This is a genomic window from Pseudomonas sp. LS-2, from assembly GCF_003605735.1.
Classification (GTDB): Bacteria; Pseudomonadota; Gammaproteobacteria; order Pseudomonadales; family Pseudomonadaceae; genus Aquipseudomonas.
This window is the reverse complement of record NZ_QXTJ01000040.1, coordinates 1-57,671: the sequence shown is the minus strand read 5'-3', so window position 1 is coordinate 57,671 and position 57,671 is coordinate 1. Positions and strand designations below refer to the sequence as shown.

General features: G+C 60.6%; 44 protein-coding genes and 3 pseudogenes. 16 read left to right on the top strand and 31 right to left on the bottom strand.

Annotation, left to right across the window (positions count from 1 at the left end; all coding sequences use genetic code 11):
- Positions 1-399: 399 nt before the first annotated feature.
- From D3M70_RS25855 to D3M70_RS25845, 3 genes and pseudogenes are all read left to right on the top strand, one after another.
- Positions 400-1,758 carry a hypothetical protein gene (locus D3M70_RS25855; RefSeq protein WP_120128502.1) on the top strand — a complete coding sequence of 453 codons (1,359 nt, stop codon included), beginning with the start codon at positions 400-402 and terminating at the stop codon, positions 1,756-1,758.
- Between the two features lie 1,607 nt (positions 1,759-3,365).
- The gene (locus D3M70_RS25850; RefSeq protein ID WP_120128500.1) at positions 3,366-4,343 is read left to right on the top strand and encodes a threonine/serine dehydratase; all 978 of its coding nucleotides are present in this window, start codon (positions 3,366-3,368) and stop codon (positions 4,341-4,343) included.
- Positions 4,295-5,279: pseudogene (locus D3M70_RS25845) on the top strand (ornithine cyclodeaminase family protein). The gene D3M70_RS25850 and the pseudogene D3M70_RS25845 overlap by 49 nt, the downstream one beginning before the upstream one ends.
- Before the next feature lie 119 nt (positions 5,280-5,398).
- Here the strand turns inward: D3M70_RS25845 and D3M70_RS25840 are convergent.
- A complete protein-coding gene (locus D3M70_RS25840) occupies positions 5,399-5,650 on the bottom strand; it encodes a DUF1652 domain-containing protein (RefSeq protein WP_120128499.1) in 252 nt (83 codons plus the stop codon).
- 324 nt (positions 5,651-5,974) lie between these two features.
- Between D3M70_RS25840 and D3M70_RS25835 the strand changes: the two genes are divergently transcribed.
- Positions 5,975-6,781 carry an EAL domain-containing protein gene (locus D3M70_RS25835; RefSeq protein ID WP_120128497.1) on the top strand — a complete coding sequence of 269 codons (807 nt, stop codon included), beginning with the start codon at positions 5,975-5,977 and terminating at the stop codon, positions 6,779-6,781.
- Positions 6,782-6,802: 21 nt separating this feature from the next.
- Here the strand turns inward: D3M70_RS25835 and D3M70_RS25830 are convergent, their stop codons facing one another.
- On the bottom strand, positions 6,803-7,096 hold the full coding sequence (locus tag D3M70_RS25830) for a hypothetical protein (RefSeq protein ID WP_120128496.1): 294 nt from the start codon (positions 7,094-7,096) through the stop codon (positions 6,803-6,805).
- 319 nt (positions 7,097-7,415) lie between these two features.
- On the opposite strand from D3M70_RS25830, the gene D3M70_RS25825 reads away from it, so the two are divergent.
- Positions 7,416-8,261 (top strand): glycosyltransferase family 2 protein, encoded by an 846-nt coding sequence (locus tag D3M70_RS25825; RefSeq protein WP_256659987.1) that lies wholly within the window; start codon positions 7,416-7,418, stop codon positions 8,259-8,261.
- On the opposite strand, the gene D3M70_RS25820 is transcribed toward D3M70_RS25825, so the two are convergent.
- From D3M70_RS25820 to D3M70_RS25810, 3 genes are all read right to left on the bottom strand, one after another.
- Complete coding sequence (locus tag D3M70_RS25820; RefSeq protein ID WP_133306520.1) at positions 8,242-9,321, bottom strand: hypothetical protein; 1,080 nt, start codon at positions 9,319-9,321, stop codon at positions 8,242-8,244. The genes D3M70_RS25825 and D3M70_RS25820 overlap by 20 nt on opposite strands.
- Complete coding sequence (locus D3M70_RS25815) at positions 9,314-10,411, bottom strand: glycosyltransferase (RefSeq protein WP_256659986.1); 1,098 nt, start codon at positions 10,409-10,411, stop codon at positions 9,314-9,316. The genes D3M70_RS25820 and D3M70_RS25815 overlap by 8 nt, the downstream gene beginning before the upstream one ends.
- 99 nt (positions 10,412-10,510) lie before the next feature.
- Positions 10,511-11,041 (bottom strand): cytochrome b, encoded by a 531-nt coding sequence (locus tag D3M70_RS25810; protein WP_177418481.1) that lies wholly within the window; start codon positions 11,039-11,041, stop codon positions 10,511-10,513.
- Between the two features lie 188 nt (positions 11,042-11,229).
- Here D3M70_RS25810 and D3M70_RS25805 point away from each other — a divergent pair, with 188 nt between their 5' ends.
- The 3 genes from D3M70_RS25805 (at position 11,230) to D3M70_RS25795 (ending at position 16,042) form a co-directional block, all read left to right on the top strand.
- Positions 11,230-12,462, top strand: coding sequence for an MFS transporter (locus D3M70_RS25805; protein ID WP_120128491.1), 1,233 nt, complete (start codon positions 11,230-11,232; stop codon positions 12,460-12,462).
- A gap of 138 nt (positions 12,463-12,600) precedes the next feature.
- Positions 12,601-14,454, top strand: coding sequence for an ABC transporter ATP-binding protein (locus tag D3M70_RS25800; RefSeq protein WP_120128489.1), 1,854 nt, complete (start codon positions 12,601-12,603; stop codon positions 14,452-14,454).
- A 283-nt stretch (positions 14,455-14,737) separates the two neighbouring features.
- A complete protein-coding gene (locus D3M70_RS25795) occupies positions 14,738-16,042 on the top strand; it encodes a site-specific integrase (protein ID WP_120128796.1) in 1,305 nt (434 codons plus the stop codon).
- 57 nt (positions 16,043-16,099) lie between these two features.
- On the opposite strand, the gene codA is transcribed toward D3M70_RS25795, so the two are convergent.
- The 3 genes from codA to codB are packed head-to-tail and all read right to left on the bottom strand — an operon-like array spanning position 16,100 to position 19,826.
- Positions 16,100-17,344 (bottom strand): cytosine deaminase, encoded by a 1,245-nt coding sequence (codA, locus tag D3M70_RS25790; RefSeq protein WP_120128488.1) that lies wholly within the window; start codon positions 17,342-17,344, stop codon positions 16,100-16,102.
- Positions 17,341-18,564: a PucR family transcriptional regulator gene (locus tag D3M70_RS25785; RefSeq protein ID WP_120128486.1), complete on the bottom strand. Its 1,224-nt coding sequence runs from the start codon at positions 18,562-18,564 to the stop codon at positions 17,341-17,343. Before D3M70_RS25785 ends, codA begins: the two co-directional genes overlap by 4 nt.
- Complete coding sequence (codB, locus tag D3M70_RS25780; RefSeq protein ID WP_120128484.1) at positions 18,561-19,826, bottom strand: cytosine permease; 1,266 nt, start codon at positions 19,824-19,826, stop codon at positions 18,561-18,563. The genes D3M70_RS25785 and codB overlap by 4 nt, the downstream gene beginning before the upstream one ends.
- 378 nt (positions 19,827-20,204) lie before the next feature.
- Between codB and D3M70_RS25775 the strand changes: the two genes are divergently transcribed.
- From D3M70_RS25775 to D3M70_RS25765, 3 genes are all read left to right on the top strand, one after another.
- On the top strand, positions 20,205-21,230 hold the full coding sequence (locus D3M70_RS25775) for an alpha/beta fold hydrolase (RefSeq protein WP_120128794.1): 1,026 nt from the start codon (positions 20,205-20,207) through the stop codon (positions 21,228-21,230).
- Positions 21,231-21,362: 132 nt separating this feature from the next.
- Positions 21,363-22,739, top strand: coding sequence for a pyridoxal-phosphate dependent enzyme (locus D3M70_RS25770; RefSeq protein ID WP_120128482.1), 1,377 nt, complete (start codon positions 21,363-21,365; stop codon positions 22,737-22,739).
- Positions 22,736-23,914, top strand: coding sequence for a PLP-dependent aspartate aminotransferase family protein (locus D3M70_RS25765; protein ID WP_120128481.1), 1,179 nt, complete (start codon positions 22,736-22,738; stop codon positions 23,912-23,914). Before D3M70_RS25770 ends, D3M70_RS25765 begins: the two co-directional genes overlap by 4 nt.
- A 231-nt stretch (positions 23,915-24,145) precedes the next feature.
- Here D3M70_RS25765 and D3M70_RS34345 read toward each other — a convergent pair whose 3' ends face one another.
- The 5 genes and pseudogenes from D3M70_RS34345 to D3M70_RS25745 form a co-directional block, all read right to left on the bottom strand.
- Positions 24,146-24,913 carry a methyl-accepting chemotaxis protein gene (locus D3M70_RS34345; RefSeq protein ID WP_375233044.1) on the bottom strand — a complete coding sequence of 256 codons (768 nt, stop codon included), beginning with the start codon at positions 24,911-24,913 and terminating at the stop codon, positions 24,146-24,148.
- Positions 24,914-25,006: 93 nt separating this feature from the next.
- A pseudogene (locus D3M70_RS34340) lies at positions 25,007-26,089 on the bottom strand (cache domain-containing protein); the annotation flags it as partial.
- Between the two features lie 209 nt (positions 26,090-26,298).
- Positions 26,299-26,847: a cupin domain-containing protein gene (locus D3M70_RS25755; RefSeq protein WP_081568030.1), complete on the bottom strand. Its 549-nt coding sequence runs from the start codon at positions 26,845-26,847 to the stop codon at positions 26,299-26,301.
- 143 nt (positions 26,848-26,990) lie between these two features.
- A complete protein-coding gene (denD, locus tag D3M70_RS25750; RefSeq protein ID WP_120128478.1) occupies positions 26,991-27,971 on the bottom strand; it encodes a D-erythronate dehydrogenase in 981 nt (326 codons plus the stop codon).
- Between the two features lie 16 nt (positions 27,972-27,987).
- Positions 27,988-29,298 (bottom strand): MFS transporter, encoded by a 1,311-nt coding sequence (locus D3M70_RS25745; RefSeq protein ID WP_120128476.1) that lies wholly within the window; start codon positions 29,296-29,298, stop codon positions 27,988-27,990.
- 165 nt (positions 29,299-29,463) lie between these two features.
- Between D3M70_RS25745 and D3M70_RS25740 the strand changes: the two genes are divergently transcribed.
- The 4 genes from D3M70_RS25740 to D3M70_RS25720 form a co-directional block, all read left to right on the top strand.
- Positions 29,464-30,240: a FadR/GntR family transcriptional regulator gene (locus tag D3M70_RS25740; RefSeq protein WP_120128474.1), complete on the top strand. Its 777-nt coding sequence runs from the start codon at positions 29,464-29,466 to the stop codon at positions 30,238-30,240.
- 335 nt (positions 30,241-30,575) lie between these two features.
- On the top strand, positions 30,576-30,815 hold the full coding sequence (locus D3M70_RS25735) for a hypothetical protein (RefSeq protein WP_120128473.1): 240 nt from the start codon (positions 30,576-30,578) through the stop codon (positions 30,813-30,815).
- A 643-nt stretch (positions 30,816-31,458) separates the two neighbouring features.
- On the top strand, positions 31,459-32,133 hold the full coding sequence (locus D3M70_RS25725; protein ID WP_120128469.1) for a DUF3313 domain-containing protein: 675 nt from the start codon (positions 31,459-31,461) through the stop codon (positions 32,131-32,133).
- Positions 32,134-32,414: 281 nt separating this feature from the next.
- On the top strand, positions 32,415-34,696 hold a 2,282-nt coding region (locus D3M70_RS25720), incomplete at its 5' end, for a tetratricopeptide repeat protein (protein ID WP_120128467.1).
- 60 nt (positions 34,697-34,756) lie between these two features.
- On the opposite strand, the pseudogene D3M70_RS33705 reads toward D3M70_RS25720, so the two are convergent.
- The 6 genes and pseudogenes from D3M70_RS33705 to D3M70_RS25695 all read right to left on the bottom strand — a co-directional run.
- Positions 34,757-35,346: pseudogene (locus D3M70_RS33705) on the bottom strand (response regulator); the annotation flags it as partial.
- 1 nt (position 35,347) lies between these two features.
- Positions 35,348-36,646: PAS domain-containing sensor histidine kinase (locus D3M70_RS25715; RefSeq protein WP_256659984.1), on the bottom strand; the 1,299-nt coding region annotated here is incomplete at its 3' end.
- Positions 36,647-36,798: 152 nt separating this feature from the next.
- Entirely contained in the window at positions 36,799-37,173 is a 375-nt protein-coding gene (locus D3M70_RS25710) for a response regulator (protein WP_120128463.1), read from the bottom strand.
- 51 nt (positions 37,174-37,224) lie between these two features.
- Positions 37,225-38,646 (bottom strand): ATPase domain-containing protein, encoded by a 1,422-nt coding sequence (locus tag D3M70_RS25705; RefSeq protein WP_120128461.1) that lies wholly within the window; start codon positions 38,644-38,646, stop codon positions 37,225-37,227.
- Positions 38,647-38,791: 145 nt separating this feature from the next.
- Entirely contained in the window at positions 38,792-38,974 is a 183-nt protein-coding gene (locus tag D3M70_RS25700) for a hypothetical protein (RefSeq protein WP_133306518.1), read from the bottom strand.
- Positions 38,975-39,165: 191 nt separating this feature from the next.
- Positions 39,166-40,416, bottom strand: coding sequence for an aspartate aminotransferase family protein (locus D3M70_RS25695; protein ID WP_120128457.1), 1,251 nt, complete (start codon positions 40,414-40,416; stop codon positions 39,166-39,168).
- 220 nt (positions 40,417-40,636) lie between these two features.
- Here D3M70_RS25695 and D3M70_RS25690 point away from each other — a divergent pair, with 220 nt between their 5' ends.
- A complete protein-coding gene (locus D3M70_RS25690) occupies positions 40,637-42,031 on the top strand; it encodes a UDP-glucose/GDP-mannose dehydrogenase family protein (RefSeq protein ID WP_120128455.1) in 1,395 nt (464 codons plus the stop codon).
- Between the two features lie 148 nt (positions 42,032-42,179).
- Here D3M70_RS25690 and D3M70_RS25685 read toward each other — a convergent pair whose 3' ends face one another.
- From D3M70_RS25685 to D3M70_RS25630, 12 genes are all read right to left on the bottom strand, one after another.
- Positions 42,180-42,557 carry a response regulator transcription factor gene (locus D3M70_RS25685; RefSeq protein ID WP_120128453.1) on the bottom strand — a complete coding sequence of 126 codons (378 nt, stop codon included), beginning with the start codon at positions 42,555-42,557 and terminating at the stop codon, positions 42,180-42,182.
- Positions 42,558-42,787: 230 nt separating this feature from the next.
- Positions 42,788-43,726: a LysR family transcriptional regulator gene (locus D3M70_RS25680; protein WP_305955108.1), complete on the bottom strand. Its 939-nt coding sequence runs from the start codon at positions 43,724-43,726 to the stop codon at positions 42,788-42,790.
- 215 nt (positions 43,727-43,941) lie between these two features.
- Positions 43,942-45,567, bottom strand: coding sequence for an ArnT family glycosyltransferase (locus D3M70_RS25675; protein WP_375233043.1), 1,626 nt, complete (start codon positions 45,565-45,567; stop codon positions 43,942-43,944).
- Between the two features lie 111 nt (positions 45,568-45,678).
- Positions 45,679-46,986: a HAMP domain-containing sensor histidine kinase gene (locus tag D3M70_RS25670; protein WP_120128451.1), complete on the bottom strand. Its 1,308-nt coding sequence runs from the start codon at positions 46,984-46,986 to the stop codon at positions 45,679-45,681.
- Positions 46,987-47,270: 284 nt separating this feature from the next.
- Positions 47,271-50,477, bottom strand: a complete 3,207-nt coding sequence (locus D3M70_RS25665; RefSeq protein WP_305955107.1) for an ImcF-related family protein — start codon at positions 50,475-50,477, stop codon at positions 47,271-47,273.
- Between the two features lie 23 nt (positions 50,478-50,500).
- Entirely contained in the window at positions 50,501-51,697 is a 1,197-nt protein-coding gene (locus D3M70_RS25660) for a hypothetical protein (RefSeq protein ID WP_120128449.1), read from the bottom strand.
- A gap of 1 nt (position 51,698) precedes the next feature.
- The gene (locus tag D3M70_RS25655; RefSeq protein WP_120128447.1) at positions 51,699-51,962 is read right to left on the bottom strand and encodes a PAAR domain-containing protein; all 264 of its coding nucleotides are present in this window, start codon (positions 51,960-51,962) and stop codon (positions 51,699-51,701) included.
- 285 nt (positions 51,963-52,247) lie between these two features.
- Complete coding sequence (locus D3M70_RS25650; protein WP_256659997.1) at positions 52,248-53,342, bottom strand: SUMF1/EgtB/PvdO family nonheme iron enzyme; 1,095 nt, start codon at positions 53,340-53,342, stop codon at positions 52,248-52,250.
- A 179-nt stretch (positions 53,343-53,521) separates the two neighbouring features.
- Positions 53,522-54,553 carry a formylglycine-generating enzyme family protein gene (locus tag D3M70_RS25645; protein WP_120128443.1) on the bottom strand — a complete coding sequence of 344 codons (1,032 nt, stop codon included), beginning with the start codon at positions 54,551-54,553 and terminating at the stop codon, positions 53,522-53,524.
- A 12-nt stretch (positions 54,554-54,565) separates the two neighbouring features.
- Positions 54,566-56,848, bottom strand: a complete 2,283-nt coding sequence (locus D3M70_RS25640) for an ATPase (RefSeq protein ID WP_120128441.1) — start codon at positions 56,846-56,848, stop codon at positions 54,566-54,568.
- An 86-nt stretch (positions 56,849-56,934) separates the two neighbouring features.
- A complete protein-coding gene (locus D3M70_RS25635; protein ID WP_165869888.1) occupies positions 56,935-57,303 on the bottom strand; it encodes a DUF2388 domain-containing protein in 369 nt (122 codons plus the stop codon).
- Between the two features lie 167 nt (positions 57,304-57,470).
- Positions 57,471-57,671 (bottom strand): DUF2931 family protein (locus D3M70_RS25630; RefSeq protein ID WP_120128437.1); only part of this gene is annotated, 201 nt, incomplete at its 5' end.

The following is a 57,671-nucleotide window of genomic DNA, read 5'->3' as shown; positions in this document are numbered from 1 at the left end:
GCCCGCAGGGTCAAGACGACTGCCTCGCGGGAGGCTTGATTCACGACCAGCGAGTTCGTAGAGCCACTCCCTCGCGAAGCGCCCAGCATACTAGCTGACTCGAAGGGCTTTCTTACTACGACGCTAAAATATGTGCATGGGCACGTAGGTCTATCAGGTCACCGTGGAACCGGTCGATTAAGGTCATTGTCGTTACCGAGGCGGCAGATGATGGGTGACGTCGCTTGTATATTGGTGGCTGTAACGTGGCGATTCGGCGACGTGATCTATCTGATCCCCTGGTATGAGGCGCAGAAAGTTATTAGCTACTCGCGCAATATTTGNTCTCGGTGATCATACGATCCCTCATACGACTTTGGGATGATGCATACTCAAACTTCTAGGCTAAGGGAGCAGCGCGTGAAAGATGGCAGTGATGAGTCTTCCCAAAAAAAGCAACGGCGAGGATGGGCGAAGAACTTGCCAGAGCCTAGTATCCGAAAGGGGGTCGTGAATCGAGCTTTTTACGTCGAGCTATCAATGCCGTCCTCGACGGCCCGCGAACACCCGACGACCAGCTCATCGGGCGCCGATTCGCATGTGCTTGCGAGGATTTTTGCAGACCGAATCGAGACTTGGCCAACAGTCATCAACCCCGGCTTCTTCTCAGAATATCCGCGGGAGAGGAAGCCGTATCCTCACGTTGTATATCGGCTTCCAAAACCCTTTGCTGGGCCACTGCCAAGCGATCCTAGTTCGGCGGTGTCTCACATCGAACGCGTATTCGACTCCGTGATATTTAATTCCTGCGCCGAAGGACTGGGGTTCAAGCCATCCTTCAACGCGGTACTCAGCGCGCTTCAGATCGACAAGAGTGTGGATACTATTGAAATACATTTTGAAGGCGAGCTCTTCAGGCGCAAGAACGTGGTGTGCGTTTCGGAAGCTACCCTAAATGATCTCAGGAAGGCCTTCAACACTGCGGATGCTTTTTGGAATCGTCAAAAATCAGGGTCACGCGGCTCATACATTTACAAAGAAATTGTAGAAAAGCTAGCTCCTGAGCTAAAACACTTTGATGATCGTGGGGGGCAGTTTCTCAGCAGGTTTACCGAAGCCGAGCGAGATTATCTAGCAACACTGCAGGCATACATTCGCTACTTGCCTCTGGGGATGCCAGAAGACCTCAAGGCAATGCGAGAATCGATGGATCGGGGCGAGCTATACCGCATGATCCACCATTATCAAATACTGCTCGCGCAAAACCTTAGCGCAACAGAGTGGCAAACGTTCCTCAGCCAAAATATCGATTTCGTAGTGAAATGCTTGCAGCATCCGGACTGCGGGGTGCTGGATCCACCGCTTGGCGCGCAACCCAAATCCGCTGTAGGAAGCCCAATCATTTACGGGCATGAGGCGTTGGTGCTGACTGTGAGGTCGCCTCATGCGACGCTCATGACACGAGGCGTCTTAGGCCTAGCCAGTGACGCTGACCTCGAAGCCGCTGGGGAGTCGCCTGAAAGGTGGATGCCCCATCCCGAGTTGGCATCTGCGATAGCGGAAGGTAGAAGGCTGCTACCTGATATCAAAGGACAGATCCAAAAACCGCGTTGCGTCGTCGTTGCCGGGCTCATGCCGGACAACGTGGATGAAGCGGCTGCCTACATAGGTTACCGGGAAGCGGCGAGGCAATACTACGGGATCCATTTGGTTGACTTCGGCACGCTGCTGAACGGGCTTCGCTTGCTTATCTCGGCAGGCTCGGCAAAAGAGACTTGAGGGAGCGCGGTAACGTGAGCCCGTCGGGTCGAAAATCTCGCCAAACTTCCGACCGGAAGTCCTAGCCTGACAATTTCANGCATACGATTTGAAAGAATTTTGGTGCTAAGGCATGTGGTTTTGAAGGAATGCTGAAGCTACAGCATGTGATTTTGAAGTCAATGTCTGCTCTAGGCCTACATGTACCTTGAGCCCTTAAGCGGGGATCGGAAGCATCGGCCATGGACTATACTTTTTTCCAGTATCGTCGGCTGTGTGGTTGCGCAGACGTGTAGATCAACGAGATTTCACGCTTTCTCTCATTCAAATGGATAGATCTACGAGGCTTGGAAGTAAATGCAACCTAAAGCGTACAGAGAGGTAAAAGCTGTCGGAGATTTGAAGGGAACGGTGTTTAAGGCGTACATCGTCCAGATCCGGCGGTTGGAAGGGAATCTGGGGCTATTTTTACTTCAGAGCACTGCTCGCTCTACAATTTTCAATCAACACTTCCGGGTATTGTGGTAACAGACTAGGACTTCCACAATCCACACCAGACACATAATTTAACATAATATACATTATACGTAACATCGTATTACAGTTTAGGGCGGTGGCCGCCATGGAATGCAGCCTCCATCCTTAGACGATCCACATACATTACTCTGGTCTTCCCGTCGCTGACGTTTCAGCCATGCAAGGCCTGACTCGCACTTGGTTCCTATGGCTCACGCTGACAACCGCTCCCGTCGTCAATTGATCGGGTCAAGTGATGAATCCTTATCGTCCGCTCGCCGTGGCACTCGTGCTGCCGTGCTGACCGCAACCGCATCGTCACTGCGATAATCAAATTCCAGTCAATTGTCGGTCCGCTAACGCTGGCCATCAAAGCCGCTCTGAAACCTGGGCGTCAGCTTGTCGATTCTCACCGCCGTCTGCATTCGTATCGACCAGGTTTTGACCTGGTGCAGATGTGCGTGCGGCGCGTCAAACTCCTCAACGCATCCGATCAAGGTTTCAGATCAAAGTCTCTGGTAGCGATTTCTGTACGTTGCTGGCGTACCGACGACACAGCGTTCGGCTTCAAGGGTCGGTGCATTCCACCTTGGAGCAAGACGAAAGACTCGAGCGGCTCAGGTAGATCAGTCGTCTCAGTCATTCGCATCAGATGTAGACCTGCCCTTGGAAAACGGCCCTTGGTCAATGGCCAGGCGGCGATCAGGTTCGGCCGTATGAAATGAAAATGCGGGTAATGAGCGCTGTGCACATAAAATGACCTGCACATCGTGGAAATAGCTAGATTTTGGCCAGAGCTTCTTATGGGGTTTAATCCGTTACCGGATAGCACAAATGTAATAACCGATAATTGCCAGACCCGGATATTGCGTGCTCATCCTCTCCCAGATCACAGCCGTAATTTGAGTGGCCAAGAAAAAACAGCCGCGAGTCGACGCTTCTCGGCCAAACACCGCTCGCTAACGGCTTGCGGAAAGCCCCGGCGATGCAGCGCCACCTTAAATTGATTGCGGATCGTGGATATAGCATCTACCGTAGATATATATTCCACATGCTGCCCCATCGCCCACTGGGCAGCCGTTGCAACATTCCTACTTCAATCAGGACCTTTCATGTCCATCGACGACGCTACCTTTGCCACTCTGTTCAGCGACATTCAGCAAGCCCACAACGCCCTGCGTCCGGGCGTGTCCGTCACTCCCCTCACCTACAGTCAGCTCCTGTCTGCGCAGAGCGGCAGCGAGATTTTCCTCAAGTGCGAACACCTTCAACACACCGGTTCGTTCAAATTTCGGGGCGCCAGCAACAAAGTCCGATTACTGACCGAACAGCAACGCCAGCAAGGCGTGATCACGGCGTCTTCCGGTAACCACGGCCAGGGCGTTGCGCTGGCGGGCAAGGCGGCGGGCGTGCCCGTCACCGTCTACGCAACAACCACCGCTTCGGCGCTCAAACTCGACGCGATCCGCGCCTTGGGCGCTGAGGTCGTGACACTCGACACCGATCCTCTAAGCGTCGAGCTGGAAGCTGCTCGCGAGGCCGAGCGCCGTGGCACGCTATTCGTCTCGCCCTACAACGACCTGCAGATCATTGCAGGGCAAGGCACCATCGGCATGGAGATTCACGAACAATTGCCAGAGGTTGAAGCCGTGTTCGTCGCGGTCGGGGGCGGCGGGATGATTTCAGGCATAGGCACGGCGCTCAAACACGTGAGCCCGAACGTTCAGATCATCGGCTGTTGGCCTGAAAACGCCCCGACCATGGAACGCTCGCTGGTCGCGGGCGAAATCATCGAAATGGAAGAACTCGACACGCTTTCCGATGGCACCGCAGGCGGGATCGAGCCCGGCAGCGTGACATTTCCCCTGTGCCAACGGGTGATTGATCACACGGTTTTGGTCAGCGAAGACGAGATACGTAACGCAATGAAGGCTGTCGCCCGCTCCGAGCGCTGGATCATCGAAGGCGCGGCCGGGGTCGCCCTGGCCGGGGCACTGAAACTGGCCGCCGATTTTCAAGGCAAACGCATTGCAGTCGTCCTGTGCGGCCGCAATATCCTCCTCGAAAAATTCATCGGAGCCCTCCTGTGAATGTCTACAACCAGCAACAGATCATCAATGCCTTGGACTTGACTGAGGCGGCCAGACAGGTCGCTCAAGGGTTCGTCGCCTTCTCCCAAGGCAACGTCAAAGTCCCGCCCGTGCAGAACTTCGTATTCCCGCAAGCGAACGGCGATTGCTGCGTCAAATCGGCCTGGGTCGAGGGTGCGGAAACGTTCACGGTGAAGATTTCCACCGGGTTCTACGACAATCCTTCCCAAGGCTTGGAAAGCAACGACGGGCTGATGCTGGTGTTGTCGGCAACGACCGGGCAGCCCCTGGCGCTGTTGCAGGACGGCGGCTGGCTGACCTGCATTCGCACCGCGCTCGCCGGCCAGATCGCAGCGAAAGCACTGGCACCCTCCTCTGTTGAGAAAATCGGCATCGTGGGCACCGGTATGCAGGCGCGCATGCAACTGGAGCAACTGATGGCAGTCATCGATTGCCGACAGGTGATCGTCTGGGGGCGCAGACAGTCCGAGCTGGAGGCGTACCGCAGCTTTGCTCAGACGCTGGGTTTTAGTGTCGAGACAACCCTCGACGCGCAACAAGTCGCACTGCAGGCCAACCTGATCGTCACCACCACGCCCTCTCGCCAGGCATTGCTCAAAAGCGAATGGATCCGGCCCGGAACCCACATTACTGCCGTTGGCGCGGACTCCCTGGGTAAGCAGGAACTTGAACCCGCACTGGTCGCCCGCGCGGATGGATTCGATTCCTCAGTGCAGCGAGTACGGGGAGATTTCTCACGCGCTGAAAGCAGGCCTCATCGATAAGGAGCAACTCGTGGAACTCGGCCAGGTATTGGCCAGCGATGCAAGCGCTCGCAGGGATGATCAGCAAATCACCCTTGTCGATCTGACCGGTGTCGCCGTACAGGATGCACAGATAGCCAACTGCGCCCTGGCATCTTGCGCCAAGGGTTGATGAGATCAGACTTTTGAATGGCAACGTTGTGCTCCACTGAGCGCACGCACCTCATCAACCTCTTCTTCTTCTGAGGTTTCAAACAAGCCGATTCTCTGAGCAACTGGTACGGGAATTCGCTAGGCGGTATCCCGGGCGCGAGCCTCAGGGCCGGAGGCGATTTTGTGCTTCAGTTCGGCGACCAGACTCGCAATGGCCCTGCTCGTGTTGAGCTGGCTGACCGGGATGCCACTCACGACCAGGTTGTTACCGGAGGCAGGGTCCACGAGTTCGATGGAAACACTCCCGGTCTCGTCGACAGAACATCTGCATTGCAGAGGCAGGAAACCACACTCAATGATGTGGCGTAGCTCTAATGGGGATATAGCCATGACGCAAACTCCATGTTGTTGTTCATTGTTGAGTCCCGGGCCATTGAAAAATTCGAAGTATTTGCGGCACGCTTTACGATCCGCGACCGGCCTCAATGGGTCTGGCAAATTGACTGCACGCCCGGAGCTTTTTGGGGTCAGATGTTTCCAGTCCGCGTCCGACCTTGCTCCTCGCAAACTGAGCCAGGCACGACCGAACGCTGCGAACGTCACCGCATTGACCCTGATCGAGCGTTCAAGGCGAAACTTGCGCCGTACGGTACGTTCAGCATCACGCCAATCGGCCGATAACGTTAAAGAGACAGATCAGAGGCTTTCCCGCGCATGACTCACCGTATACAAACGACACCCTTTCACTCTGTAGGATGTGCTGAATGCCGCAACCACGAGGGACTGGGTTTTGATTTCACCATGGCTTTCCAGCCTATATTCAACGTCAGGTCGGGGAAGGCCTATGCCTACGAGGCGCTCGTACGGGGGGTAAACGGCGAATCGGCGGCCAGCATCCTGGCAAAAGTGGACGACGGCAATCGCTACCGTTTCGATCAGGCGTGTCGCGTCAAGGCCATCGAGCTTGCAGCCGGGCTGGGGTTGCTGGCGATTCCCGACTGCAAGCTGAGCATCAACTTCCTGCCCAATGCCGTCTACCGCGCCGAGACCTGCGTGCGTGCCACGCTGGAAGCCGCGCGCCTGTTTGATTTTCCGTTGCAACGCCTGATGTTCGAAGTCACTGAAGGCGAACGGGTCGATGATCCGGACCACCTGAAATCGATTTTTGAGGAATACGAGCGTCAGGGTTTCACCACCGCCATCGACGACTTCGGCTCGGGTTATTCAGGGCTTAACTTCCTGGCCATGTTTCAGCCTCAGGTTTTGAAAATCGACATGGCGCTGACCCGGGGGATCGACCGCGACCCCGTACGTCTGGCAATCGTAGAAGGCATTATCCTGGTCTCGAAACGGCTGAACATCACGGTCATTGCTGAAGGGGTCGAGACCCGGGAAGAGTGCGCGACGCTGCTCGAATTGGGGATAGAACTGATGCAGGGTTATCTGTTTGCCAGGCCCGTCACCGGAATGCTTGCATCGATGTCGCCGGATGCACTGCACATCGGCGAGAGCCCGATGTAACCTGCCGGGTGGCCCGCCCGCTCAAGCCCTCGGGCCAGGGCCGCTGTTCCCCTCCTGTGGACGGTCCTGCAGGTGATCGGTGACCCGGCGCCCGAGATTGCCGGTTTTGCTCAAACGATCTGCATGCTTGCGCAGCAGGATCTCCCTTTCCTGGACGGTCAGAACCATCCTGGCGGTTGATTGAGCCGCTCGGGGGAGATCGTTTCGGGCCGCCTCGACGGACAGTTCCATCAACTGGTCAGCCAGGCCCCGCAAATCTTCGACCGTTTCGTAGAGGTCTTGCACAAGAGAATCGCGCCGCTTTCGCATCCACATACATGCTCTCTCAGGTTCTGCCAGGAAAATGCCAAGTGTCGCCCATCAGGGGCAAGAAGTGCATACGTTCCCGGAAGCGAAACGGATGCACCCGATTTACAAAGACCATCACCCCGCCCTGACTTCGGTCAGACTTTCCTCTGACTGCCGGGCGACTGCAATAGGCACTCTGTCGGATAAACGAAACGCCTTTTGCCGACGCCCGGTCGATTGTTCAGCGGATGCCAAGACCAAGAGTTTTACGGACGGCTCAGCTGTTCGCGCATTCTGTACAAGGCGCCGTTTCTGATAAAGCCGCTTCTGATAAAGAGAACCCTCCATGATCAACGTGATCACGCTGGTCCACGGTCGCCGTAACCACCTGGCGAATCTGATCCAGGGCCTGGAGTCCTCCAGCGTCCTCCCGAACGGGTTGTGGATCGTGCACATGAACGAGGGCTCAGGAGAATGCTACAGCCCTGTGTTTCCGATTCATACGCTGCAGGTGGACGATCCCGGTGGACTGCCATTGGCGAAAGCACGCAACTGTGTGAGCGCAATCGACCCGGCGGCGCCCTGGGTCTTTCTGGACGTGGACTGCATTCCTGCACACGACCTGCTGGCGCAGTATTGCGATGGCTTGCAAAGGCAGCCGGACGCGTTGCACATGGGCCAGGTCCGCTACTTGCCTGAAGGCGCGAATCGCCCCGGCTGGACCGAAGCAGCGCTCCATGCCCAGGGCGTCGAGCACCCGCTGGCGCGTTTTCGCACCGGAGCGGGCAACCCCCTTCCCCATCACCTGTTCTGGTCGCTGAACTTTGCCTGTACCGCCAGCACCTTCGCTCGCATCGGAGGGTTCGATGAGGGATACCGTGGCTACGGCGGCGAAGACACCGACTTCGCGTTTCGGGCACGGCATGAGGGTGTACCACTGCTGGATAATCCGGCGATGGCCTTCCATCAGTACCATCCCACGTTCGACCCGCCGTTGAACCACTTTGCCGATATCGTCATCAATGCACGACGTTTCCACGGCCGCTGGGGAGCCTGGCCCATGGAAGGCTGGTTACGCGCGTTTCAGGAGCGAGACTTGGTGCACTGGAGCGACGAGCGCCTGGACATCATTCAGCCGCCCTCAGCCGAGAGCGTGGCGCAGGCATTGAATACTAAACGCCTGGGTTTCTGAACGGCTGCGTCTGTGTCGTTTTCATCAGGGTGTCTTCGATGAACCGAGCCGCCTGCGCCGCAGCCGCCTCGTTGGCCCAGCCGCGCCAGCGACCGGGATCCAGCCCTAACGCCGCATCGAACAACGCCGGCCACAGGGGCGCCGCCGGCCAGCCATGCTCCAATCCTATCGCCACGTTCAACGCATTCAACCGACGTGCCTGTCGCCGTTGTTCGTCGAACGGCCGGTCGTCGGCGACTGCAATGTAGCGGCAGCCAAGCGAAGCTGCTTCCCCGACGAGGCTGTCGCTGGCACTGCCGACGACGATTTCGGCGCAGCGCATTTCTTGCGCCGGATTGCTCAAGTGCCCGAGCCATTGCAGGTTGGTGACCGCACTGCCAGCCGCAGCGTCTTCAGGCGCAAGCCCCCCGGCAACCCGGAACTGGCGTTCGGGGCACTGGCGCGCCACCGCTTCGATCAGTGCGGTCGATAAGCCGGTGCCACCGTGCCCGGTGATGATCAACACGCGCCCCGATTCCCCCGATTGCGGGGTGGCGCAAGGCGTGCCGGCAAATCGCGAAAGCCAGCCGCTGTAGGTGGTCTTGTCGCGCAGCCACTGCGGGGTGTCGGGGGCTTCCATCTCGGCGGGATAAGGCGCGAGCAAGGCGCTGGCGCTTTCATAGGCCAGACGGTGAGCGGCATCGTCACGTGCGCCATGTTGGCGAACGTAGATGACTGGCACCGCGCACAGCCGGGCGAACACGGCGATTTCCACCGACACGTCGACCACCAGCAGGCAGGGCCAATGCTCCCTGAACCACTGGGCGAGCAATGCCATCCGTTCGCGCACGCCGTCCACTGCGAGCGGGGCATAGTGCAACGCGTCGAAACGCTCGACGCGCATGCCCTGCGCCGTATCGCCCGGCAGTTGCAAGCGCTGCACGCTGGCAGGCAGTGCCTCGGGCAGTTGCGAACCGATCAGCGTCACGGGTACCTGCAATGCCTGGGCGATGCTCGCTGCGCGTACGCCATGCCCGGCGCCATGGTGGTGAACGTAATAGCCGACGTTTGGCTCAGGCATGCCGTGCAGCCACTTCGCCAAGCAAGGCTTCGTAACGGTCCAGCATCAGGCTCTGGCTCCACAGGGTTTCGGCCCGCGCCCTGCATGCGTCTCGCGATTTGCCGCGAGCAACCTCAATGGCGGTTGCAAGCGCGTTAACGTCATTGGGAGGCACCAGGCAACCGACGTCGTCGCTGATCAGGTCGACCATGGCCCCACGATCAAACGCAGCCACCGGGGTGCCGCAGGCCAGCGCCTCGGCGCCCACCAGGCCGAACGGTTCATCCCAGCAAGGTGTCACCAGCGCGACCGCCGCGCTGGCCAGTTCGGCCGCAAGCTCCGGTCGCTGCAAGTGGCCCAGGTACTCGACGCCCGGCCCGAGGCGAGGCTCGATCTGCTCCCTGAAATAACGCTCGTCCACCACCCTCCCCGCCAGCCGCAAGGTGGTGCCGGCCAGGCGGGCGGCGTCAATGGCCAGATGCGCGCCCTTCTCCGGCACCAGCCGTCCCAGCCACAAGGCGTGGTGGCCGACGGGCCCGTCGGGGCGCCAGGCGTCCAGATCAATGCCGTTGGGTATGACTGCGCACTGCCGGACCACGTCGCTCCACTTGTGGGCGTTCGCCAACGATAACGTGCTGAAGCGGCCGGTCTGCCGATCACCGCGCAAGGCGTTGATCATCTCGAAGAACGGGGGCGTATGCAGCACGGTCAACATCGGCGTGCGAATCAGCGAGGCCATGGTCACTGGCACGTAATGCAGGCTGTTGTTGAAGATCACATCGAAGCCATGATCATCGATGCTCTGCATGAGCTTGAGGTAGGCGTGATGCTCGGCGATATAGGCGCTGCTCAGACTGGGCTGACGGCACGGGTCCTCGTCCGGCACGGCCACCGCGTCCAGCTCCGCTGCGCTGCCAGCCTTGGCGAACAAGGTCACCTCATGGCCGCGCGCGCGCAAACCGAGGGTCACGTCATGGGTGAACGCCTCAAGCCCCCCGGCGAACGGTTGGCACACAGGAAACCTGATATGGGTGAGCATGCCGATGCGCAAGGGCGAATGGCCGGCCGTGAACGGGGATCGGGGGGTCGTTTCCTGGTAGCTGCGCCACATACCTGTCTCCTTTACGTTATTCATTCAGGCGACAGCGAACGTCAATGGTTCCGTGCGATGTGTATTTGCGCTCATTCAAAGGATTGGCAAGACACCTGATCATGGCCGACGCTGGGGCGGCAGCATGCGTTCAAGCATGCCATCGCGACGCACAGCCACATGCCAGACCGTGGCGGCGACGTGGATCACGATCAGTGCATAGACCGCGAACTGACACCACACATGCACCGTGTCGGCGAACATGCCCAGCGGTTCGTTTTTGCTAAAGCCGGGCAACGCAATCACCCTGAAAAACGGCACGTCCTGACCATTGCCTGCCATGAGATAACCGGTGACAGGCATGATCAGCAGCACGGCGTATAGCAATCCATGGTTGATCCCGGCGAGCACCGCGATGGCCCGACCAGTGCCCGCTCGGTATGGCGGCGCACGGTGCCGCCAGCGCCAGGTCAGCCGGATCAGTACCAACAACATCACGCTGAGGCCCATGGATTCGTGGGCCATGTACCAGAACACGCGCACGGGGCCAGGCGGAAAGTTTTCCGCGACCCAGACAAAAGGCAACAGCAGGCACAACGCCGCGACCGTTAACCAGTGCAGCGCCTGCGCGACGCCGGTGTATCGCTCCATGGAAATCCTCGAACGCTCGATGACCGCTGAAGGTTAGCTCATGTGGCGACACCAACGGACGCCCGCATGATGGCCTGGAAAGCACGACGCGAGCTGAAAGCCTTTGGAAACACTTTCATATGAGGTACTTTTTCCAGCGTGCCTGGCTAGACGCCTCGCCTCCTGACCCTTTCAGCCCGAGCCTATCGATGACCCCTGACGGCCCCACCCTCTCGCCCTTCAGCCGCTATCAAAAATTTGTCGTCGGCCTGCTGGCCACGCTGCAGTTTGCGGTGATTATCGACTTCATGCTCATGGCCCCGCTCGGCGCGATGATCATGCCGGCCCTGAGCATGTCGGCGCGCCAGTTCGGCCTGGTAGTCAGTGCCTATGCTTTCAGCGCCGGGCTGTCCGGTCTGCTCACTGCCGGCTTTGCCGACCGCTTCGACCGCAAGAAGCTGTTGCTGTTCTTCTACTCGGGGTTCGTCATCGGCACGCTGTGGTGCGGCCTGGCCGCAAGCTTCGAGACCTTGCTGCTGGCGCGCGTGGTCACGGGGATTTTTGCCGGGGTGATCGGCTCGATCGTGCTGGCCATCGCCGCGGACCTGTTCGCTCCGCAATCACGCGGCCGCGTCATGGGCGTGATCCAGACCGCCTTCGCCGCCAGCCAGGTGCTCGGACTGCCTACCGGCCTGTATCTGGCCAATCACTGGGGCTGGCACGCACCGTTCCTGTTGCTGGCAGCCATGGGCGCCGCCGGTGGACTGGTGATTCTACTGGTGATGCGGCCTGTCGTTGACCATCTCGCCGTCCGCCAAGAGAGAAGCGCCTTTGCCCACCTCTTCCATACATTGACAACGCGACGCCATTGGTCTGCCTTTGCCGCGACCGCGCTGCTGACCACCGGGGGTTACATGCTGATGCCGTTCGGCAGCGCATTCACGGTCAACAACCTGGGCATCCACGTCACCCAACTGCCCTTCGTCTATCTGTTCACCGGGTTGTGCACCATCGTTACCGGCCCGCTGATCGGGCGCGCCAGCGACACCTTCGGCAAACTTCCGGTGTTCTACGCCGGCAGCGCGGTGACCATCATCATGGTCACGATCTACACCCACCTTTCCAACGTGTCGTTGCCTTGGGTGATCGCGGTGAACGCCCTGCTGTTCGCGGGGATCTTTTCCAGGCTGATTCCGTTCCAGGCCATGGTCGCCGGCGTTCCAGAGCCGTCCCATCGCGGTGCGTTCAACGCCGTCAGTTCGTCCATCCAGCAATTGTCAGGCGGGTTTGCGTCGCTGCTGGCCGGGCACATCGTGTTGATCGGTGCCGACGGCAGACTCCAGCATTTCGACATCGTGGGGTATCTGCTGGCCGCCACCACGCTGGTGGCCGGCTGGCTGGTCTGGCGTGTGCATCGCGATTTGGTCCCGCAGCGTTTCTGACACCCGTCGCTTCCCGAAGGGGGTGACCGCCGTCATCCCCCCCGGCGCGTCGAGCGGCGCGATCTGCGGATCAACGCTCGCCCCGGACCCGTCGATCAATGGCAGAATCTCCCACACTCGATAACCATGGAGACCACTATGCTTGGTGTGTTTGAACGAAGGCTCGACCCCTTCCCGCCCGATGAATTGCCGCCGCCGCCCGAAGGGCTTGGACGATTTCTCTGGGCCTGCACCCGGGGCGCTCGCGGCTACATCCTCGCCCTCGCCCTGCTCAGTGCCGGCGTGTCGATCTACGAAGCCTGGCTGTTCTCCTTTCTCGGGCAAGTCGTGGACTATCTTTCGGCCTGGAAGGCAGGCGGCGAAACCGCCGGGCAGGAAAGCCGCGTGCTATGGGGCATCGGCATCGTTCTGTTGACCAGTGTCGGGCTGGTGGCACTGCGCACAATGGTGCAGCACCAGATACTGGCGATCAATCTGCCGCTGCGGCTGCGCTGGGACTTCCACCGCCTGATGCTGCGCCAAAGCCTGTCCTTCTTCTCTGACGAGTTCTCGGGCCGGGTCACCACCAAGGTGATGCAAACCGCCCTGGCGGTGCGCGAGGTGCTGTTCACCGTGATCGAGATCGCTCCCGGCATCGGCGTGTACTTCATCGCGATCATCGCGCTGGCGGGCGGGTTTGCCTTGAAACTGATGCTGCCCTTCATTGCCTGGATCGTGCTGTTCGGTCTTGCGATGGGGTACTTCGTGCCGCGACTGGGCAAGGTCGGGCAGGAACAGGCCAATGCGCGGTCGTCGATGACCGGGCGGATCTCCGACGCCTACACCAATATCACCACGGTAAAGCTGTTCTCCCATTCCAGACGCGAAGCGCACTTCGCCCGCGCGGCGATGGAAGACTTCAAGCAGACCGGCTTTCGGCAAATGCGCCTGGTCAGCCAGTTCGAAATCGTCAACCAGGCACTGGTGGTGGGTTTGATCATGGCCGCAGGCGGTTATGCGCTGTGGCTCTGGCACCAGGGTGAAGTCGGCACGGGCGCGGTCGCGGCGATCACCGCCATGGCGTTGCGCATCAACGGGATGTCGCACTGGATCATGTGGCAGATGACGTCGCTGTTCGAGAACATCGGCACGGTGCAGGATGGCATGGAGACGCTGACACGCGGCCCCAAGGTGCAGGACGCGCCAAACGCGGGCGTGCTGACCACCGCAGGCGGCGCGGTGACGTTCGACGACGTGAGCTTCAATTACAACGGCGAACGGCAGGTGCTCGATGGCTTGAGTCTGTCCATCCAGCCGGGCGAAAAGATCGGTCTGGTGGGTCGCTCCGGCGCAGGCAAGTCCACGCTCATCAATCTGCTGCTGCGCTTCTACGACGTGGACGGCGGCCAGATTCGCATCGATGGCCAGGACATCGCCAAGGTGACGCAAGACAGCCTGCGCAGCGCCATCGGCATGGTCACCCAGGACACCTCGTTGCTGCACCGTTCGATTCGCGACAACATCGCCTACGGCCGTCCCGATGCGACCGACGCGCAAATTCACAGCGCTGCCGCCAATGCCCAGGCCGACGGATTCATCAGCCAGTTGAGCGACCGACAAGGCCATACCGGCTACGACACCCTGGTCGGTGAGCGCGGCATCAAGCTCTCCGGCGGCCAGCGCCAACGCATCGCGATTGCTCGGGTCATGCTCAAGAACGCCCCGATTCTGTTACTTGACGAAGCCACCAGCGCGCTGGACTCGGAAGTCGAAGTCGCCATCCAAGAAAGCCTCGACGAAATGATGCAAGGCAAGACCGTCATCGCCATCGCCCACCGGCTGTCCACCATCGCGGCCATGGACCGGCTGATCGTCATGGACGACGGGCGCATCATTGAACAAGGCACCCACAGCGAACTGCTGGAGAAGAACGGCACCTATGCCCGGCTTTGGCACCACCAGAGTGGTGGTTTTCTGGGTGAAGATCAGGGGGTCGCCGAAGCGATGGAATAGCCTGGGCCGCACGGCTCGCAACAATCATCGACGCTGTCCGCCGACAGCCTGGGACGCTGGGGCTGATGTGCGGCAGCCACCTGAAACATCGGGGCCAGGCGTTGGCAGATCGTTCCCGCGCTCGAGCGTGGGAACGATCATGAATCTCAGCTGGGTGTTAGATCATCACGGTTCATGAGCGCCAAGGCGACTCCCGGAGATTGATCCACTTCGAAAATTGCATCCGCACGCGACGCCGACGATCATACGCCTCAATATCCTCATCGACCTGCCAAGCGATCTCATGCCAGCGCCCTCCTCTCCGCATCCGCTCTTTGAAACCTATGCCCGTTTCGGCGAACTCAACTTCAGCTCGCTGAAGCAGGAATTGCCCGCGATCACTGACTACCTGATGGCGTTCCCGGCCGAGATCCAGGCCGTCGAGGGCTATCGCGCGGTGCGCAATTTCCTGAAGTCTTACGCGGGCAATGAATCCACCTTCAACTCCTACCGAACCCATGTCGAACGCCTGCTGTTGTGGACGCTGACCAAAGCGCGGGTTCCCCTGCTGGACATGCGGCGCACCCATGCCGAGGCCTTCCTTGAGTTCTGCCTGGCGCCCGAGCCCGCCTGGGTGGGGCCGGTGGTCAAATCCCGGTTCAGCCGGGTCGGTACGCGCAAGAAACTCACCACTGACACCTACGTTCTGAACCCCGACTGGCGCCCGTTCAGCCAGTCGGCGTCCAAGGAAGAACGCAAGCGCGCCAAGGAAGAAAACCGCCCGCTGGTTCAGGAGCACTACAAACCGGCACAAGGCTCGATCGCGCAGATTTTCGCGGTCTGCGGCAGTTTTTTTCAGCACGCGATCGATGAGGGCTTCTGCGAACACAACCCCTTCAAAGCGGTTAAACAGAAGAGCAAATACAAGCAGCGCACGACAGGCGATCACGACACCCGCATCCTGACCTCGCTGCAGTGGGACTTCGTGCTGGAAACCGCCGAACAGCTGGCGGCGCAGGACGAGAAATACGAGCGCACGCTGTTCATCGTGGCGACGATTTTCGCCATGTACCTGCGCGTTTCCGACCTGGTCGGGCGGGAAAACTGGACCCCGACCATGGGCGATCTGCGCCAGGACGGGGCTGGCAACTGGTGGTATCACGTGGTCGGCAAAGGCAACAAGGCCGGCAAGATCAGCGTGCGGGACGACTACATCGAGAACTACCTCAAACGCTGGCGCCAGCACCAGGGGTTGTCTGCGCTACCCGGTTTCAGGGAAACCACGCCCTTGATCGCTACCCGCCGAGGCCGTGCAGGATTGTCGGACCGCCACATCCGGCTGCTGCTCCAGGAAGTGTTCGACCTCGCGTTGCAGCGCATGCAGGACGAAGGCTGGGCGGATGAAGACGTCGCCCGTCTGCGCGCCGCTTCGCTGCACTGGTTGCGCCACACTTCCGCGACCTTCGACGCCCCCCACCGGGACATGAAAGACCTGCAGGTGGATCTGCGCCATAACAGCCTCAGCACCACCCAGAACGTGTACTACAACTCCGAGGACGAAAAGCGGGCGTATTCGGCCAAGCGGCTGCCCATGAAAGAACGCAGCTGATCAACCCTCGGGGTTGCGCTGCGTAGCGTCCGGTTCAGACGCTGCGCAGGTGCGGCGTCAACCCAACAAGCGCTCCACCCGCGCCGGGCTGCGTTGCATGATCACGTTCCCTTCGCGGATCGACACCAAGGCGTGCCCCTGACTGCGGATCAACTCGTAGTCGTCCGGCGCCGACAGAATCAGCAGATTGGCCGGCCGCCCGACCTCCACACCGTAACGCTCGCCCAGGTGCAGCGTTCTGGCGCTGTTGTCGGTGATCAGGTCCAGCGCACGCTTGAGGTCCTCATAACCGAGCATGTGGCAAATGTGCAGGCCTGCTTCGAGGATCCGAACAATGTTGCCGTTACCCAGCGGGTACCACGGGTCGACGATGGAGTCCTGTCCAAAACAGATGTTCATTCCGGCCCGGTCGATCTCGGCGACACGGGTCAGCCCGCGACGTTTCGGATACCCGTCATAACGCCCCTGGAGATGAATGCTCTCGGTCGGGCAGGACACGAAATTGATCTTCGAACGTTTGAGCAGGCGAAACAGCTTGTAGCAGTAGGCGTTGTCGTATGAACCCATCGCCACGGTGTGACTGGCCGTCACGCGCTCGCCCATCTCGCGTACCCGCGCCTCTTCGGCCAACACTTCGAGAAACCGTGATTGCGGATCGTCGGTTTCATCGCAGTGCACATCCACCAGGCAACCGGTGCGTTCTGCCAGGTCCATCAGGAACTTCACTGACGATTCGCCCTGCTCCCGGGTGTTCTCGAAATGCGGAATGCCACCCACCACATCCGCGCCCATCGCCACGGCTTCGGTCATCAGGGCCCGTCCGTTCTTGAACGACTCGATCCCCTCCTGTGGAAAGGCGACGATTTGCAGATCGATCAGATGGCGCGTGTCTTCGCGCACTTCGAGCATCGCCTTGAGTGCGGCAAAGGAAGGGTCTGTGACGTCGACGTGAGTGCGCACATGCTGTATGCCGTGGTCCACCAGCATGTCGATGGTTTTGCGAGCGCGGGTCTTGGTGTCTTCATGGGTCACCAGCGCCTTGCGCTCGGACCAGCGTTCGATGCCCTCGAACAGCGTGCCGCTCATGTTCCATTTCGGCTCACCTGCGGTCAGCGCCGCGTCCAGGTGAATATGAGGTTCGACGAAAGGCGCGGTGACAAGGTTCTCGCCGGCGTCCAGATCGGTCACGCCGGTGGCCTGGATGACAGCGCTCTGGGCGACGATGGCGCCAATGCGCTGGCCATCGATCTGGATGCGATACAGGCCGGTCTTGCCGCGCAGGCGGGCGTTGATGATGTTCATGGTGACTCCTTGCTGTGGGCTTCGGTCATGCGCCAGACCAGCAGCGCGACCGATGCGTTCATGCGGAAAAGCGGGTCATCCAGCGACTGTCCGCTCTGTTGTTCAATGCGCTGGATGCGTTGATTGATGGTGTTGCGGTGCAGCCCCAGGCGCGTGGCAGCCTTGAGGGCGTTGCCGTTTTCCTGAAGCAGCGCGTCGAGGGTGTCGATCAGGGCAAAGGGATGCTTGCGCGAGGGCTCGATCATTGCCCCCAGGGTCTGCGTCACGAAATGGTCGATGACCGAGCGCTCGCCGATGCCTTGCAACAGACGCAAGACACCCAGTTCGCTGAAGTCGCAGAAGCCGCTGACCGGGTGCAGGTTCTCCGCCACATCCAGCGCCTGTCGGGCTTCGTTGAGGGCCTGTCGGTATTGGCCGCACTCGGTCACGCGGCTGGCCAGGCCCATGAACAGGGTCAAGTCGCCAATCAGCGCAGCGAGCGTTTTGTAGAGGGCCAACAGATCCGCGCGCAATGTCTCGCGCTCGCTCAACAGTACGATGAACAGATCCCCCTGAAGCACCACCGGCATGGGCGCCGCAAAGGTACGATTCCAGGCTTCGAGGGTGTCCTGCACGGTTTGCCGGACGTGCTGTAAATAGCCTTCGGCGGTCGCGGGCGGATGACGTTCGAACAGCACACTCACCGAAGACAGGCGCAGCGCCAGCAGTCGACGCGGCCCCTCCACCGGCAGTTGCGCATGTTCGGCGCGCTGCCGGGCGATATACAGGCTCGGGTAATCTCCGGTCAGCAACTGGCTGAGAATGTCCTGCCGTGACCGTTTTTCCTGCGCCATGTGCACCAGCGCCGTGCCGATGGCGTGGGTAACGATGACCATCTTCAACAGGTAGGGTTGCTCGATCAGCGGCAACCCCAACTGATCAGCCCGCGCGATGACAGCTGGGGGAATCCTCTGGATGAAGCTGCCGCCCGTGAGGATCACAAGGCCGGCGATACCGACGGCGACACCGTCCTCCACGATACTCAGCAGGTTCGCTTCATCCCGGTTGTGGTTGATGCCGGTGACGAACACCAGTTCGCCGCCCATCACCCACTCGGCAATTCCCTCGTTCTCCGCGACATAGGGCCAGCGCACGGTACGCTGCAGATGATTACCGCCGGCGCGCACGGTCATCTGCTCGAGCCCTGCCAGTTGCAGGACTTCAGCGACGGTAAGACTCACTGCTCGCCCTGCATGACAGTGACGCCGGCACGCCGCGCCGTGAACTGAAGCAGCACGATATAGCAGACCGCCGCCACCGCGATACCCACCAGCGGCGCAACCCAGGGCGAGCAATACGCAACCACGGCGCCGACGGCATAGGCAAACAGGCCGGTGAAGTTGTAGCGCGGCAACGATGCGTTCGCCAACAGGGGGTACTTGCCGCGATGGCGATACCAGAAGTCGGCCATGATCACGCCGCCCACCGGAGGGATGATCGACCCGAGCAGCACCAGGAACGGAATCAGCATTTCATACATGCCGCCAATCGCCAGCACTACACCCACACCGGCCGCAATCAGCGTCATGGTTCGGCGGCGCTCGCTGCGCAGCAGATGACAGGCGGCAGCGGACACGTTGTAGATGGTCGGCCCCTGTATGGTCCAGAGGTTGAGGCACAGCATGATCACCGCCGCGAAGGACAACCCCTGCAGGATCATCACCTCAACGATGTCCGCTTGTTGATAGACGATGGCGCACCACGCGCCGGCCACCACCATCAGGCCGTTGCCGAGCAGAAAACTCACCACGCTGGCGATGATCGCCACCCGCCCGGTGCGCGACAGCCGGGTCCAGTTGGTGGCTTGGGTGGCACCGCTGGCGAAGGTGCCGAACACCATGGTCACGGCAGCGGAAAAAGTCATGGCTTCATGGGGAATGACCGCGGCGAGTCCTTTCAGGCCGCCCACGTCATGGGTCGCGATGTACATCGAAATGATCAGCAGCACGAACATCAACGGCACGGAAACGCGAGACAACACATCCAGTCCTTTGTAACCGACGATGGCGGTGATGCTGAAACCGAAGCCGAACACGACCATCAGGGGAATGGTCAGGCCCTCGGTCAGCCCGAGCATTTTGACCAGCACGATCGCCACCGTCGCAGTGCCCCAGGCGTACCAGCCCAGCTCGGCAAATCCCAGCAGAAAGTCCGAGAGGCGGCTGCCCGCTTCGCCGAAACAGAACCGTCCCATCAGGACGGTATTGAGCCCGCTGCGCGACGCGATGAACGCCAGCGCAGCGGCATACAGGGCCAACAGGCTGTTGCCGATGGCGGCGATCCACAGCATGTCCGTGAACGAGAACGCCATGCCCAGCTTGCCACCGGCAAACATGGTGCCGGTGAAGAAGGTGAAACTGAACAGCACCATGGAAATCGACAGCAGCCCCTTGCGGGCCGACTGCGGGGCCTCGCTTAACGGGAATTCACCGGATGAACTCATTGTTTCTTCTCCTGATCGAGTGCGGTTTGGATGACGAAGCGCACGTCGACAAGAGCAATTAACAGGCCGCTTTTCGAACCGCTGAAAATGCGGAAAAAACTGGACCACGGCCACAATTCCCAATGTGCAGTCTGCACATTAAGGCGCCAGTGATGGATAAGTGGATGTGAGCATTGCCCTGTTTTGCGGCGGTCACGCACTGTTTGGGAACGTGCACGTGAGGCTGGGGACCGCCAGGCGAAGCGGCGGTTGGCGCATTGCCCGGGGGGCGGCGGCGTAGACAGTTTGCGCTGGCGGACTGGCGCCCAGCCCCTTAATCTTCAGGTAATCCACCCTGGCGATGTTACCCATTTGAAGAGGAGCTACGTTGTGCGCCTGATGAAGTCCATCCTGACGCTGGCTATCGCATGCACGGTGTCGTCACTGGCGCGCGCTGCCACCGAACCCGCCACTGACGCTGCCAAAGAGCCCACCTACGGCCAGGAACTGCAGGGTTTCGAGTATCCCTACCCGCTCAAGCATTTCACGTTCGACTCCCAGGGTCAGTCCCTGCAAATGGGCTACATGGATGTAGCGCCGACGGCCAGGGCCAATGGCCGAACCGTGGTGCTCATGCACGGCAAGAACTTCTGCGGCGCCACCTGGGATACCTCGATCAATGCGCTCAGCGCTGCTGGCTACCGCGTCGTGGCGCCCGATCAGATCGGCTTCTGCACCTCGACCAAACCTGCGCACTATCAATACAGCTTTCAACAACTGTCCGAGAACACCCATGCGCTGCTCAAGCATCTGGGCATCGATAAAACCAGCGTCGTCGGCCACTCCACCGGCGGCATGCTCGCCACTCGCTACGCACTGAGCTACCCGCAAGAAACGGAAAAACTGGTACTGGTCAACCCCATCGGCCTGGAAGACTGGAAAGCGCTGGGCGTACCGTGGCGCAGCGTCGATCAGTGGTACCAGCGCGAACTCAAGCTCAGTGCTGAGGGCGTCCGCAAATACGAGCAGAACACCTACTACGCCGGACGCTGGAAACCGGAATACGACCGATGGGTCGATATGCTGGCAGGACTCAACCGCGGGCCTGGGCATCGTCTGGTCGCCTGGAACTCGGCGTTGATCTACGACATGATTTTTACCCAGCCGGTGTTCTACGAATTCCCCAATCTGAAGGTGCCGACTTCGCTGATGATCGGCGATGCGGACACCACCGCCATCGGCAGTGACATCGCGCCACCGGAGGTCAAGGCCCGGATCGGCCACTACGCGGTGCTCGGCAAACAGGTTGCGAATATGATTCCTGGCGCGCATCTGGTCGAGTTCCCCGGTAAGGGACATGCCCCGCAAATGGAAGATCCTGTCGACTTCAACCAGAAACTGATCGGCGAGCTCGTCCAGCGCTGAACGTGGGGCACCAGGCTGCCCCGCCCTGCACGCGGATGGCGTTCGACACGCCTGCGCGTGCAGAACGTTGATCTGCACATTCGCGTCGCGCCGCTGTCCATCTCATATCTATCGCGCCTGTGAGGATGTGACATGGCTACTGACGCCCGCCCCGCCGTACTGGAACTGATCGGCAACACCCCCTTGGTGCGCGTCAGTCGCATCGACACCGGTCTGTGCACGCTGTTTCTCAAACTCGAATCGCAGAACCCTGGCGGCTCGATCAAGGACCGCATCGGTCTGGCGATGATCGATGCGGCCGAACGCGACGGCAGCCTGCGCCCTGGTGGCACCATCGTCGAAGCGACGGCGGGCAACACAGGGCTGGGTCTGGCGCTCGTCGGTCGGGCCAAGGGCTATCGGGTGGTGCTGGTGGTCCCGGACAAGATGTCCACCGAGAAAGTCCTGCACTTGAAAGCGATGGGCGCCGAGGTGCACATCACCCGCTCCGATGTCGGCAAAGGCCATCCGGACTACTATCAGGACGTGGCCGCCCGGCTGGCCGCCGAGATCCCCGACGCGTTCTTCGCCGATCAATTCAACAACCCGGCCAATCCCCTGGCCCATGAATGCAGCACGGCACCGGAAATCTGGTCGCAGACCCAGCACGATCTGGACGCCATCGTGGTCGGCGTCGGATCGGCGGGGACCCTCACCGGCCTGACTCGGTTCTTCAAACGCGTGCAGCCGGACCTGGAGATGGTGTTGGCCGATCCCGTGGGTTCGGTGGTTGCCGAATACAGCCGCAGCCGGACCTTGCCGACGCCGGGGTCCTGGGCGGTGGAAGGCATCGGCGAAGATTTCATTCCCTCGTTCGCCGACCTCTCCAGCGTGCGCCACGCCTATTCGATCAGCGACGAAGAAAGCTTCGAGCACGCCCGCTACCTGCTGCGCAGCGAAGGCATTCTGGGCGGATCGTCCACCGGCACGTTGCTGGCCGCGGCGTTGCGCTTCTGCCGTGAGCAGACAACGCCCAAACGGGTGGTCAGTTTTGTCTGCGACACCGGAACCCGCTATTTATCCAAGGTCTACAATGACCAGTGGATGACCGATCAGGGCCTGCTGCAGCGCACGAAATACGGCGATTTGCGCGACTTGATCGCCCGCCGTTTCGAGGATGGCCGGGTGATCAGCGTCGGGCCTGACGACACGCTGCTGACCGCCTTCCAGCGCATGCGCCTGGCCGACGTTTCACAGTTGCCGGTGCTGGTCGACGGCACGCGACTGGTGGGGGTGATCGATGAGTCCGACATCCTTCTGGACGTGCACAACGACACCTCGCACTTTCGCGCCACCGTGGGCGAAGCAATGACTGCCACGCTGCAAACCCTGCCGCCGGATGCCGGTCTGGCCAGGCTTCAGGAAGAACTGGATCGCGGCCTGGTCGCGATCATTGCCGACGCCTCCGGCTTTCATGGCCTGATCACCCGCGTCGACCTGCTCAATCACTTGCGGAGATCCCTTGCATGAGTCAGCACGACGAACACCAGACGTCCCACGCTTTCGCCACCCGAGTGATTCATGGCGGACAGACGCCGGATCCATCGACCGGCGCGCTGATGCCTCCCATCTATGCCAATTCCACTTACTTGCAGGAAAGTCCCGGCGTGCACAAAGGCCTGGACTACGGCCGCTCGCATAACCCAACACGATTTGCGCTGGAGCGTTGCGTCGCGGACCTGGAAGGCGGGACACAAGCGTTCGCCTTCGCTTCCGGTCTGGCGGCGATTTCGTCGGTGCTGGAGTTGCTCGATGCCGGGTCGCATATCCTGTCCGGCGACGACCTGTACGGCGGCACTTTCCGTCTGTTCGACAAGGTCCGCCAACGCAGCGCCGGACACCGTTTCAGCTTTGTCGACATGACCGACCTGTCGGCTTTCGAAGCGGGCCTGCGGGACGACACCCGGATGATCTGGGTCGAAACGCCGAGCAACCCGCTGTTGCGCCTCACCGACCTTGCGGCCATCGCGCGCATTTGTCGGGACCGAGGCATCATTTGCGTTGCCGATAACACCTTCGCCAGCCCCTGGACTCAGCACCCGTTGGCGCTGGGTTTCGACATCGTCGTGCATTCGACCACCAAGTACCTCAATGGCCATTCCGACGTGATCGGTGGCATTGCAGTGGTTGGGCAAAACGCGGAACTGGCCGAACGTCTGGGCTTTCTGCAGAATTCGGTGGGTGCCATTGCCGGGCCGTTCGATGCCTTCCTGACCCTGCGCGGGATCAAAACCCTGGCGTTGCGCATGGAGCGCCATTGCAGCAACGCGCTGGAACTGGCTCAGTGGCTGGAGCGCCAGCCGCAGGTGGCGAGGGTCTATTACCCCGGTCTGCCCAGCCATCCGCAACATGCGCTGGCCTGCCGGCAGATGCGTGGCTTCGGGGGCATGATCTCACTGGATCTGAAGACCGACCTGGCAGGCACGCGACGTTTTCTGGAGCGCGTGCAACTCTTCGCGCTGGCGGAAAGTCTGGGCGGTGTCGAAAGCCTGATCGAGCACCCGGCGATCATGACCCACGCCAGCATCCCCGCAGAAAACCGCGCCAAGCTGGGGATTGGCGATACGTTGGTGCGCCTGTCGGTAGGCGTTGAAGATGTCGATGACCTGCGCGCCGATCTGGCGCAGGCGTTGAGCGCCCTTTGATGTCATGACAGCGCGTACGGCCATTGTTGCCGTTTCGGCAACACAGCCTTGCTGAAAATTGACTGGCGCAGATTCCGATAGCTAGCTAACGTTCACCTCATCAAATCCGCCGATTTGATGAGAGGCCCGAGCCGCTGACCCGTCCGAGATAACGGGTTGGCGGCTTTTTTATGCGTCTCCAGGTCCCGGCCAGCCCTGATCCAGCGTCTATCAAGGCCGCTGGGACATCACCTAGAACTTGAAGCGCCCAACCAGACCTTTCAGTTCTCCAGAAATATCCGTCAGACGACCGGACCCCGCTTGCGCCGAATGGGCGAACTCTTCCACCAGTTGCGCGTCGGCGTGAATCTGCGCGATGTGCCGGTTGATTTCCTCGGCGACCTGATGCTGCTGCTCCGCCGCCGTTGCAATCTGCGTGTTCTGATCGCGGATGGAATCCACCGAAGAGCGGATCTTGTCGAAGCTGTCCCGCGCCTGCTGAATGCATTCGACGCTGGTTTGCGAGACTTGCAGGCTGCCCTGCATCTGCTGCGTCACTTCCTGCGTGCGCCTGGCCAGATTGCCAAGCAGACTGTCGATCTCTCCGGTGGAATCAGCCGTGCGCCGCGCCAGTGCGCGAACCTCATCGGCCACCACGGCGAACCCGCGCCCCTGATCCCCGGCGCGTGCTGCCTCGATTGCCGCGTTGAGCGCCAACAGGTTGGTCTGCTCGGCGATCGAACGAATGGTGTCCAGAATGCTGTTGATGTTCTTGCTGTCCTCTTCGAGCAGTTGCATGGTGTCCGTGGACTGCTGCAAGTCCTTGCTCAACTTGAGCACGCTGCCAGTGGCCTCGCTGATGTGCTCCTGACCGACGTGCACGTCGCGGTAACCGGCATCGGCACTGGAGGCGGCCTGGCTGCAAGAGCGCGCGACTTCGTTGGCCGTGGCGACCATTTCGTTGAACGCGGTGCTGACCAGCTCCACCGCCTCGCGCTGGCGTCCGGCCGCCTCGTCCATGTTTCTGGCGACTTCGTGGGTGTCCGCCGCAGCACTCTGCAAGGCCGAAGACGCACCACCAATGCGCTGCATCATCTGCGCGATCATTCCCAGAAACTGGTTGAACCATCCGGCGAGCGTGGCAGTTTCGTCCTTGCCTTGAATCTTGAGCTGACGGGTCAGGTCGCCCTCGCCTTCGGCGATTTCCTGCAAGCCATCGGCCACGCCACGAATCGGCCGCACGATGACCCCGGCAAAACTGGCGCCGACGATGGCGAAGATGATCGCCAACGCACCGGCAATCACCGCGATCAGCCAGGTGAGGCTGGAGGCTTTGGCCATCACCTCGCTGCGCTCGATCAGGCCGATGAAACGCCAGCCCAGCGCTTTGGAACTGATGACGTTGGCCATGTAGACCTTGCCGCCGATTTCGATCTGCGTCGCGCCATCGCCCTGCTTCGCAAGGTCGGCGTAGTGGGGGCCCAGATCGGCCATCGGTTTGAAGTTGTGGCTGGCGTCGCTGGGGTCCACCAGCACGTTGCCATTGGCCTCGACCAGCATCAGATAGCCGCTCTCGCCCAGCTTGATGGTCTTGACCAGTTCGGTCAGTTGCTTGAGCGATACGTCCAGACCCACCACCCCGACCAGATTGCCCGAGGCGTCGGACACGGTGTGTACCGTGCCGATCAACGACACGTCATCCGGCGCCCAGTAATAGGCGCCGGTGCGCACGGTGGTGCCCGGCGCTGCAAGGGCGGCCTTGTACCAGGGGCGCTGGCGCGGATCGTAGTTGGCGATCTTGGGGTCGTCCGGCCAGCTGGCATACCCGCCATCGCTCAGCCCCACCGACAGATACGCCGTGCTCGGGTGGCTCTTGGCAAAGCCGTCGAAGATGTTCAGAAACGCGCGGTTATTCTCGGTCAGCGGAATCTGCGGCGCATCGGCCCCGGAATAATTCTTCAGGTCACGGGCCGCGACGATGCGCGGATCCTTCGCCAGGTATTCGACGTTCTGGCTGATGCCATCAAAGAACTGCTTCATCCCGTTATCGATCTGGCGAATCTCACGGCCGCTGCTGTCGACGAAATTCGCCTGCGCCGCCTCGCGTACGTTCAACACGACCAGCCCCGCCACGACGATGACCGGCAGGCAGGCAATCGCGCCAAAACCCCAAGTCAGCTTCTGTTTGATGTTCATGAATTCTTCCGCGAGATTTATAGGTTTTGGACGGCAGGAATGACAACCAGACGTGGTTTTTAGTTAGAAGGACGAGCGCCCACGCACTGCTCTCGGGTTATCGACCGAGCCAATGGGAACCTGAGGGCTGAACCGCTGTTGGCGGACGAACAGTCGGCCAGGCGGGAAAAACGATCGGGCGCACCGATTCACGGCGCGCCGAAGGCTGGTCAAAAATTGGCGGGGGTGTTGGCGCTGATGATTTCCGCTTCGTCCTGACCGATGTTGCGGAACATGTGCGGGAGCGTGGTCGGGAAGTAATAGCCGTCGCCCGCATTGAGCACGCTGATCTGGCCGTCCACCGTGAGTTCGATGGTGCCCCGTGTGACCAGCCCGCATTCTTCGCCTTGCGCATGAACGATCGGCTCGGCACCGGAGCTTGCGCCGGGGGCGTATTGTTCGCGCAGCATGCGCATCTGACGGCTGGGGACGGACGCGCCGATCAGCAGCAGACGCAAGCCATCACGGCCCAGGTCCGGCTGTTCGCCGGCGCGAAAGACATAGCGCTGCTCTTGCGGAGGCTGATCGAAGGAGAAAAAGTCCGCCAGGGTCATGGGAAACCCTTCAAGGAGTTTCTTCAATGAACTGACCGAGGGACTGACGCGATTCAATTCAATCAACGAGATCGTGCCATTGGCGACACCGCTGCGCCTGGCCAGCTCTCGCTGGGACATCTTGTAGCTTTCCCGCACTAACTTGAGACGTGACCCCGTATCCATGACAGCCCTATGTAAACGCCCGAGGGTATCGAGGAACGCGCCGGGACTGGCTTGAAAGCCGGGCCGCTCCCCCATTTGAGTGGGAGTGATTAGAGCACGTTTAACCGCCTCCAACCTATACGGCCCGGCCAAAAGCTACGTCATCATGACGGTTGCGGCGGGTACTCGGCGATGAACTGCCCGATCACGTCAGCGAAGTCGTGATCGGCCGTGAACCCCAGGCTTTTCGCATACGTTGCGGTGAACGAGCCGGGCCACGAACCGACGATTTTCTCGATCGCCGGATTGCGCTCCAGCCGAACCCGGTTTGCCACGGCATCGCCTGCGGTCCGGCGCAAGGCGTCGATCATGTGCTCGGCCGTGATCGACAGGCCCGGCATGTTGATCACTCGGCCCTGGGTCAATCGTTCGGCGGGGAGTTCGTGGCCGTGAATCAGGTTGCTGATCGCCTGCGCCGGCGACATCAGCCACAGTCGGGTCTGGAGCGGCACCGGCAACACGCTGTCCTGACCGTTGAGCGGCTCGCGGATGATCCCGCTGGCGAAGCTCGACGCCGCCATGTTCGGTTTGCCCGGCCGTACCACGATGGTCGGCATGCGCAGGCTGCGGCCATCGACGAACCCGCGACGGCTGTAATCGGCCAGCAGCAGATCGTTCATCGCCTTCTGCGTGCCGTAGGAGCTTTGCGGCGCCCACACCTGATCGTCCTGCACCTGCTCGGGCAGTTGCCCACCGAACACCGCCACCGAACTGGTCATCACCCACTTGGGGCACGTTCCCAGGCTGCGAATACGTTCCAGCAGATGGTGGGTGGCGCTGAAGTTGATGCGCATGCCCAGGTCGAAATCCTGCTCGGCCTGGCTTGAAACCACCGCCGCCAGATGGAAAACACTGTCGGTCTCGTGGGTAACGAGGCCTTCGAGTACCTGCGCATCGGCGATGTCGCCACACACCGCTTGCACCCGGGCGTCGTCGATACCGCTGAGCGGCACCACGTCGAACGCCACGATCCGGGTGATAGCCTGTTCTGCGCCCTGACGATCAGTCAACGAGCCGCGCTGCAGGAGTGCTTCGATCAGGCGACGGCCAAGAAAGCCGGCCGCACCGGTCACGAGAATATTCATGAAATGCTCCTAATGCTCAGCGGTTAACGAGTTTTGCGGGAATGCGGAAAACCAGAATGGCGCCCAGAAACAGCGCGCTGGCCATGACGTACATGCCGATGGTGGTGCTTTGCGTCATGTCCTTGAGAAAGCCCATGAGGTACGGCGAGACGAAACCGGCGAGGTTGCCGCAAGAGTTGATCAGGGCAATCCCCGCCGCCGCGGCTGTTCCGCCCAAAAAGGCAGTGGGCAACGGCCAGAACAGCGGCAAGGTGCTGAGCGCGCCCATGGCACCGAGGGTCAGCCCGATCATCGAGACCGTGAAGTTGTCGCTCCAGGTGGCCGAGATGATCAGGCCGATGCCGCCGACGACAGCGGTCAGCGCCAGGTGCCAGCGACGTTCGCGCAGGCGGTCGGCGTTGCGTGAGACCAGCACCATGGTCGCCACCGCAGCGCCGTAAGGAATTGCCGTCAACAGGCCGATCTGCAGAACGTCCGTGACGCCGGCCTGACGCACCAGCGTCGGCAGCCAGAAACCCACGGTATAGAAACCGGCGATCAAGCAGAAGTAGATGCCCGTGAGCAGCCACATCCGCGGTTGCAGGAACACTTCGCGCACGCTGTGGGCGACATGTCCCTGGGTTTCGGCGTCGATACGTGATTGCAGCAGGGTCTTCTGTTCCTGTGTCAGCCAGCCAGCGTGGGAAATACGGTCACTGAGGCAGAAGATCACCAGAATGCCGACGGCAATCGAAGGCAAACCTTCGATGAAGAACAGCCACTGCCAACCGGCATAACCGTGGGCGCCATTGAACGCGGTCATCAGCCAGCCCGAGAGCGGTGCGCCGATCAGCCCGGACAACGGAACGGCCGTGGCGAACATCGCGAACATTTTTCCGCGGCGGTGAGTCGGGAACCAGTACGACAGGTAGAGGATGACGCCGGGATAGAAACCGGCCTCGGCCAGCCCCAGCAGAAAACGCATGACGTAGAACGACGTCGGCGTGGTGACGAACGCCATGCACGAGGAAATGACGCCCCAACTGATCATGATGCGGGCGATCCACAACCGCGCGCCGACCTTGTGCAGGATCAGGTTGCTGGGGATTTCCACGAGGAAGTACGCAATGAAGAAGATACCGGCGCCCAGCCCGTACACCGCTTCGGAGAAATGCAGGTCATCGGACATTTGCAGTTTGGCGAAGCCGACGTTGACCCGGTCCAGATACGCCAACAGGTAACACAGCAGCAACAGCGGGAGGATCCGCCAGGCAGCCTTGCGGTAGGCCGCATCTTCTGAAGCATCGACAGACGCACTGATGGCGTCTTGAGCCAGTGATTCACTCATGTCTTTCCCATCCCTTTATTTTTGTAGTGGGGTGTTTTGGTGTGGATAGAGCCGTGCGAGAAAACACAAGTTACATAATACGTCATACGAATTCAACGATCATTTGAGGCAGGACGCGTCCCCGGAAATGCAGTAACGTTCGCTGATTTGAAGCACGAGATTTCCATGCCCTCTTCCGACTCCACCTCGCCTCCCGGCAGCCGCGCCAGCCTCAAGGACGCGTCCAAAGGGACGTTGGCCGATCAGGTCACCACCGCACTCAAAGCCCATATCGCCAGCGGCGACGCGCTGCCCGGCTCTCGTTTACCCACTGAACCGGTGCTCTGCGAGCGCTACGGCGTCAGTCGCACGGTGATCCGCGAAGCGATTTCACGGCTCAAGTCCGCAGGGCTGGTGGAAGTGCGTCAAGGCAGCGGCACGGTGGTCAGCGAAGGCGCGCACATCAAGGCGTTCACCATCGACCTGGACGTCTGCGGCTCCATCGACGCGGTGTTGCGGGTCACCGAACTGCGTCGCGGAATCGAAGGCGAAGCCGCTGCGCTGGCCGCTCAGCGTCATACCCTGCAGCAACTGGAAGTAATCGAGCGGGCGCTCAAGGCCATCGATACGGCGGAACATGAAGGTCGCGACGGCGTTCAGGAGGACCTGGATTTCCACCTGTCGATCTCCCACGCCACGGGCAATCCCCTTTACCCGTCGTTGCACGAATTCATCGCGCAGTTCGTCAAGGAAGCCATTCGTATCACCCGTTCCAACGAAGAGCGTCGCAGGGACATGGCCAAGACCGTGCGCATAGAGCATGTCGCGATCTACGAAGCCATCGCCGCCCGGGATCCCGACGCTGCCCGGTATGCCGCCCTCACCCACATTCACAACGCCGTGGAACGCTTGAAGAGCGCAGACCCGACCTTCTGGCAGAACCCCGGCTCGCGCAACGCCTGAACCACAAATCCCCTGTAGCAGCCCGGCTTGCCCGCGATGCCGGCCTCAAGGTCGCCACCGTCGGCAAGCCGGGCTGCGACCATCACACGACCGCTCGTCGCTATTTTCTAAATAGGAATTAGTTATAACTGCGTTTTCACAAAATATTCACGCCCACCGGTTCAGTCTGCACCTACTCCTTTTGATCCTCTTTAAGCCCGTCTTCCCCAGCGGGCTTTTTTCTGCCCGCGATTTGACAACCCTGCACCACGCGCTTCAGTCGCCGCTCAGCGAAATACCTCGAACTCAGGCCACGCCCCGGCATCCAACATGGCATGTCACCGGAGGATATTGAAATGAGCAATGACGATCGCACCACCCCCGTATCACCGACCACCCCGCCCAACGCGCCCCCCGTCGATGCGTCCGGCAAGCCGGTCAATGTCGTGAAAAGAGACCTGCAAGACCCCGACGACGACACACGCGCCATCGATGAAACCATCACGCCCTCCTCCAACCGGACCAAGGAGCAGGAAGTGGAAGAACTCAACCGCAAGACCGCCGAAATCGAACGCAAGGTCGCTGACGGCAACTGACCGGCTCAACGGCAACGTGTGGATTCCAACGGACGCACGTTGCGGCAGCCCCACCCTCAGCACGGCTTGCCGACGATGGCGTATTTGAAATCCTCGCCGCCGGCAAGCCGGACTGCTACAGGGGGGGCGGGTGTCATGGCAGCCGGTGAGCGACGCAAAATCTGTAGCAGCACGGCTTGCCGGCGGTGGCGTATTTGAAATCCTCGCCGCCAGAGACCTACAGCGACCACCGCGGGCCGCAGGCGCAGCTTGATCTGGCGATGCTCAGCGAAGAGGCGTGCCTGCAGAAGTTTGCGATGCTTAACGCGACGGGGCTTGCTCGCAGGCAGCAGAGGATGAACGGCGGGCGCCGGCGTCAGGCGACCACTGGCGGTCGCACGATTAACTGCTAGCGTTGCTTGAGCCATCTCTCCAGCGGGACTGACCACGGATGACGTTTCAACTGTATGCGACTTCACACCGGGACCCAGGGTTCTCATGCTCTGCCACCGCCCTTGATCCCTGGACCCCCTCCCATCATCGAAACTATCGCGGGCCCCACGCTGATGGCGCGGCCCAATGGATTCCTGCGCAAGAAGAGATCTGCGCGCTGCTGCACCTGGTAACCCCACCCAACGCTTAGAAAAACGAAGGGAGTCACACGATGAAAATGCCGGTACTCAAGACACTGCTGTGCTGTGCCGTTCTGGGACTGGGCGGTTGCTCCAGTTCACAGGTCGACCCTAGCCAGTATTCGGGATTCCTCAGGGACTACAGTCGCCTGAAACCTGCCGAAAGCGAATCCGGGGCGCCGGTCATGCGCTGGATCGACCCGGACATGAAGCTTGGCCAATACACGCAGGTCTACATCGAGCCGAGCCAGTTCTTCCCCAAACCTCAGCCCACGGCCGTGATTTCGGCGCAGATGCTGCAATCGATCACCCGCTACTTCGACACCGCGCTCAAGCGTGAACTGGGCAAGGACCTGACACTGGCTCAAGGGCCGGGGCCGAACACCATCATCGTGCGTCCTGCGATTACCGCCGTCTCGACCAGCACCGAAGGGCTCAAGCCCTATGAAGTGATTCCGATCGCCCTGGTGGCGGCCGCCGTCAACACCGCCGCCGGTGGACGCGATCAGAACGTCGAGATCGCCACCGAAGCCGCCTTCCTCGACGCCGACAGCAACAAGGTGCTGGCCCAAGTGGTGCGCAAGGGCAGCGGCAAACCTCTTGAAAACGACAAGACTCAACTCACCCTGGACGATGTCAAACCGGTGCTCGATGGCTGGGCCACCGACATGCGCCTGAGCTACGAGAAACTCAAGGCCGGCAAATAAGACCCGGACAGGCGGCGGCACGTCGTCGCTGACGTGCCGCTGCTGCGCGCAGTCTGACGCAGATTCAGCCTGTTTTCTGGCAAGGATCAACGGGCTGATCTACCTTTGTCCCCAACCGTGATACCAGAAACCAGAAACGCGTATGACCCGGACTAATGAACGTTCACGTCGACCACCGGCCGCCGTTGAACACATCTGCTCAAGGGAATGAAGGTCGGCATGCCGAAAAAGACCAGGACATCGCCGCAACCCGCCAGTCCAACCGCCCCGTCCGGCGGCCNTGGTCGCCGGTGGGCTTTGGTACCTCACGCAGAAAACGCCTGAGCCGGTTTCCGTCAAACCGGCCGCCGCAGCCGTCAAGCCCTTGCAACCTCCCGCCCCTGCGGCCAGCCCTCAACGCCCGCCCGCCACCTTCGTCGACGAGCAGCAATGCGCCGGCTGCCACACGGCGCAGGTCAAGGACTGGCAAGGCTCCCATCATCAGTTGGCGATGCAGACCGCCAGCGACCAGAGTGTGCTGGGGGATTTCAATGCCACCTCGTTCAAAGGCGAGAAAGAGACCACCCGGTTCTTCCGCAAAGGTTCGGAGTTCTGGGTCAATACCGTCGACGGCGACGGTCAGCCCAAAGATTTCAAAGTAGCGTATGCCTTCGGCGTCGCGCCCTTGCAGCAATACCTGCTGGAAACCGGCGGTGGCCGTCTTCAGGCCCTGGGTGTGGCGTGGGATACCGAAAAGCATCAGTGGTTTCACATCTACCCAGGCCAAGGCGTGGACTTCAAAGACCCGCTGCATTGGAGCAAACCGGGGCAGAACGCCAACTTCATGTGTGTCGAGTGCCACACCACCGACTTCAAGCGCAACTTCAACGCCGACACCAACACCTTCAGCAGCCAGTGGAACAGCCTGGGCGTGGGATGTCAGTCCTGTCACGGCCCGGCCTCCGGCCACCTGGAGTGGGCGAGCAAAAGCGAGAAAACCTCGGACCTGCTCAACGCCGGTTTCGCGATCAACCTGAGCAAGGGCGACAACGTGACTCAGGTCGACACCTGCGCTCGCTGTCACGCCCGGCGTGCGCCGCTGGGTGACGATCAGAAACCCGGCAAGCCGCTGATGGACGCGTATCTGCCCGCTGCGCTGACCCGTGAGTTGTATGAACTGGATGGCAAGATCAAGGGTGAAGTCTTCGAACATGGCTCGTTCGTGCAGAGCAAGATGTTCGACAAAGGCGTGCGCTGCAGCAACTGTCACAACCCCCACAGCACCGAGTTGAAAGCCCAGGGGAATGGCGTCTGCCTGCAATGCCACAACCCGGCAGGCAAAACGTCGGTGCCCGGTGTCGACGGCGCTGGCCTGCAAGCGAAGAACTATGACTCCCCCGAACACCACCATCATCAACCCGGCCAGCCCGGATCCCAATGCATCGACTGCCACATGCCGGGCAAGCTGTTCATGGTCAATGACCTGCGCCACGATCACAGTTTCACCCTGCCCAACCCGGCACTGGCCACCACCCTCGGCACGCCGGATGCCTGCCTGACCTGCCACGTCGCCCTGCCCGCCAGCCAGGTTGTCGATCAATTCAAGCAGTGGTATGGCGACACCCAGCACCCGACCCACCAATACGCCCGCAGCCTGTGGCAGGTCCGCAGTGCTCAGCCCGGCGCGGCCGCTGCGTTGTTCAGCCAGCTGGAATCGACTCGACTGGCCTCGATCCGTCGCGCCACGCTGGTCAACGAACTGCCGAACTTCCCCAGCCAGCAGGCCCTGGACGCCAGCAGCAAAGCGTTGCGCGACCCGGCCCCGCAGGTTCGTGAAGCAGCGGTCAATGTAGTCGCCGCGCAACTGCCACCGGACCAGCGCGCAGAACTGCTCGCCCCGTTGTTGCAGGATCCGATACTCGCCGTGCGCATCGCCAGCGCCCGTGCGCTATTGGGCAGCGCTCAACAGGTGGGGCGTTATCAGGCGGCATTCGACAAGGCCATCGCCGAATACGAAAAGGTGCAGCTGAGCCTGCAGGAACGTGCCGAAGCCAACCTCAATCTGGCGATGCTCTATCAGGCCAACGGCAACACGGCGCAAGTCGAACACTACCTGCGTACCGCCATCGAGCGGGACGCTGATTTCCTGCCGGCGTTCATCACGCTGGTGCAGTGGCTGGACGCTAACCAGCGCAGTCAGGAAGCGGCGGATCTGCTGAGCGAAAGGCTGCGGAAACAGCCTGAAATCGCGCTCTTGCAATTCACTCAAGGCCTGGCGCTCGTGCGCCGCAACCAGCCCGACGCCGCGCTCAAGGCATTGCGCGAGGCCAACCGTCTGGAGCCTGACAATGCCCGGTTCGCCTATGTGTTGGCGTTGAGTCTGCAAGATCGCGGCGATCAGAAAGGGGCGCGGCAACTGTTGGAGTCGACCCTCAAGCGCCATCCGGAAAACCGCGACGTACGCATGGCGCTGGTGGCACAGCTGCGTGATGACGGCCAGGTGCCGCAGATGAAGGCGGTTATCGAAGGGCTCAAGGCGATCAACCCCGGGGATCCGATTCTGCAACCGACCCCCACGCCATGACGCGTGCCCCACAACGCCTACACCTGCCGCCGTGACGCAACGCTCGGTGCAGGCGCAGTCTCAGGCCCTGATCAGCGCTATTGCCCGGGCCAGTTCTTGCTGGTTGAACGGTTTGGGCAAACGCATGACACCCGACGACACGCTCAAGGGTGAGTCGGTAAACCCTGAGGAAATGATGATCGGCAACGCCGGGAACAGTACCGCGATGCGTTGCGCCAGTTCCGGCCCCGACATGTTAGGCATGGCGTGGTCAGTGATCACCAGATCGAAATCATCGTGGCCCTGAATCAGCTCCAGCGCCTCGACACCATCGCACGCCGTGAAGACCTGATGCCCCAGATCCTCGACCATGGCCCGAGTACTCAACAGCACCAGCGGGTCGTCATCGACGAACAACACTTTGAGCGCACTGAGCGGTGCCACGCCTTCTGACGCCTGTTGATTAAGCGTTTGGGCCCGCTCCGCGGTGATCGAGGAGATCGGCAACCACAGCTCGGCCGTCGTTCCACCCCCTTCGGTGCTCTTGAGAATCAACTTGCCGCCCGACTGCTCGGCCAGCCCGTGAATCATCGAAAGCCCCAGTCCGGTGCCCTTGCCCAACCCCTTGGTAGTGAAAAACGGCTCCATCGCGCGTTGCAGGGTGGCCTCGTNGTCTTCTGCCGTCGAGTCAGGGCTCAGGGAAAACAAGGCCTCGCGCGCCGAGACGATCACGCTGCCGCCGTCGGGCATGGCGTCCCGGGCGTTGATCATCAGGTTCATCAGGGCCATTTCCAGCTGGCCTGGGTCGACGAAGACCGGGCGCAGCAGCAGCGGAAACCGGGTTTCGACCGCGATGTTCGGCCCCAGCGAACTGCCCAGCAATTGCGACATGCCGCGAATCAGCGTGCCGACATCCACCGGCTGCGGGTCCAGTTCCTGACGACGGGCGAACGCCAGCATGCGTTGAGTCAAGGAAGAGCCGCGCTGGGCGGCGGCAATCGCGTTCTCGACCAGAGACAGGGTCTTGGCATCGGTCCCCAGGCGTTTCTTGACGATGCCGAGGCTACCCAGAATCACGGTCAGCAGGTTGTTGAAGTCATGGGCGATGCCTCCGGTGAGTTGGCCGATGGATTCCATCTTCTGCGCTTGATAGAGGGCCTCCCGCGCTTCTTTCAGGGCTGTCTGCGCTTGAACGGAGTCGGTGATGTCCCGGGTGATCTTGGCAAAACCTATGAGCAGACCGGCGTCGTTGCGAATCGGATCGATGACGACGTGCACCAGAAACCGCGAGCCGTCCTTGCGCACGCGCCAGCCCTGCCCCTCGAAGCGACCTTCCCGTTGAGCAATCTCCAACGACCGCTGCGGCTTGCCCGCGTCGGCGTCGGCGCGCTCGAAAAACAGCGAGAAGTGCTGACCGATCGCTTCGCTGGGTTCGTAGCCCTTGATTCGCTGGGCACCAGCGTTCCAGGTGGTGATGATGCCGTTGGGATCGAGCATGTACAGGGCGTAATCGGTGACGCCTTGCACCAGCAGGCTGAACTGCCGCTCGCTGTCGCGCAGCGCCTCCTGGGCCTGTTTGCGCTCGGTCAGATCGCGGGTGACCTTGGCGTAGCCGATCAGCGAACCGTCGCCGGCATGGATCGGGTCGATGACCACCGATGCCCACAACCGGGTGCCGTCCTGGCGGACCCGCCAGCCCTCGCCCTCGAAGCGACCGGACGTCGCGGCGATCTCAAGGGCGCGGGCCGGAAGCCCCGCCAGTCGGTCTTCTTCGGTGTAGAACAGCGAGAACGGACGGCCGATGATTTGCGCCTCGTCATACTGCTTGATGCGCCGGGCACCCGAATTCCAGCTGCGCACGATGCCCTGGGTGTCAATCATGTAGATCGCGTAGTCGAATACGGCATCGACCAGCAGTCGATAGCGGTCTTCCTGAGAGAGCAATGTCGATGGCTGCGCGGGTGATTGCATGATTGTCTCGGGCAGTGAGTAGGGCATGGGCGCATTATGGAGAATTCAGGGTGCCAAGCCTACGGCGCAGCCGATGACGATTTCGTCTCGCGCGTCGCCAGAAAGGCGCGCCGTTCTCGAACGGCGCTTGACGTTATCGGCCGCCAGTCCTGTCAGTCGTGCGGGTCATCCGGGCCCAGCAGGGCCTTGACCCGCGTCAACACCGCTTCAACGTCGAAGGGCTTGTCGAAGACGTCGACGAACAGGTCTGGCCGGGCCACCCCCAGATGCGCCTGGGCCCCGCTCATCAGCACGATCGGCACATGCCCGAACGAGGCATGTCGGCGCACTGCCTCCGCCAGTTCGATGCCGTTCATGCCCGGCATCATGTAGTCGGTAATGACCAATTGCGGTTTTTCCCGATCAAGAATGCTCAGCGCGCGATGACCGCTGCCCGCTGTCACGGTGAGATAGCCTTCGTCTTCAAGCGCGAAGCTCAGGATGTCGGCGATCAGATATTCGTCGTCGACGATCAGAATCGTGGTCATGATGCCCCCGATCCGCTGAACCCGGTGTGGGCGTGATGGCGACCGCGAACTCTACGCGTTAATAGTGTCGCCAAGGGCATGGAATTGAACCTTTTTCACGTCTAGCCCCTGATGACCGATGGAGAGTTCCAGCAGCGCGGGGTCGAAGGGGTTGTCCCTGATTTTAAGAATCGATAACTGGCGTTTAAGTTCAGCCGCTTCCTGAACGAACCGCAGCATCAGCAGGTTATCGACGAAGCCTGACAGGTCCGGCGCCGGCGCATCGATTTCGCCCCCCAGCAAACTGCGCACCTCCCAGGACGCGACCACGGTGACATTTCTGGCCCGCAGTTCGCCCATCAAGGCCGTGTACAGGTCCAGCATCCGTGACGTGTCGGCCGCCGCGCGGGTCATCCCGCCCAGGCTGTCGAGGAACACGCGTTTGATCGATTTCTCTTCCACGACCCGCAGCAAGTCCATGGCCAGTTTGTCGACCAGCTCGGTGGTGATCGATTTCCACAGGATCGTCAGCGCGCCGGACTGTTCCATCGCGGCGAAGTCCAGCCCCAACGAAGCGGCTTTCATGCGCAAGCGCTGCGGCGACTCATAGAAACCGAAATGCAGCCCCGGCTCGTCGGCGGTGGACTGCCCGAGAAAGGTGATACCGAACGAGGTTTTTCCGGCGCCTGAAGGTCCGAGCAACAGTGTCACGGAAGACTGCACCAGCCCTCCTCCGATCAACGGGTCCAGCGTTTGCAGACCACTGGGGATCGTGGCGAAATGGTCGCTGTCGCGCAGGGCCGAGCAGGTGAAGATGCTTTCCAGCCGTGGGTAGACCACCAGACCGTTTTCGGTGATCTCGCATTCATGGGTGCCGGGAATAGCAGCGCTGCCACGGGTCTTGCGCAGCTTGATACGCCTGATCGACCGCGTGCCGACCTGTTCCTCCCCCAACTCCAGAACGCCATCGACCATGGTGTGTTCCGGGCTGCCATCGTCCAGTTGCGAACTGGTGAGGAAGAACACCGTGCAGCCGGCGAATGCGGCGTGGCCCTGCAATTCGGAGATGAAGCGTTTGGTGTTGATCGGCGAGTCGGCCCGAGAACGGGCGTTGAGCAGGCCGTCGAGAATCATCACGGTGGATTTCTGCCGAACGATTTCGCGGCGCAGCAGCTTGACGACTTCTTCCAGCCCGTCGTTTTCCATGGTGTCGAAAGCGCTGACGAACTGGATCTGGTCGCCGATCCTGTCTTTGTCGAAAAAGCTCAGCGTGGACAGAAACTGGAACAGGCGCTCATGGGGCTCTGCCAGCAGCGTGGCAAACAGAACACGGCCTCCGGTGCGCGCATGATGGAAGCCGATCTGGTTCGCCAGAATGGTTTTACCGGAGCCCGGACGCCCCTGGATGATGTACGAGGACCCAGCGACGAATCCTCCTTTGAGCAGCTCGTCGAGTCCTTCAATGCCGCTCTGAAGGCGTTTTAGCTGGTTCAAATGTCTGTCCTCCGCAGGTGGACTTCGGCGTATCGATTGACGCAGATCGTGCGCACGAAATGACGCACTCTTCCGCGTTTGCCGGCCTATTCCAAGACCAATCACGATGAGTGGCGCGGACTTACGTCACGACGCCGGTTCAACCTCACGTGTTCCGGTCGGGCTCAGGGTCCTGCGGTTCTTCGGCACAGCCTTCGGTTTCGGCGCGGGACTGCTCGCTGCGTCGTTCCGGATCGTCGGGTTTGATCGGCGCCGAGAGCGGATATTCCGGGGTGTCGTCGGCAGGCGTTGTCGAGACGGGATCGTGTGCTGGCGTTTTCTGGCTCATGGCCACTGACTCGCTTTCGGTGAATGCAACGCTTTGGAGTACGCCATAACCCATACGTGCGTTTTATCGAGGCAGATCACGAAAAAGACCGAGGCCTGCGGTGACAATCGAAAGGCGACAGTCAATCCTGTAGCCGTCCGGGTTGCCGGCGGTGCCGTACCCAGGATCACAACCGCCGGCAAGCCGTGCTGCTACGGTAGATCCGCCAGGCACCGCCCGAGGATATCCAGCCCTTCGTTCAGCACCTCGGGTTCGATGGTCAGCGGTGCCAACAGGCGAATGATGTGCCGGGATTTGCCGCTGGGCATCAGCAACAGCCCCTGCTCCCGCGCGCTGGCCAGCAACTGCGCCATTTGCGCCGTCGCCGGCTGGCCGTCCGGTGTGAGCAATTCGATGCCGCGCATGGCACCGACACCGGTCAGGCGCCCCAGATAAGGCGACAGCTTCTGCGTCTGCCATTGTTCGTAACGCGTCAGCACGCTGGCCGAGTACCGCTCGCCCCACGCCGCAAGGTTGGCATCGGTCATCTCGTCCAGCGTGGCCAGCCCCGCCGCGCAGGCCATCGGGTTGCCGGAATAGGTTCCCCCCAGTCCGCCCTTGGGCAGGGTGTCCATCAACGCTTTGCGTCCGACCACCGCACCCAGCGGCACACCGCCCGCGATGCTTTTACCGAGCAACAGCAGGTCCGGCTCGATCCCCAAGCGACTGAACGCGAACCGCGCCCCGGTGCGACCGAAGCCCGACTGAATCTCATCGATGATCAACACGATGCCCTTCTCATCACACAGCTTGCGCAACACGTGGGCGAACTCGACATCCAGTGCCAGAAACCCACCCTCGCCCTGCACCGGTTCGATGATGAAACAGGCCACTTCATCGATGTCGATTTCCACACTGAACAACCGGTCCATGGCCTTGAGCGTCTCGGCGAGCGTGACGCCGTTGTCCGCGCTGGGGTATGGCAAGTGGAACACCGGCCCAGGCAGCGCCCCGACCTTCTGTTTGTACGGCGCGACTTTGCCATTGAGGTTCAAAGTGGCGAGGGTACGCCCGTGAAACGCGCCATCGAACGCAATCACCGCAGACTTCCCGGTGTGCCCCCGGACGATCTTCAGCGCGTTTTCGGCGGCCTCCGCACCGCTGTTCGTCAGCATGCCACTGACCGGATAACTGACCGGAATGAAAGCCGCCAGACGCTCGATGAACTGCTGATAAGGCACATGGGGCGCGGCATTGAACGCGTAATGGGTCATGCGCTGCGCCTGCTCGCAGATCGCCTTGACGATCCGCTGATGGCAGTGGCCCAGGTTCAGCACACCGATGCCACCCACGAAGTCGATGTAGCGCTTGCCCTCGACATCCCAGACCTCGGCGTTTTTTCCGTGGGAGAGACTGACGGGATGAACGAAGGAAATGGAATTGCTGACGGATGGGAAAGCCATGTTCAAGCGCCCTGCGGACTGTGGGAATGGCGCTCATCTAAGCGATGTCGCCGTCACCTTCACAAGCGAAATAAAGGCAACGGATCATTCCGCGAAGGACTGACCCCGGATACTCCCCCAAAAAACTCTCGCCTGTCCCGGCCATGGGTCTCGCCCGTCACACCATTGAAGCACTGGCTCTTCATGCTGGACCGTGAAATCAGGAGCTGGAACTTTCGCGATGAAGATAAGCGTCTTTGGTAGCGGTTATGTGGGGCTGGTACAGGCCACCGTGCTGGCGGAAGTCGGCCACGATGTGGTGTGCATGGACATCGATCCGGCCAAGGTCGAGCAACTGAGCAAAGGCCATGTGACCCTCTACGAGCCGGGCCTGGAGAGTCTGGTGCGGGAGAACCTGGAAGCTGGCCGGTTGCATTTCACCACTGATGAAAAGCGCGCAGTCGAACACGCTGACGTCTTGTTCATTGCGGTGGGCACCCCTTCCCGTGCAGATGGCTCGGCCGACTTGAGCGGCTTCTTCGCCGTCGGCGAAGCCATTGCCCGGCATCGCACGGCCCCGGTGATCATCGTCGAAAAATCCACCGTACCTGTCGGCAGCGGCGATGCACTGCGCAGCCATATCGAACACCACCTGCGCCAGTCTGCCCGGCTGCTGAAGTTCGATATCGTCTCCAATCCCGAATTTCTCAAGGAAGGATCGGCGGTCAAGGACTGTCGGCGGCCGGACCGCATCGTCATCGGCTGCAGCAACCCGGATGTATTTGCGGTCATGCGCGAACTGTATGCGCCCTTCAACCGCAACCACGAACGCATCATCCTCATGGACGTGCGCAGCGCGGAACTGACCAAATACGCCGCCAACTGCATGCTGGCGACCAAGATCAGCTTCATCAACCAGATCGCCGAACTGGCCGAGCATCTGGGGGCCGATGTGGAGTCCGTACGGCTGGGTATCGGTGCCGATTCACGCATCGGTTACGACTTCATCTACCCCGGCTGCGGCTATGGTGGGTCATGCTTCGGCAAGGACATCCGTGCGCTGATCCACAGCGCCCGAGAAGCCGGCTGCTCGAACGATCTGCTCAACGTGGTCGAGAACATCAACGAGCGGCAGAAAAACAAACTGTTCGAGCGGATCAACGCTTTTTACAAAGGTGAGCTCAACGGCAGGACCTTCGCCCTCTGGGGTCTGGCGTTCAAACCCAACACCGATGACATGCGCGACGCCCCCAGCCGCGTGCTGATGGAGTCATTGTGGGCGGCAGGCGCCACCGTGCGCGCCTTTGACCCGGAAGCCATGCAGCAAACCCAGCGTTTATATGCCGAACAGGCGAACCTGATGCTGATGGGCACCCCCGAATCGGTATTGCTGGGCGCCGATGCGTTGATCGTGTGCACGGAATGGCAACAGTTCAAGGCGCCGGACTTCGACCTGATCCAGCAACGTCTCAAGGCCCCGGTGATCTTCGACGGTCGTAACCTGTACGACACCGAACGCTTGGCCAAACGGGGCTTCCAGTATTTCCCGATCGGTCGCGGAGACTCCTGTAACCTGCCGATCCCGCAACAGCAATGGGCGTCTTATGACTGGCTGTCGGCCCCTCGTGCGATCTGACGCGTAGCGGCTGTCATGGCTGCGTACGTTGGGCAACTTAGTGACACGGCTTTAATCACTCATACTTTTGTATAGTGAAGCGCTGCGCTGAACGCGCCCGGGGGAGGAAACGGGTGAAAAGTTGAAGCGAATACGAGGAGGCGGTTGGTTAGCGCTCAGCTGTGTTCAGCGCAAGATTCAGACAAGCGACCAACTCCTCGCTTTCGAAAGGCTTGGACAGGTAGCAACAGGCACCGAGCCTCTGGGCTGTGCGACGGGATGTCTGGTCGGCGGAGGCCGTGATGAAGATGGCAGGCATGCAATGCCCGTCGTTGAGCAGTTGCTGGTACATCTGCACTCCGCTCATGCCAGGCATCTGGATGTCGGACACCAGACAATCCACCGCGGCGATGGCATCGGAATTCAGGAAGTGTTCGGCGCTTTCGAACAGTTGTACGCGATAACCGCAGGCACGTAGCAGACTGTCCAGCGATATTCGAACGTTTTCGTCATCATCGATAATGGCTATTGCCGCACGTGTGACCAATTGATGCACCTTCCATTGAATTGGTCGAGTCTGCTGACTGTCCCTGACCACACGATACCCCCTGCCCGCCGCGACATAATCATACGTGCGTATAGAGATGCTGTTTGCCGTTGTTCAAACCCGGTGCTTCGGCCATACACACCAGGGCGGCAAATGTTCCGGCGTCCATTTGACTGATCGTTCCCACGCTCCGCGGGGTAACGGTGGGGTACTTCCAGCAATGCGGCGAATCAAGCGGCTACCACCGAAAGCGGATGGCGGCTGTTGTCACTGAGCAGTTCGCTGAAGCGTGAACGCAACCAACGCTCCGCGGGGTCGTTGTTGGCGACGCCGCGCCAGACCATCGACAATTCGAAGGCACTCAATTCCATCGGAACCGCTTCGGCGCGAAGCTGATTGCCTGACGCCATGGCCCTGGCCACATAGTCCGGCACCACGGCCAACAGGTCGCTGTCTGCCAGCAGCACGGCCAGCGCACTGAATTGCGGCACATCGAGGACCACCTGACGGCTGCGTCCCATGCGTTTCAACGCGCGATCGGTGTCCATCACCAGCGACCCCATGGAGGCCACGGCCGCATGCGGTCTGTGACAGAACTCGTCCAGGCTCAGACCGCCCCGGGCCGTGTCGGCGCGCAGCACCATGGGCCTGATCATGCGCAGAAACTTGCGCTTGGCAGTCGCCGGCAGCTCGCTGGTGTAACTGATCCCCACCGATATCTCACCACTGGCCAGCAGCGCAGACATCCGGTTGCAATCGGTGTGGTGAATCACCAGCCGGATGCCCGGTGCTTCCTGACGCAGGCGCCGCAGCAGTGGCGGCACGAGCCCGTACTCGACGTCGTCCGAAAGCCCGATATGAAAGGTCCCTGTGCTATGGGCCGGATCGAAATCGGAGGTCTGGCTGAGGGTGATCGCGATGGTGTCGAGCAACGGCGTGAGAATCTGGAACAGGTCCTCGGCACGGGCGGTGGGCTCCATGCAGCGTCCGTTGCGGATGAACAGCGGATCGCCGAACTGCGTGCGCAGGCGGGACAGCGCATTGCTCACCGCAGGTTGGCCGAGAAACAGCTTTTCGCCGACCCGACTGACGTTGCGCTCATTCATCATGGCTTCGAAGATCACCAGCAGGCTCATGTCGGTGCGGCGCAGATCGTTTCGGGTCAGCATGTCAACCTCTTGGGCGATTCGCCCGGTGAGTGAGATCAATAGCCGCCTGCCCTTACAACCGGATCTGATCGGCCCCGCAGGAGCCTTGTGTTGCGGCATGTGATTACTCTAACGGCGCATCTCGCCGCTGTCGTTCATGCTCGAGTTCCGTCAGCTAGCGCGTTGGTGTAGCCCCCTCATACCCGGGTATTAGCCGCAAGGGACATGCGTGGGTGTCACGGCCCTGGCACGCGCAGCAGAACGTAATCTTCCTTGTCGAACCGCCCGCTGAACCAGACCGGCAAGACACCCAACGGCGTCCCGTGCAGTTGCTGAAAATCGTTGTTGCTCATCACCACGTTGGCCGGCCCCGGCACGGCAGCCAGTTGCCCCGGCGTTTGAGTGAAGACCGGCCGCAGATCCTGGTCGACATTGACCATGAACTTGATGCCTTTCGCGTCCTTGCCCATGCCGTGCAGGACCAGCGGCGCGCCATCGTCGTGTGTCACCTCGCGCACGGCCTGGGTGAAATGCCGTGTGTCGTAAAGCACGCGTTCGACCTTCTCAAAGACACCGATGTAACTGATCCAGACCGCCAGCACCGCGCATGCCGGCAGACCGTAGAGCCTCAGACGCGGGCGCATCAACAACGGCAGTGCAATCAGTTGCAGCAGCCCCAACACCACCAGAACCGGACCGATGTCGTTCAGGGCCTCGGGAAACCTCGGGCGCACGGCGAGCATTCCGGCGATCAGGGCGCCGGGGATGAAACAACACAACGTCAGAATCATCCCGCGCAACCACCAGAACGCGCGGCCCGCTCGAACCTGAAACGGATAGGCTGCGATGATCGCGGCCATGGGCAGCATGGGCAGGACATAACGCGCCTTCTTCGCCTGGGGGATCGACAGGCCGACCATCACCACCAGCCCGGCGAACGCACACAGGTACAACAGATGCAACGCAGCACTGGATTGCCGGCGCGCCGTGAGCACGACCGTGCCCAGCACCACCAGTGCCAACGGATAGGCCAGCGCGTAGTTGCCCAGCGAGCTGCTGAAATACCAGAGTGGCCGTCTCGTCCCTTCGCTGCCCTCCATGGGCGCAGTGATCTGCATTCGGACCACTTCCACCATCAACGTCTGGCCGCCGCTGATTCTCGCCATCAGCACCAGTGTCAGCGTGCACAGCAGCAGGAGCGACAGCGCGCCGAGGCTGAACACCCCGAAACGCCGCCATTGCCGGCTCATCAGGTAATAACTGCAGGCGATGCCGGTCGGCACTATCAGGCCGATAGGCCCCCGAATCGCAAACCCCAGCGCAAGCAGCACGAAGATCAGCCACCACCGGCGCGCAGCCTCGAAATGATCGTGGGCATACACCAGGTAGAAAACCGCGAAACAGACGGTCGCCAGCATCTGGTCCAGCGACACTGCCCGGGTTTCAGTGATGAAGGTATTGCTCAGCAGCATCAAGGCGATGCTCAGCCACGCCCAGCGTCGCGAATAGGGTGCAAGCAGCCGGTAGATCAACCCGACCGTCACCGCCGAAGCAATGCAGGTCGGCAGCCAGGCGCTGAAACTGGTCACCTGCCCCAGGGGCAACGACACCAGGTAGATCAGCCAGGTCGTGAACCCGGAATAATCCGGGTAGGGCTCGCCATATGTGGTGGGAAACAGGCTCGGCCCGTGGCGCAACATTTCCTGGGCGAACATCACGAAGCGCGAGTCGAACCCGACGATGCTCACATTCCAGCTGGCAGCGATGAACAGCACGAGCGCCAGACCCGCCGCACTCCATGCCTGGCGTCTGGCCCGCGCCGGGGTGACGCCCGACAGGAACTCCGAAGCGATCGATGTCAACACACACTCCTCTTGTCAGTGCGCTGATCTGTCAACGACGGAACACAGACACGACGAACAAAGCGTAGACGGTTGCTGTAGAACGCACGTCTGTCGACTCAACGCCAAGGCTCAGCCGTTCACGCCATAGTGGCTTGCGGTTTGCGGCGCAGCCAACACAACCGTAAAACAGCAGCCGGCCGGCTCACGACGGGTCACCTCCACCGTCCAGTGCTGGTTGACGCAAATCCGCTGGACCAGCGACAAGCCCAGACCCAACCCCTCACCGCGCTGTTCGTCACCCCGCACGAACGGCTGGAACATTGCCGCCTGCTTCTCTTCGGGAATGCCGATGCCGCTGTCCTCGACGCTGAAACCGTGGTGGGTCAAGGTCAGCCGGATGAAACCCTGGTCGGTGTAGTGCCAGGCATTGCGCAGCAGGTTGCCCATGACCGAGCGCAACAGTGGCGCGTTGAAGCGAATCGGCGCGTCGGCCCCAGGTTCGTAGATGAACTGCAACCCTTTCTCCTCGATCGGGCGGCGCCAGACGTCGACCAACTCCTCGGCCATCTGCGACAGGCTGGAATGTTGTTGGCCCAGCGGCGCGTGCTTGCCCTCGGTGCGAGCGAGCAACAGAAAGGTTTCCACCAATTGATTCATCCCGGCAGTCGCCTTGCTGATACGTTGCACCTGCGTGCGCGACCGCTCGTCAAGGCGCGGGTATTCCAGCAACAACTCGCAGGAGGTGGCCAGCACCATGAGCGGTGTCCGCAGCTCATGGCTAACGTCGCTGGTAAACAGTTTTTCCCGACCGAGCGCAGCCCGCAGGCGTCCCAGGGTTTCATCGAAGGACCGCGCCAGGGCCCCGACTTCATCACCGGCATAATCGTGGGCCAGCGTGGGCGCCAGTTCCAGCAACTGGTCACGATGGCGCACCTGACCGGCCAGACGCGACACTGGCGCCATGACCCGGGAGGCAAGCAGGCGGCCCAGCAGAATCGCCAGCAAGACACTGAGAATGAAACCGACCAGCACCACCGCGAACAGGATGCGCTCACGCTTTTCGAACGGGTCCTGATCGCGCAGCAGCACATAGCGACGGCCGCCGACGGTCTCGACCATGGCGTAATAGGCTTTAGTGCCGCGAAAGAATTCCTGAAAGCCCGGCTTCAGGTTTTTCAGGTCGTCGCTCATCGCCACGTCCCCAATGCCCTCGTCAGCGTAGAAGAGCTCGTCCTTTTCCGGCCGGTGGCGCCAGTCCTCGACGCGGTCCTGGGTCAGTTGGCGGTGCAGGTTGCCGCCCAGGCTGATGGTCGTGAGACGTTTTTCCACCACGTGCACAGTGGCAATGATGCCCACGGCGAAGACACCGGCAACCAATGTGCTCATGAGGGCGAAAACGATCACAATCCTTTGTTTAAGGCTGTGTTTGATATCCATGGGGTTCCGTGCAAAACGAGACTCGTGTCATGGGGCGTTACGCCACCGACCTCGATTATCCGGACGCCATGTCATTGTTTTGTCAAAACGTGGCACTGGGTTGCGGGAAGTCGCTCATGGCTGGTGCGCCCGGCGCGATACCGGGCGCAGTGTGTCGACGCCTTTAGCGCAGCGAGGTCATCTGGCGGATGCCAGAAAAATCTGCTTGGGCAAGGTGAAGTCCCGCAACGTCAGCAAACTCATCGGCCCGGCCCCCAGCTCGGTGCGCAAGTGCCACAACAGGTTCAGGCCATCGGGCGCTTCGACCACCACCCGATAACGGCTGTCCCCGTCGTCCAGCGGCGTGATCCGGGCTTTCTCCAAAGGCGAATCAAGCCCCAGGTCCCTTCGAAATCCCCGTACAACCGCGCACCGGTGTGCACGCTGGTCCAGGTCAGGCGCGCGCCGGGGTAGTCGGTGCTGCCGGGCCAGGCGAAACGCTGCCAGCTTTCCTTCTGGTTGAAGTACTCATGCCGAACGCCGTTGAGCATGAAGGTGGTCTGCACCACATCGCGCACCGCCTTGCCGCGCAGTTCAAACGCCAGGCCCATGCCGCCGTCGGTGTACAGCACGTCGGCCAGGTGGCTGAGTTGATTGATCGCCGCCAGAAACGCCGGATTGATGCGCAACGCCTGTTTATGCCGGGGGTCGGCGACCCAGCGGTTGCCGTCCTTGCGCAGCACGCCGCCCAGTTCGCGCTGCAAGAACTGCTCGATGCGTCCGGAGTCGGCGCGAATCATCTGGCCCAGCATCGGCAGCGACGCGTCACTGCCGGTGGCGGCGAAGGGATAGCGGCCGTTGAACGCCTCGTCCCAGTGCTCGACGATCGACTGCTGCCATTGGCGATTGAGGCTGGACGCCGCCGGTTGCAGCACCTTTTGCCAGGCCTGCTCCAGCGGCTGCACGAACAGCGCCTGTCCGACCCCGCGCAATGGTCCGCCGAGGCTCGCGGCGATCAAGCCGCCGTAGGCCTGGGCGTCGGTGAGGTCGATGCTCTTGTCCTGAAACACGGTCTGCGCCAGGGCCTGGGTCATGCCCTGCGGATCGGGCGCGCTGCTGATCTGCTGCAACTTCAGGCGCACACGGGTGACCTGGGTCAGAAAGCCGTGCAGGTTCGGCCGTTGATCCTCGGTCCGGGCCTTTGAATCCTTGCCGATCAATGTGAGCAGCGGCCCGAAGGTCGCGTCCAGCGGGCCCGCCAGCGCAGTGTCGAGAGCGGGGATATTGTCGAGCGGCGTGGTGTTTTTCAATGCGGCGTTTTTAAGCGATGTATCAAGCGGGCCGATGGACGCCGCCGTGCTTTGCCCCGCCTGTCCCTGCCAGGCCAGCGTGTTCATCAGGGCGATCAACGGGGACTCGCGGGCGTCGCTGATCAGGGTCAGTTGATCGATCACCTGGCTCAGGCTGTCGGCTTTCTGCCAGCGCACACTGTTGAGAAAGCCCAGCCAGGCGGCGGCGTAATCCCGGAAATAGCGCTCGGTCAGCCGCGCCTTGAGGGCATCGGGCTTCAGCTCGGCGGCGACGCCCGTGTGGTTGTCGCTGAGCACCCAGTCGATTTCCTCGCGACGGGCCTTGGCGATCTCGTCGATGGCCCCACGGATCTGCCCTTCCCACGCCTCGCGGGTAAACACCCCCGCCACGCTGCCCTCGCCAGACATCAGCGGCCACGGCGCGACCTCCCCCAGCATGTCCCGCAACCGCAAGGCCGGATGCTGCTGGCCGACCGATCCCAGCGCCTGCCGATACAGCGCGTCCTCGCCGTTGCGCTGGGCCAGCAGCCCCAACAACCGCTGACGCACCTGGGTCACCCGTTGCGGATCGGTGCCGATGCGCCAGGTCGGATGGCGGCCCAACTGCTCGGCATAGAACTGCCAGAGCAAGGGCGAGACCTCCCGCCACACACCGGGCGAAACCCCGTCACGGGAAGGCTCGGATTCTCCCAGCACCCGCGCCAGAAACACCGGCTCGGCCTGCTCCGGGCGAACCATCATCAGCCAGGCCTTCAACTGGTCGTAAGCCACGGAGGCGCTCGCGTTTTGCTCCGCGCTGCCCGCCGGCAGATCGACCCACGCCTGCAACTGACGCTGCAAGGTGTCCGCTGCACGGTCGCGCATCAGGCGGTTGTTGGCCGCCACGTACTGCGGCCACAACGTGTCGAGCAACGTGCGGTTCTGGCTCAGGCCCAACCGCTGATACCAAGGCCCGCCGTCACGCTCGCGCTGATCCAGACGGCCCAGCTCGCGCACCCACTCGCTGAGGGCCAGCAGTTGCCGGTCGGGGTCTTCGGAGGACTGCACCGCGAACAGCGCGCGCTGCACCTGCGTGATCTGCGTGCTGTTGCTGTATCCGGACACCAGCAGGCCGACGAAATAGAGCGTGGCTGCGGTGAGCATCGCTGCATGGGCGATGCGAATGGGTGGCCAGCCGAGACGGCGGGTGCCGGGTTTGTCGGCGACCAGACCCTCCCACGCCGGATCCGTCGGCCAGACGTTACTCACGACCTCGGTCTGCGCCACCGGCAAACCGAACCACAGGCCGCGCAGCAACACGCCACGGCTGAATTGCGCCAGCAAAGGCGCAAGCATTCGACGCCAATGGGCCGCCCCACCGCGGGCCAGATCGCCGGAGAGCCGCATCAGAAAGTCATGGGCCATCTGCGCTTGAACCTGCGCAAACCCCTGCTTGAGCAACGGCAACTGCAACCCGGTCAGCCGAGCCTCCAAATCCTCACCACTGACGCAAGCCGGCAACAGCGACCCGGCAGGCTGACGCCTGCGACCCTTCTGCGACCAGTCGCTCTCGCAGACCTGCCACACATGCAACGGCAACTGCCAGCGCAACGACTGGGCCAGCCCCTGCAGGTGCCGCACCCCCACCGCCATCGCGGCCACGTCCTCACTCTGCTGCCGGGTCATCGCCCATACCACACCGTCCAACGCCCGTCCCCGGGTCATGCCGCGCCAGCGGGAGAAGGATGTCGCGAGCTTTTCCTGGACGCTGCCACCCCACAGCAATACCGTGCCCTGCCCTTCAAGCCACTGGTTTTTTTCCAGACCCGGCACGATCGCGGCGATCTGTTTCGGCTCGCCGACGACCAGCAACAGACGCACGCGCAGGCGCCAGAACGGGCCGTAGTGTTGGTGGAGGTGCAACACGCATTGGTCTCGGGCACTGTCATCGGCCTCGTCCTGTACGGACGAATCCTGCGGCTGCACCGACTTGCTTGTCCAACGCGAGAGGAAATCCATCCGCCCTGATGACTGAGTCGCCCACGCACCGCCCCCGTCGAGCAACCTAAGTGCCAGACAGCCCATCAGTAACCCCGCCGAGACCTTCCATTTTTCAACGTCAGTCGCTATCGAAACCACTGGGTTATCAACCCAGATCAGCAGCAGCCCAACAGCCAGCACGCACGCGATAGCGATCCAGATACCGATTCGTTTCCTTTCCACAACAAACTCCTTATCGATGACCTTCAGACCGGCTGGACCACACATGCCTGGACCGATGAGTCCTGAAGGATGAGCAACTGCGCCACACCTTCGGCGCGTGCCTGTTCACTGGCGATAATCAACGCCATGTTGCCTACCGCGCAGGCTGGCAAGCCCAGAGTGCTGTCCAGTCGATTCCAGCGGTCTGCGGCCGGCGATCCCCCCGAGGCGCACATGGCAATCTTCAGTTCCCCCGGAAAATCGGGGGGTAACTGACTGAGCCAGACCCTGTATTCGTTGCTGGCTTTCGCGACCTGGCCCCATCGGAGCGCCAGATCCAGCGACGCTGACAGATTGGTCATTCGTACCGGGCGATGGACCGACGCCTGTATCGCAATGGCCCGCTCAGCGCACTCGTCAGCCGGCGCCAGCAAAACGGCAGAGATCGACTCCGCCTGCTCCGCGACAGGCTCCAGAGGCACATTGATTTCCACTGACAGCAGCCGTGCGCATGGCTGTGCCTCGTCCAGCCAGGCATCTAGCCACATCAGCCCGTCATCTCCATTCGCGAAAACAACCCGGTCGGCTGGCCGGTCACCCCGGCAAGCCCGCCATAACGACAGAATCGCGTCATCGTCCAACACTTGGTTGTGCCGAATACGCACCTGCAACGGCTGGTCTGGCGCGTGGTCCTGCAGATCCGCGTCAAGGCCCGTCAGGATCTGATCCAGGTGCGAAGCCAATCGCTCGCGGTACTGCGCCTCTGTTGGGCTCGGGTTCGCTGCCGTGGACGCCTCGTCCAGGACGCTTAGAAGCACATGGGCGCCGGTCCTCATGGCCGGCTGCAGGGCAATCACGCCGCCGCTTAGGGCCTTGGCGATGTTCTTATTGCCGACAGCACAGCGATAGGACGCAGCGACTATCGCGATTCCACGCTGGCCCCTCTGTACAAGGGCCTGCTCTTGTTGCCCACGGGCAATGTTCCAGCTGATGGCGTAGTCCCGTTGGCGTTCGTAGGCCACCAGCCTCATGCCAAATAGCGCCAAAGCGGCGGTCACGGGAAATACCAGTGCACAACTCCAGAACCAGAGCGATACCGGCCAGCCATCGTCCGGCCAGAACCACAGCACCACAACGCCCACCAGCAGCGAACAAAGAACCAGTGTCAGGCACCACCGCCCCTGGCGCGGCGCCCGCGGCAACGGGAGCTTGGGCGGCAACGCATCGAGTTCGATAGGCAACTCAAATCCTCCCGGCCCAAGGTAGCGAGGAAATCAACGTGCAACCGCACTCGCACCGATGTCCATGCAGGGCTATCTCACGTCCCTGGTACGTCGAGCCGCCATCGCCCTCGGCGATCGCATTGGCCCCGTGCCCCGGCAGAGGGCAATACACCGGGTCGCCGACACAGGCGACCTTGATACCGTTGAACGTCATGCCGCTGCTGGCAGTTATAACGCCCCCTCCGGACGACAGTTTGTCGCCTTCGCGAATGACACTTCTCATCACACCTCCCGATGCCGTGACCGGCCTATGTTCAAACGGTAATGGGTAAAACAACCGATTTAGCTACGTCGCATTTATCAAGGGATCCACTTGCGACGGGAACAGTGAACTTCAATGGAAGGGTTCCTTGATTTTTATCGTGCAAGCGCATCAACCTGTGTCACTAATGCACCCATTAAAATGGCGTACGGCGGACAAACAGATTCCCCACCGTTGCAAAGCCAGGCATTGACTGCAAGCGCGTGATAATCCAACTATCGACCGGCTCCCTGAGTGTGCTCTCTGCTACTTTACTGGCGATGCGGCGCCCAAATTTGCAGCACTATTGACGACGCAGCGTACGGTATTACTGCGCACCGATACCCACCCTTTTTTTCCAAAGCGGGAATAGGGATCTTCTGTACTTCGATACACGTTTACGCCCCCTCCCCAGTAAGGATCAGCATGAGATTGTCCTCGGAGCACCTTGGTATAACGCCCGAACTTATCTTGATGGACCGGATTTACAGGCCCCTGCGGATCCTTGACCGGAGAGTCTTGGTAATAAGCAGGGTCATACCAATCCTTCACCCATTCATAACCGTTGTCGGACATTGAATAGAGACCCAACGGATTGGGAGGAAACATGTCCACGGGAAGTGGCGATAACGTGTCTGTCTTCCATGCCATTGCCTTACCAAATGCTTCGCGGTCACCATTGGTTGAAATATTTATGCCTCTAGGGCTGTAAACCCGTGTTCTTTTTCCCAGCGACTCCGCTTTATAGCTGCCATCATCGGTCGCCACCATCAAGAATTGGCCACGGCTTCGCGCGGCATATTCCCACTGTGCTTCAGTGGGTAAAGCAAAAGGTAAATCACTGATTGCCGCCAACCACCCGCAATATTTTTCAGCGTCATACCAGTCGACATGTGCCGGAGTATCACTAGCGGTGTCCATAGCAGCAACCTCCCCGTCCCAGTCATTTTCATGCACCCTCAATTTGAGCCTATTACGTCGTAGATAGAACTGATATTCCGAGTTGGTCACTTTGAATTTGCCAATGGAATAACTGGTCAGTTCCACCTTGTGCAGCGGCTTACTGTCATTATCGCTATCGTAGCGCAACTTCTCAGGGCCGTACTTGGCACCGTAATCACCCATCAAGAATTCGCCGCCCTGCACAAATACCAGGTTAGTTCTAATACTCTGGATGAAATGCTGTAACTCACGACCCCCTTCTTGTACAGCCGTCCTATTTTCGGCAGGGGACTCGCTATCACACGCTTGCAATGCGAACGCGCAAATCAGGCAGACTCCTGATGTTACGCCAATATGAGCCACAGTAACGCCAGAACACTTGGCCCGACAACAAGTAAAAATGCGTTTTGCAACAGCCATCCACTTCACGAGCGTAGCTCCTTGACTTCCCTACATTGCACGTGCATCAAACTGCCAAAAACAGTGAATACGCCGTTATTTCCATGGACAAACATCTCCCCCCGCAATTGCGATGCCAGACAGTGACTGCAAACGCGTGGAAATCTGAATGCCGACCTGCTTCCTGAAGTTGCTCTGCGCTACATGCCTGGTGATGGATCAGACAACGTTTCAGAGCTGTTGACGACGCACCGTACGGTATTATTATCCACCGTCACCCATCCTTTCTTCCCGAAGCGAGAGTAGGAGTCCTCTGAACTTCGATAAATATTCACGCCACCTCCCCAGTAAGGATCAGCATGCGCCTGCCCTCGGAGCACCTTGGTATAACGCCCGAACTTATCTTGATGGACCGGATTTACCGGCCCCTGCGGATCCTTGACCGGAGAGTCTTGGTAATAAGCAGGGTCATACCAATCCTTCACCCATTCATACCCGTTGTCGGACATTGAATAGAGACCTAACGGATTGGGAAGGAACATGTCCACGGGAAGCGGTGAAAAATATCGTGTTTTCCACCCCATCTGTTTGCCAAAAGCTTCGCGATCACCGCTGGTTGAGATATTTATGCCTCTCGGGTTGTAATCCCGGGTTCTTTTTCCCAGCGGCTCCGCTTTATAGCTGCCATCATCGGTCGCCACCATCAAGAACTGGCCACGGCTTCGGGCGGCATATTCCCACTGTGCTTCAGTGGGCAAAGCAAAAGGTAAATCACTGATTGCCGCCAACCACCCGCAATATTTTTCAGCATCGTACCAGTCAACGTGAGCCGGAGTATGCCTGGCGGTGTCCGTCGCGGCCCATCGGCCGTCCCGGTCATACTCATGTTTCCTTAACTGCCGTCCGTTGCGTCGCAGATAGAATTGATATTCAGCGTTGGTGGTTTTAAATTTGCCGATGGAATAACTGGACAGTTCCACTTTGTGGAGTGGCTGACTGTCGCTATCGCTGTCATAGCGCAACTTTTCAGGACCGTATTCGATGCCGTAATCCCCCATCAGAAATTCCCCGCCATGAACGAATACCAAGTTGTTTCGAACCCCTTGGATGAAGTCCTGCAATTCAGGGTCGTCCGCTTGCAGACCTGTAATATTTTCGGCAGTTGGCGTACCGTCACACGCCTGCAATGCCAGCAGACAGAGCACGCAAATTCCTAACGTCACGCTCTTCATATTTTATGGACCCTATACGGTTGGAAGTTGCTCATCGCCCCAAGGGCCAAACTCGCAGCCTCCGGGATATTGTGTATTGGCGTGACGATGTAGCGAGTAATAACAGGTGTCGTTGAACGCCAGTGCGTAGCCATACGTGATCGCCCGTTTCAAGCGGTGATGTATGGCCTGAATGCTTGATTTCGCTCGATGCAAATCCACGTCTCGGTTGTAGCCTTCCTGCAGAAAGCGCACCAGGTCTTCTTCCTGTTGTTTTATGGTTTCATTGTCACTCAAACCTTCGGACAACTTCACTCCATCCACTGAGATACGGCACAGCACCTTCTCCCATTCAGACAAGGTCTGGATGCTTGACAACACACAGATCACAGCCTCCTTTCTTGATGAATAAATGTCACCGAGCAAACTTCTGTTATCCGAGTCAACGTGGTCCGCCTTTCCGTGTCGCGTCAGCAAGTACAGGAGAATTCCTTTTGATTCGGGCGTATGCTGCAGCAAGTCAAGTTTGAATTGAATGACATTACGGGCAAGCACATTGCGTTTCTTCGATGCGTCATCCGCTTGTCGGCCTTCTGCCAATATGTCTTCCACAAATTCTCTGAATGTATTGCTCAGATCATCGACGATCTTCAGCTCCCCCAGATATCGTTCATACAGCTGCTCCTCCATCTTGGCCATTTGCATCACGCAATATTGACTGTAAGCCTCGAAAGTTTCCCTCTCAACCACGTCAAAAAATGAATAATCCAGACTGTACAACTGGTACACCAGCCAGGCACCGAACTCTGCGATCGTCGCGGCATCCACTTCCGCGAGAAAGGCACCTTTGGCCCCTGCTCCCCAGCACAGGCTTGCGGCGACGTGAAAGCAGAACCTCCCGTTGATGAACGTGCAGCGCAACTTGCCTCCGCTGCCGGCGCCTAACAAACCCGCGATGCTGTGACCGAACGTGCAGAATGTGGTGAATTGGCCACTGGCCTGATTGTTCGGCAGCGCACCCGATATCGACTCATCGGGGGGAGGTGTCGGTTTGAGCCACTGGATCGAACCTTTAAGGCTGCCCTCCAGGCGCACCCCCGCAAATGCCTCACCCGACAGCTGTACCCCCTCATCATTGGCGTCCATTGCCTGATGAAACCGGCGTCCGGTGGTCCTGCGCTCACGAAAACGCGGCAGGCGTCCGCCGGGCTGACCGGCCACACCCTGTCTGTCGCCCTCCATCACCACTTGCAACTGCGCTTCAAGCTGCGCCGACCCGCCCAGAAAACCGTTCAGCTCGGTTTCCATACGCACCCGCAGCATGCCCAGATCGAACGCCTTACCTTCCTCCGTCTCAATCCTCAACGGCCATCCCAGTCGGTCCGGCGCGTAAAAAGTGGCGTTTGCACAACCGGAAGCCAGCGTCAGACTGGTTTTGGCTTCGCCTTTGAAGCTGGCTTGCTGGTTGTTGGGGTCGAACTGCCCATAGGCGCTGACGTTCGATACGAAACGCATGAACTGCGCCCCGCTGGAAACGTCGACGTTGGCATTGACTTGCCTCTCGCTGAGCAGGCTGTCATTCCACTGTTGCGCCCAGTCAAACAGCACGAAGTCCTTGTTGAGCGTGGACAGATCGAAGTCCGAGCCCATGAGTTTCAACGCACGCTGCAAATCGAATTTCACCTTCGGCGATTGCAGCGTCGTCAGTTGCTTGCCCAGTTTCCGTGTATCGATTCGCGTGTTTCCATGCTTGTCCCTGATAAAGATGCTCGCCGCGCCGCCGTCCTTTTCATTGCCTTTCAAGGACACGCTGTGCAGCTTGTTTCCCTCCCGAGTCTTGCTGAAATAACCTTTCTTGACGTAGGCATAACGGGGTGCCTTGCCGCGCCCCTTGTTCTTTGGCCCCTGCGCCACCGGGATGAGCTCGACCACCTGGTCATAGCCCGAGCCTATGTTTGCAAATGCTCCAAGTTTCTTGCGCAGACGCTCGCGGGTCTGCTCAAGCTCGGACTCGGCCTTGTCCACGGCCGATGCGCGTTCGTCCAAACGGCTCGCCGATCGCAGCGGTTCCATGGCTGCGCGCCCGTATGTTTCAAGCAGACGCGAATAGCGAGTCCGGGCCTCATGAAATGCGTCCATGTCCGTCATCAGTTCGCGCCAGTGCGACTCGAACGGCCCTATTTCACTGCCAGCGATGAACACCAGCTCCTCTGTCTCCGGACGGAAATAACACTGTGCAGCCCCCCGCGCCGACTCGACGACCGTGTCATGCCGGTCCGAACTGTTTTCTGCTATCTGTCTATTGGCTTCGCTCATCCGTCTGCTCCTTGACCTCTGAAATCCCTGCCCTGCGACACACCCTCAGATCTGCCGCAAAAACGCCATTGCCGTTACCCATACGCTCAGATCAAGCTGATCAAAGCGGTGGCGATCGTTAGATCGCTCACCTGTACGGGTACGGTTTCTCGAAGTTCGAGAATCGCTCTTTCAAAATGCGGTCCACGAATTTCTCCGTCGCTCGCGACGAACACAGCCGCGTCGTCCACGGCCAGTTGCGAAAACCGTTTGCCGTGGAATGGAGTGGTCAAATCCTTCGTCCACCCCGTGATTTCACTGGTGCCCGCAACCGTCGCCCAGACGGTTAGGCTGTCATTGGCGAGGGCCGGGGCCAGTAGCGACAACCAGAACGCGCCCACGGCGAACTGGCGCCGAAACAGCGCGTGTTTTCTCTCTGGATCCGTGAGGCGTGGCAGGCTTTTTACTCGGGACATAGGTCGTTCCTTCCTCGTTTGAACACTGAAAAAAATGGCCAATGGACTGCATGGCATTCCGGTCGATGCGCTGGGCATGAACAAGTTGATGGCCGTCGTCGCAGCCCCGCGGACTCGCCTCGCAAGACCAGGCACGACGTAAAAGATCCGCTTCGCACGAGATGCGCTTACCAACTGCCATAGGGGATCCCGTGTTTTTCGATCCACGCCTGAGCCTCGGGATTCGGTGCGCGGTAGTACACGCCCTTGCCATTCTGGTAAGGACCGAGCGGATGGATCTCGGCTTGAAAGCGACCGATTTCCAGGGTTTCCAGACAGCCTGCCCCGAGCAAAACCTTGACGATGCCACCCGGCGCCATCGCCAAACT

Bases quoted from the DNA above. Each gene is read 5' to 3' on its own strand.
- D3M70_RS34345 (WP_375233044.1), bottom strand. From the start codon at position 24,913: ATGGACGAGGCGGCCGGACGCCAGCGCGAGGCGGTGGAGCTGGTCAGC.
- D3M70_RS25815 (WP_256659986.1), bottom strand. From the start codon at position 10,411: ATGTGGCGCAGCTACCAGGAAACGACCCCCCGATCCCCGTTCACGGCC.
- D3M70_RS25810 (WP_177418481.1), bottom strand. From the start codon at position 11,041: ATGGAGCGATACACCGGCGTCGCGCAGGCGCTGCACTGGTTAACGGTC.
- D3M70_RS25835 (WP_120128497.1), top strand. From the start codon at position 5,975: ATGACTCACCGTATACAAACGACACCCTTTCACTCTGTAGGATGTGCT.
- D3M70_RS25710 (WP_120128463.1), bottom strand. From the start codon at position 37,173: ATGACCACGATTCTGATCGTCGACGACGAATATCTGATCGCCGACATC.
- D3M70_RS25800 (WP_120128489.1), top strand. From the start codon at position 12,601: ATGCTTGGTGTGTTTGAACGAAGGCTCGACCCCTTCCCGCCCGATGAA.
- D3M70_RS25755 (WP_081568030.1), bottom strand. From the start codon at position 26,847: ATGGATACGGGGTCACGTCTCAAGTTAGTGCGGGAAAGCTACAAGATG.
- D3M70_RS25765 (WP_120128481.1), top strand. From the start codon at position 22,736: ATGAGTCAGCACGACGAACACCAGACGTCCCACGCTTTCGCCACCCGA.
- D3M70_RS25770 (WP_120128482.1), top strand. From the start codon at position 21,363: ATGGCTACTGACGCCCGCCCCGCCGTACTGGAACTGATCGGCAACACC.
- D3M70_RS25830 (WP_120128496.1), bottom strand. From the start codon at position 7,096: ATGTGGATGCGAAAGCGGCGCGATTCTCTTGTGCAAGACCTCTACGAA.
- D3M70_RS25700 (WP_133306518.1), bottom strand. From the start codon at position 38,974: ATGAGCCAGAAAACGCCAGCACACGATCCCGTCTCGACAACGCCTGCC.
- D3M70_RS25645 (WP_120128443.1), bottom strand. From the start codon at position 54,553: ATGAAGAGCGTGACGTTAGGAATTTGCGTGCTCTGTCTGCTGGCATTG.
- D3M70_RS25795 (WP_120128796.1), top strand. From the start codon at position 14,738: ATGCCAGCGCCCTCCTCTCCGCATCCGCTCTTTGAAACCTATGCCCGT.
- denD (WP_120128478.1), bottom strand. From the start codon at position 27,971: ATGAATATTCTCGTGACCGGTGCGGCCGGCTTTCTTGGCCGTCGCCTG.
- D3M70_RS25775 (WP_120128794.1), top strand. From the start codon at position 20,205: ATGAAGTCCATCCTGACGCTGGCTATCGCATGCACGGTGTCGTCACTG.
- D3M70_RS25680 (WP_305955108.1), bottom strand. From the start codon at position 43,726: ATGCTGACCCGAAACGATCTGCGCCGCACCGACATGAGCCTGCTGGTG.
- D3M70_RS25670 (WP_120128451.1), bottom strand. From the start codon at position 46,986: ATGGATATCAAACACAGCCTTAAACAAAGGATTGTGATCGTTTTCGCC.
- D3M70_RS25735 (WP_120128473.1), top strand. From the start codon at position 30,576: ATGAGCAATGACGATCGCACCACCCCCGTATCACCGACCACCCCGCCC.
- D3M70_RS25695 (WP_120128457.1), bottom strand. From the start codon at position 40,416: ATGGCTTTCCCATCCGTCAGCAATTCCATTTCCTTCGTTCATCCCGTC.
- D3M70_RS25655 (WP_120128447.1), bottom strand. From the start codon at position 51,962: ATGAGAAGTGTCATTCGCGAAGGCGACAAACTGTCGTCCGGAGGGGGC.
- D3M70_RS25690 (WP_120128455.1), top strand. From the start codon at position 40,637: ATGAAGATAAGCGTCTTTGGTAGCGGTTATGTGGGGCTGGTACAGGCC.
- D3M70_RS25825 (WP_256659987.1), top strand. From the start codon at position 7,416: ATGATCAACGTGATCACGCTGGTCCACGGTCGCCGTAACCACCTGGCG.
- D3M70_RS25745 (WP_120128476.1), bottom strand. From the start codon at position 29,298: ATGAGTGAATCACTGGCTCAAGACGCCATCAGTGCGTCTGTCGATGCT.
- D3M70_RS25650 (WP_256659997.1), bottom strand. From the start codon at position 53,342: ATGGCTGTTGCAAAACGCATTTTTACTTGTTGTCGGGCCAAGTGTTCT.
- codA (WP_120128488.1), bottom strand. From the start codon at position 17,344: ATGAACATCATCAACGCCCGCCTGCGCGGCAAGACCGGCCTGTATCGC.
- D3M70_RS25805 (WP_120128491.1), top strand. From the start codon at position 11,230: ATGACCCCTGACGGCCCCACCCTCTCGCCCTTCAGCCGCTATCAAAAA.
- D3M70_RS25840 (WP_120128499.1), bottom strand. From the start codon at position 5,650: ATGGCTATATCCCCATTAGAGCTACGCCACATCATTGAGTGTGGTTTC.
- D3M70_RS25640 (WP_120128441.1), bottom strand. From the start codon at position 56,848: ATGAGCGAAGCCAATAGACAGATAGCAGAAAACAGTTCGGACCGGCAT.
- D3M70_RS25740 (WP_120128474.1), top strand. From the start codon at position 29,464: ATGCCCTCTTCCGACTCCACCTCGCCTCCCGGCAGCCGCGCCAGCCTC.
- D3M70_RS25635 (WP_165869888.1), bottom strand. From the start codon at position 57,303: ATGTCCCGAGTAAAAAGCCTGCCACGCCTCACGGATCCAGAGAGAAAA.
- D3M70_RS25820 (WP_133306520.1), bottom strand. From the start codon at position 9,321: ATGCCTGAGCCAAACGTCGGCTATTACGTTCACCACCATGGCGCCGGG.
- D3M70_RS25725 (WP_120128469.1), top strand. From the start codon at position 31,459: ATGAAAATGCCGGTACTCAAGACACTGCTGTGCTGTGCCGTTCTGGGA.
- codB (WP_120128484.1), bottom strand. From the start codon at position 19,826: ATGAGTTCATCCGGTGAATTCCCGTTAAGCGAGGCCCCGCAGTCGGCC.
- D3M70_RS25850 (WP_120128500.1), top strand. From the start codon at position 3,366: ATGTCCATCGACGACGCTACCTTTGCCACTCTGTTCAGCGACATTCAG.